Source organism: Sphingobacterium sp. LZ11T8, assembly GCF_024261425.1.
Taxonomy (GTDB): domain Bacteria; phylum Bacteroidota; class Bacteroidia; order Sphingobacteriales; family Sphingobacteriaceae; genus Sphingobacterium.
This window is the reverse complement of record NZ_JANBZY010000011.1, coordinates 57,672-115,342: the sequence shown is the minus strand read 5'-3', so window position 1 is coordinate 115,342 and position 57,671 is coordinate 57,672. Positions and strand designations below refer to the sequence as shown.

General features: G+C 39.9%; 52 protein-coding genes, 1 tRNA gene and 1 pseudogene (2 of these 54 cut by a window edge). 26 read left to right on the top strand and 28 right to left on the bottom strand.

Annotated features, from left to right (window positions below):
- From NLF99_RS19300 to putP, 5 genes are all read left to right on the top strand, one after another.
- Positions 1-878 carry the end of a SusC/RagA family TonB-linked outer membrane protein gene (locus NLF99_RS19300; protein ID WP_254530230.1) on the top strand. 2,350 nt of this gene lie to the left of the window's left edge, so only the last 878 of its 3,228 coding nucleotides appear in the window; its start codon lies off the left edge, out of view; it ends in the stop codon at positions 876-878.
- A gap of 12 nt (positions 879-890) precedes the next feature.
- Positions 891-2,414, top strand: a complete 1,524-nt coding sequence (locus tag NLF99_RS19295; RefSeq protein ID WP_254530229.1) for a SusD/RagB family nutrient-binding outer membrane lipoprotein — start codon at positions 891-893, stop codon at positions 2,412-2,414.
- 44 nt (positions 2,415-2,458) lie between these two features.
- A complete protein-coding gene (locus NLF99_RS19290) occupies positions 2,459-3,931 on the top strand; it encodes a S10 family peptidase (protein ID WP_254530227.1) in 1,473 nt (490 codons plus the stop codon).
- A 63-nt stretch (positions 3,932-3,994) separates the two neighbouring features.
- A complete protein-coding gene (locus tag NLF99_RS19285) occupies positions 3,995-6,868 on the top strand; it encodes a tetratricopeptide repeat protein (protein WP_254530225.1) in 2,874 nt (957 codons plus the stop codon).
- Positions 6,869-6,893: 25 nt separating this feature from the next.
- A complete protein-coding gene (gene putP / locus NLF99_RS19280; RefSeq protein WP_254530223.1) occupies positions 6,894-8,390 on the top strand; it encodes a sodium/proline symporter PutP in 1,497 nt (498 codons plus the stop codon).
- 75 nt (positions 8,391-8,465) lie between these two features.
- Here putP and NLF99_RS19275 read toward each other — a convergent pair whose 3' ends face one another.
- Both NLF99_RS19275 and NLF99_RS19270 read right to left on the bottom strand, forming a co-directional pair.
- Complete coding sequence (locus NLF99_RS19275) at positions 8,466-9,314, bottom strand: TraB/GumN family protein (RefSeq protein WP_185214285.1); 849 nt, start codon at positions 9,312-9,314, stop codon at positions 8,466-8,468.
- Positions 9,315-9,454: 140 nt separating this feature from the next.
- Entirely contained in the window at positions 9,455-11,332 is a 1,878-nt protein-coding gene (locus tag NLF99_RS19270; protein WP_254530221.1) for a CocE/NonD family hydrolase, read from the bottom strand.
- Between the two features lie 84 nt (positions 11,333-11,416).
- Here NLF99_RS19270 and NLF99_RS19265 point away from each other — a divergent pair, with 84 nt between their 5' ends.
- The 5 genes from NLF99_RS19265 to NLF99_RS19245 all read left to right on the top strand — a co-directional run bounded on the left by NLF99_RS19265 (position 11,417) and on the right by NLF99_RS19245 (position 14,268).
- Positions 11,417-11,911 (top strand): DinB family protein, encoded by a 495-nt coding sequence (locus tag NLF99_RS19265; RefSeq protein WP_254530219.1) that lies wholly within the window; start codon positions 11,417-11,419, stop codon positions 11,909-11,911.
- Positions 11,912-12,063: 152 nt separating this feature from the next.
- The gene (locus NLF99_RS19260; protein WP_214649556.1) at positions 12,064-12,570 is read left to right on the top strand and encodes an RNA polymerase sigma factor; all 507 of its coding nucleotides are present in this window, start codon (positions 12,064-12,066) and stop codon (positions 12,568-12,570) included.
- Complete coding sequence (locus tag NLF99_RS19255) at positions 12,548-13,207, top strand: hypothetical protein (protein ID WP_254530217.1); 660 nt, start codon at positions 12,548-12,550, stop codon at positions 13,205-13,207. The genes NLF99_RS19260 and NLF99_RS19255 overlap by 23 nt, the downstream gene beginning before the upstream one ends.
- A 13-nt stretch (positions 13,208-13,220) precedes the next feature.
- Positions 13,221-13,697, top strand: a complete 477-nt coding sequence (locus NLF99_RS19250; RefSeq protein ID WP_185214289.1) for a DUF4252 domain-containing protein — start codon at positions 13,221-13,223, stop codon at positions 13,695-13,697.
- Positions 13,698-13,716: 19 nt separating this feature from the next.
- Positions 13,717-14,268: a DUF4252 domain-containing protein gene (locus NLF99_RS19245; protein ID WP_254530215.1), complete on the top strand. Its 552-nt coding sequence runs from the start codon at positions 13,717-13,719 to the stop codon at positions 14,266-14,268.
- A gap of 73 nt (positions 14,269-14,341) precedes the next feature.
- Here the strand turns inward: NLF99_RS19245 and sucD are convergent, their stop codons facing one another.
- Complete coding sequence (gene sucD, locus NLF99_RS19240) at positions 14,342-15,214, bottom strand: succinate--CoA ligase subunit alpha (protein WP_093098465.1); 873 nt, start codon at positions 15,212-15,214, stop codon at positions 14,342-14,344.
- 73 nt (positions 15,215-15,287) lie between these two features.
- Positions 15,288-15,827, bottom strand: a complete 540-nt coding sequence (locus NLF99_RS19235; RefSeq protein WP_185214291.1) for an RNA methyltransferase — start codon at positions 15,825-15,827, stop codon at positions 15,288-15,290.
- A gap of 118 nt (positions 15,828-15,945) precedes the next feature.
- Between NLF99_RS19235 and rpsT the strand changes: the two genes are divergently transcribed.
- Complete coding sequence (gene rpsT / locus NLF99_RS19230) at positions 15,946-16,200, top strand: 30S ribosomal protein S20 (RefSeq protein ID WP_093098462.1); 255 nt, start codon at positions 15,946-15,948, stop codon at positions 16,198-16,200.
- A gap of 169 nt (positions 16,201-16,369) precedes the next feature.
- Here rpsT and NLF99_RS19225 read toward each other — a convergent pair whose 3' ends face one another.
- The gene (locus NLF99_RS19225) at positions 16,370-17,227 is read right to left on the bottom strand and encodes a DUF1080 domain-containing protein (protein WP_254530213.1); all 858 of its coding nucleotides are present in this window, start codon (positions 17,225-17,227) and stop codon (positions 16,370-16,372) included.
- A 10-nt stretch (positions 17,228-17,237) separates the two neighbouring features.
- Positions 17,238-18,017 (bottom strand): AraC family transcriptional regulator, encoded by a 780-nt coding sequence (locus NLF99_RS19220; protein ID WP_237219568.1) that lies wholly within the window; start codon positions 18,015-18,017, stop codon positions 17,238-17,240.
- 386 nt (positions 18,018-18,403) lie between these two features.
- On the opposite strand from NLF99_RS19220, the gene NLF99_RS19215 reads away from it, so the two are divergent.
- Complete coding sequence (locus NLF99_RS19215; RefSeq protein ID WP_185214293.1) at positions 18,404-19,891, top strand: succinate CoA transferase; 1,488 nt, start codon at positions 18,404-18,406, stop codon at positions 19,889-19,891.
- A 121-nt stretch (positions 19,892-20,012) separates the two neighbouring features.
- Here NLF99_RS19215 and NLF99_RS19210 read toward each other — a convergent pair whose 3' ends face one another.
- The 5 genes from NLF99_RS19210 to NLF99_RS19190 all read right to left on the bottom strand — a co-directional run bounded on the left by NLF99_RS19210 (position 20,013) and on the right by NLF99_RS19190 (position 23,983).
- The gene (locus NLF99_RS19210) at positions 20,013-20,600 is read right to left on the bottom strand and encodes a hypothetical protein (RefSeq protein ID WP_093098522.1); all 588 of its coding nucleotides are present in this window, start codon (positions 20,598-20,600) and stop codon (positions 20,013-20,015) included.
- Positions 20,601-20,759: 159 nt separating this feature from the next.
- Positions 20,760-21,713: a glycerophosphodiester phosphodiesterase family protein gene (locus NLF99_RS19205; protein WP_254530211.1), complete on the bottom strand. Its 954-nt coding sequence runs from the start codon at positions 21,711-21,713 to the stop codon at positions 20,760-20,762.
- Entirely contained in the window at positions 21,703-22,233 is a 531-nt protein-coding gene (locus NLF99_RS19200; RefSeq protein ID WP_254530209.1) for a shikimate kinase, read from the bottom strand. Before NLF99_RS19200 ends, NLF99_RS19205 begins: the two co-directional genes overlap by 11 nt.
- Complete coding sequence (locus NLF99_RS19195) at positions 22,230-23,435, bottom strand: BT_3928 family protein (protein ID WP_254530207.1); 1,206 nt, start codon at positions 23,433-23,435, stop codon at positions 22,230-22,232. The genes NLF99_RS19200 and NLF99_RS19195 overlap by 4 nt, the downstream gene beginning before the upstream one ends.
- Before the next feature lie 8 nt (positions 23,436-23,443).
- The gene (locus NLF99_RS19190) at positions 23,444-23,983 is read right to left on the bottom strand and encodes a DUF1599 domain-containing protein (protein ID WP_185214296.1); all 540 of its coding nucleotides are present in this window, start codon (positions 23,981-23,983) and stop codon (positions 23,444-23,446) included.
- A gap of 127 nt (positions 23,984-24,110) precedes the next feature.
- Here NLF99_RS19190 and NLF99_RS19185 point away from each other — a divergent pair, with 127 nt between their 5' ends.
- Genes NLF99_RS19185 through cysM form a run of 5 tightly spaced genes read left to right on the top strand, consistent with a single transcriptional unit; the run spans position 24,111 to position 27,520 of the window.
- Positions 24,111-24,644, top strand: a complete 534-nt coding sequence (locus NLF99_RS19185) for a DUF4269 domain-containing protein (protein WP_254530205.1) — start codon at positions 24,111-24,113, stop codon at positions 24,642-24,644.
- 3 nt (positions 24,645-24,647) lie between these two features.
- Complete coding sequence (locus NLF99_RS19180; RefSeq protein ID WP_254530235.1) at positions 24,648-25,433, top strand: HipA family kinase; 786 nt, start codon at positions 24,648-24,650, stop codon at positions 25,431-25,433.
- Positions 25,423-25,806, top strand: a complete 384-nt coding sequence (locus tag NLF99_RS19175) for a DUF3037 domain-containing protein (protein ID WP_254530203.1) — start codon at positions 25,423-25,425, stop codon at positions 25,804-25,806. The genes NLF99_RS19180 and NLF99_RS19175 overlap by 11 nt, the downstream gene beginning before the upstream one ends.
- A gap of 26 nt (positions 25,807-25,832) precedes the next feature.
- The gene (locus NLF99_RS19170) at positions 25,833-26,648 is read left to right on the top strand and encodes a serine O-acetyltransferase (protein ID WP_185214299.1); all 816 of its coding nucleotides are present in this window, start codon (positions 25,833-25,835) and stop codon (positions 26,646-26,648) included.
- Positions 26,648-27,520, top strand: coding sequence for a cysteine synthase CysM (cysM, locus tag NLF99_RS19165; protein WP_254530201.1), 873 nt, complete (start codon positions 26,648-26,650; stop codon positions 27,518-27,520). The genes NLF99_RS19170 and cysM overlap by 1 nt, the downstream gene beginning before the upstream one ends.
- A gap of 64 nt (positions 27,521-27,584) precedes the next feature.
- Here cysM and NLF99_RS19160 read toward each other — a convergent pair whose 3' ends face one another.
- Positions 27,585-28,274, bottom strand: coding sequence for a hypothetical protein (locus NLF99_RS19160; protein ID WP_254530199.1), 690 nt, complete (start codon positions 28,272-28,274; stop codon positions 27,585-27,587).
- A gap of 166 nt (positions 28,275-28,440) precedes the next feature.
- Here NLF99_RS19160 and NLF99_RS19155 point away from each other — a divergent pair, with 166 nt between their 5' ends.
- The 3 genes from NLF99_RS19155 (at position 28,441) to NLF99_RS19145 (ending at position 31,376) form a co-directional block, all read left to right on the top strand.
- Entirely contained in the window at positions 28,441-29,910 is a 1,470-nt protein-coding gene (locus NLF99_RS19155) for a DUF3943 domain-containing protein (protein ID WP_254530197.1), read from the top strand.
- 98 nt (positions 29,911-30,008) lie between these two features.
- A complete protein-coding gene (locus NLF99_RS19150; RefSeq protein ID WP_254530195.1) occupies positions 30,009-30,677 on the top strand; it encodes a hypothetical protein in 669 nt (222 codons plus the stop codon).
- A gap of 42 nt (positions 30,678-30,719) precedes the next feature.
- Positions 30,720-31,376, top strand: coding sequence for a hypothetical protein (locus NLF99_RS19145; protein WP_254530193.1), 657 nt, complete (start codon positions 30,720-30,722; stop codon positions 31,374-31,376).
- A 1,058-nt stretch (positions 31,377-32,434) separates the two neighbouring features.
- Here NLF99_RS19145 and NLF99_RS19140 read toward each other — a convergent pair.
- Together NLF99_RS19140 and NLF99_RS19135 are read right to left on the bottom strand one after the other, a co-directional pair.
- The gene (locus tag NLF99_RS19140; RefSeq protein WP_185214305.1) at positions 32,435-33,769 is read right to left on the bottom strand and encodes a trigger factor; all 1,335 of its coding nucleotides are present in this window, start codon (positions 33,767-33,769) and stop codon (positions 32,435-32,437) included.
- A gap of 72 nt (positions 33,770-33,841) precedes the next feature.
- Positions 33,842-33,923, bottom strand: a tRNA-Leu gene (locus NLF99_RS19135).
- 571 nt (positions 33,924-34,494) lie between these two features.
- Between NLF99_RS19135 and NLF99_RS19130 the strand changes: the two genes are divergently transcribed.
- From NLF99_RS19130 to NLF99_RS19110, 5 genes are all read left to right on the top strand, one after another.
- Positions 34,495-35,118 (top strand): hypothetical protein, encoded by a 624-nt coding sequence (locus NLF99_RS19130; RefSeq protein ID WP_185214306.1) that lies wholly within the window; start codon positions 34,495-34,497, stop codon positions 35,116-35,118.
- Positions 35,115-35,417, top strand: a complete 303-nt coding sequence (locus tag NLF99_RS19125; protein WP_254530191.1) for a transcriptional regulator — start codon at positions 35,115-35,117, stop codon at positions 35,415-35,417. Before NLF99_RS19130 ends, NLF99_RS19125 begins: the two co-directional genes overlap by 4 nt.
- A 52-nt stretch (positions 35,418-35,469) precedes the next feature.
- Positions 35,470-35,982 (top strand): Coq4 family protein, encoded by a 513-nt coding sequence (locus NLF99_RS19120; RefSeq protein WP_185218530.1) that lies wholly within the window; start codon positions 35,470-35,472, stop codon positions 35,980-35,982.
- Complete coding sequence (gene creD, locus NLF99_RS19115) at positions 35,972-37,465, top strand: cell envelope integrity protein CreD (protein WP_254530189.1); 1,494 nt, start codon at positions 35,972-35,974, stop codon at positions 37,463-37,465. Before NLF99_RS19120 ends, creD begins: the two co-directional genes overlap by 11 nt.
- Before the next feature lie 138 nt (positions 37,466-37,603).
- On the top strand, positions 37,604-39,712 hold the full coding sequence (locus NLF99_RS19110; RefSeq protein WP_254530187.1) for a S9 family peptidase: 2,109 nt from the start codon (positions 37,604-37,606) through the stop codon (positions 39,710-39,712).
- Positions 39,713-39,824: 112 nt separating this feature from the next.
- Here the strand turns inward: NLF99_RS19110 and NLF99_RS19105 are convergent.
- The 14 genes and pseudogenes from NLF99_RS19105 to NLF99_RS19040 all read right to left on the bottom strand — a co-directional run.
- Positions 39,825-40,907, bottom strand: a pseudogene (locus NLF99_RS19105) (hypothetical protein); the annotation flags it as partial.
- Between the two features lie 15 nt (positions 40,908-40,922).
- Positions 40,923-41,069 carry a hypothetical protein gene (locus tag NLF99_RS19100; protein ID WP_254530182.1) on the bottom strand — a complete coding sequence of 49 codons (147 nt, stop codon included), beginning with the start codon at positions 41,067-41,069 and terminating at the stop codon, positions 40,923-40,925.
- A gap of 3 nt (positions 41,070-41,072) precedes the next feature.
- On the bottom strand, positions 41,073-42,011 hold the full coding sequence (locus NLF99_RS19095; protein WP_254530181.1) for a serine protease: 939 nt from the start codon (positions 42,009-42,011) through the stop codon (positions 41,073-41,075).
- Between the two features lie 2 nt (positions 42,012-42,013).
- Positions 42,014-43,111, bottom strand: coding sequence for a TlpA disulfide reductase family protein (locus NLF99_RS19090; protein ID WP_254530179.1), 1,098 nt, complete (start codon positions 43,109-43,111; stop codon positions 42,014-42,016).
- 31 nt (positions 43,112-43,142) lie between these two features.
- Positions 43,143-43,847: a DUF4369 domain-containing protein gene (locus NLF99_RS19085; RefSeq protein ID WP_185214313.1), complete on the bottom strand. Its 705-nt coding sequence runs from the start codon at positions 43,845-43,847 to the stop codon at positions 43,143-43,145.
- A 57-nt stretch (positions 43,848-43,904) separates the two neighbouring features.
- Entirely contained in the window at positions 43,905-44,984 is a 1,080-nt protein-coding gene (locus tag NLF99_RS19080) for a TlpA disulfide reductase family protein (RefSeq protein WP_254530177.1), read from the bottom strand.
- An 11-nt stretch (positions 44,985-44,995) separates the two neighbouring features.
- Positions 44,996-46,507: a discoidin domain-containing protein gene (locus NLF99_RS19075; protein ID WP_185218536.1), complete on the bottom strand. Its 1,512-nt coding sequence runs from the start codon at positions 46,505-46,507 to the stop codon at positions 44,996-44,998.
- A gap of 38 nt (positions 46,508-46,545) precedes the next feature.
- Positions 46,546-47,919: a RagB/SusD family nutrient uptake outer membrane protein gene (locus NLF99_RS19070; protein ID WP_185218537.1), complete on the bottom strand. Its 1,374-nt coding sequence runs from the start codon at positions 47,917-47,919 to the stop codon at positions 46,546-46,548.
- A gap of 10 nt (positions 47,920-47,929) precedes the next feature.
- Complete coding sequence (locus tag NLF99_RS19065; RefSeq protein WP_254530175.1) at positions 47,930-52,030, bottom strand: SusC/RagA family TonB-linked outer membrane protein; 4,101 nt, start codon at positions 52,028-52,030, stop codon at positions 47,930-47,932.
- A gap of 43 nt (positions 52,031-52,073) precedes the next feature.
- Positions 52,074-53,216, bottom strand: a complete 1,143-nt coding sequence (locus NLF99_RS19060; RefSeq protein WP_254530173.1) for a FecR family protein — start codon at positions 53,214-53,216, stop codon at positions 52,074-52,076.
- A 96-nt stretch (positions 53,217-53,312) separates the two neighbouring features.
- On the bottom strand, positions 53,313-53,879 hold the full coding sequence (locus NLF99_RS19055) for an RNA polymerase sigma-70 factor (RefSeq protein ID WP_254530171.1): 567 nt from the start codon (positions 53,877-53,879) through the stop codon (positions 53,313-53,315).
- A 291-nt stretch (positions 53,880-54,170) separates the two neighbouring features.
- Positions 54,171-55,118: an MlaD family protein gene (locus NLF99_RS19050; protein WP_254530169.1), complete on the bottom strand. Its 948-nt coding sequence runs from the start codon at positions 55,116-55,118 to the stop codon at positions 54,171-54,173.
- Between the two features lie 55 nt (positions 55,119-55,173).
- Positions 55,174-56,022, bottom strand: a complete 849-nt coding sequence (locus tag NLF99_RS19045) for an N-acetylmuramoyl-L-alanine amidase (RefSeq protein WP_254530167.1) — start codon at positions 56,020-56,022, stop codon at positions 55,174-55,176.
- Positions 56,023-56,091: 69 nt separating this feature from the next.
- Positions 56,092-56,985 carry an N-acetylmuramoyl-L-alanine amidase gene (locus NLF99_RS19040; RefSeq protein ID WP_254530165.1) on the bottom strand — a complete coding sequence of 298 codons (894 nt, stop codon included), beginning with the start codon at positions 56,983-56,985 and terminating at the stop codon, positions 56,092-56,094.
- A 207-nt stretch (positions 56,986-57,192) separates the two neighbouring features.
- Here NLF99_RS19040 and NLF99_RS19035 point away from each other — a divergent pair, with 207 nt between their 5' ends.
- Positions 57,193-57,671, top strand: the 5' end (the start) of a protein-coding gene (locus NLF99_RS19035) for a putative LPS assembly protein LptD (protein ID WP_214648520.1). The gene runs 2,134 nt beyond the window's last position; the window shows 479 of its 2,613 coding nt (coding positions 1-479); the start codon lies at positions 57,193-57,195; the stop codon falls past the right edge of the window.

Sequence of the window (57,671 nt, the reverse complement as noted above, 5' to 3'; positions counted from 1 at the left end):
ATACCTCGATGGTAACCAATGCTGGTAGTTTATCGACCAAAGGTGTGGAATTGATGTTGAACTTAGTGCCTGTGCAAAAGGAGAACTTCACTTGGAGATCAGGTCTAAACTTTACAAAATTCAAATCCATTGTTGAGGAATTGGCACCGGGAGTAAGCAATATCTCCATTGGTGGATTTACCTCTCCAAATATTAGATTGGTAGCAGGACAGGAATATGGACAGATCTGGTCGAATGGCTATCAAAGGGATGACCAAGGTAGAATGATCATCAATGCCAATGGATTGCCTAAGCCAACAACCAATGTTCAAAAGGTAGGAAATCCTAACCCTAAATTCAATTTGGGATGGACCAATGACTTTAACTATAAAGACTTGACCTTATCCTTCTTGGTTGATTTCAAATATAAAGGCGATGTGATGTCAAGAACCATTGGAGATTTAAGAATCCAAGGTGTGGCAGAAGAAACAGCGGAATTTGAACGTATTGATGCTTCCGGTAATGTGAATAAGCCATATCTATTCGAAGGTGTTTATGAAGATGGTTCAGCAAATACCACTCACGTTTCGGCTCAACAATACTATAGCTTACAAGGTAAATATGTAGCCTGGGAAGGGTATGTATTGGATGCAACCTTTGTAAAATTAAGAGAGGCTAATCTTTCCTATAAGTTGCCAACAAAATGGTTGGAAGGACAGAACTTTATTAAAGGAGTAAATATTTCGGTTTATGGTCGGAACTTGTTTACCTATGCTCCAAATTTCCCACACCTAGATCCAGAACAAAACTTGTTAGGTATCAGTAATGCGAGGGGATTGGAGTTTGGATTCAGTCCTACACCTAGAACGATTGGTGGAAGTGTAAGGTTTAGCTTGTAAAATTGAAACAACATGAAAAAGATATTTAGTTTATTAACAGTCGCAACATTATTAGGAGTAAGCTCATGTAGTTCATTTTTAGATGTAAATGACGATCCTAATAACGTAACAAAAGTTGGGATTAATCAACTACTGCCTTCAGTTACCGTAAATGTCGGTTTCTTTGGAGCTAGTGATGTAATGCGCGTTGGAAATTTATTTGTTCAACAGTTTAGTGGTCAAGGACCAGTTCAAGGCCACGTGGCCTTTAAGGAGTCAGAAAGATATAATATTAACGATTCAGATATGAATGGAGAATGGGTAACCATTTTCGGAACGACATTAAGTGATATATCTGTTTTGATCAAACAGGCTACCGAAGAGGGAAGTCCACATTATGCGGGCGTAGCCAAACTTTTGAAAGCTTATGTATATCAAGTAACAGTAGATGCCTGGGGAGATGTTCCTTATTTTAATGCTTCAATGTTTGAAGAGAACTTAAAACCAGAGGTAGACGATGATGAATTGATCTATAAAGATTTGATCCGTTTAATCGACGAAGGAATTGCAGATATCAATGCCGGGACATCTGTTCTTTCTCCAAATTCGTTTACTTCCATTTATGCTTCAAACAGCTGGGCAGCATCCAAGGAAAAATGGGAGAAATTTGGAAACACCTTAAAATTGAGAATTTACCTGCATTATTCAGCAAAAGATCCTAACTTCTCCAAAACCAAGATGAATGAGCTGATCAATTCAGGCGCAAAATTCTTTGCTAGCAATGAGGATGGTTTCATTATGAACTTCTTAAATTCTCCCCAACGTCAGAATCCGATTTACAGTATCGAATCGGGTCAGTTCCGGAATCAGTTCTTGCCTAATCGCTATATCGTCGATTTGATGAACAGCAATCAAGATCCGCGTCGCGAGAAGTATTTTACGCCGTTCCCTTATTTTTCGAATCCAAAAACCTATAAAGGTTCCAGTGTAATGGATGCGAATATTTCCAGTGAGTATTCCAGATTACATGAGTATTTATATGGAAATGTAACCTCCTTCAATTCTAGCATGGTAGATTCCAAAGGTGCATTGCAAACAGGAGCTATTGCATATGGTGGTGAAGCCCCAGCTCGATTGTTGACCTTTGCGGAGTATAATTTTATCCGTGCTGAGGCAGCATTGATGAACGGAGCAGCAGCACAGGCGCAAACCTTTTATGCCGCAGGGATCAAAGCTTCATTTGACGACAGTAAATTACCAGCGGCAAGTTTGGCTACCTATATGGCTAGCAAGGGAACTTTGGCAGGAACCAATCAGCAAAAACTGGAGCAGATCATTACCGAAAAGTACATTGCCAATTTTGGAGTAGTAGGTGAGCCATGGGCAGATTATAGAAGAACTGGATACCCTGCATTGACACCTTTGAAAAAACCAACTGCAATTTATGATGAAGTTCCGAGGTCATTATTGTACGCGCAATCTGAAGCAAACAATAACCCAAATATCAAGCAGAAAGCAAGTATGCTGGAAAGAGTATTTTGGGATACAAGACAATAATTTATAAATTTCAATTGTAATCAATTATCAACAATATAAACACAATGAAAAGATACATTTTAATATTATCAGCACTAATTATGGCGATTGCTGTACAGGCTCAACGAATGCCATTAGCAGATAGCACAATTGTTACAAAACACAGTGTTACTGCAAATGGACAGAAATTTGGCTATACAGCAAAGACCGGAACACAACCTGTTTGGGATCAAAAAGGAAATGTTTTAGCGACTGTACACTTCACCTATTACACCCGTGACGATATCAGCAACCGCGCAAAGAGACCATTGGTAATTTCCTTCAACGGTGGTCCTGGTTCAGGTTCAGTTTGGATGCATTTGGCATACACAGGTCCTAGGATTTTAAACATAGATGATGAAGGCTATCCATTACAGCCATATGGTGTTAAGGAAAACCCATATTCAATCTTGGATGTGGCCGACATCGTGTACATTGATCCGATCAATACCGGTTATTCACGTATTTTAGATGAAAAAGCTGATCGTTCTCTTTTCTTTGGTACCAATGCCGATATCAAATATCTTGCGGAATGGATCAATACCTTTGTAACTAGAAATAACCGTTGGGCATCTCCAAAATATTTAATTGGTGAAAGTTATGGTACCACCCGTGTTTCTGGATTAGCTTTGGAATTACAAAATGCACAATGGATGTACCTAAATGGGGTAATTTTGGTATCCCCAACTGAATTAGGTATTAAGAGAGAAGGTGCTGTTGAAAAAGCTAACTTTCTACCTTATTATTCTGCTACAGCTTGGTATCATAAAAAACTAGGTCCTGAGTTGCAAAACAGAGATTTAGAAGAGTTTCTTCCAGAGGTAGAGAAGTTCACTATTGAAAAGCTTTTACCAGCGATAGCAAAAGGATCAAGTATTAGTGCAGCAGAAAAATCCGAAATTATCAAGCAGTATTCCAAATATTCTGGATTGTCTGAAACTGTAATTACACAGAATAATTTGGATATCCCAACCGCATTATACTGGAAAGAGTTATTACGTGATCAAGGAAAAACTGTAGGTCGCTTGGATTCCAGATATATTGGAATTGACTTCCGTGATGGTGGGGAACGCCCAGATTATAATTCGGAAATTACATCATGGTTACATTCATTTACTCCGGCCATTAATTATTATTATACCAATGAACTAAACTATAAAGCAGACGTAAAATATAATATGTTCGGACCTGTTCATCCTTGGGACAGAAGCAATGATAATACAGGTTATAACCTAAGACAAGCGATGGCAGCTAACCCTTACTTGCATTTAATGGTGCAGTCAGGTTACTATGATGCTGCCTGTGATTATTTCAATGCTAAATATAATATGTGGCAAATGGATCCTTCCGGTAAATTAAAATCAAGAATGAACTGGATTGGATACAGAAGTGGTCACATGATGTACTTACGTAAAGAAGATCTAATCAAAGCGAACGAAGATATTCGTCAATTCATTAAAAAATCTTTACCAGCAGCTGATCAACCAGCTAAATACTAGTGTTTTTTTTAAACGGAGCCAGCCTTTCCCTTCGGGCTGGCTTCTATTTATTTCACTCATACTATGCTATTAAAACGGTTAATTCTTATTCTATTTGTCAGTGTAAATTCTGTACATGCCCAAGACTACATCAATGACACGAAAGCGGTCAGGACCTTCCTTGACCAAGAGAAAGCAAGGTACATTAAGGAACTCCATTCAAGTTCTAAAACTAAATATGCTACCTTAAATCAGCTCTTGGATCTCGGAGAATGGAACTTGGTGAATCAAGAATTAATAGTTGGAAAAAATATCAATGCGCAAGAAGCAGCTGTTTTAAAATTTAAATACCATTGGCTTAACAATGATTTCAAGTCTGCAGAAAAGGATCTTTTAAAATTAAGTAAAAAGGATCAGGCGGACCTGAAAGTACAACGTGCCTTTGCCATTCTAAAAATTGAAGCTTGGGAACTGGAAACTGCTGAGCATATGAGTAAAGCGCTATTGCAAAAGCATCCTAATGACATCGAAACAAACCTGGTTTTGGGTAGAGCTTTGATGCTGCAGAAAAAGTACCCTGAAGCTTTAGCGTTAGCCAATAGCCTTATTGAAAAAATGCCTAACCTTGCGGCTGGGTATTTTTTGAAAGCTGATGTTTTCTTCTGGGATCAAAAACCAAAGGATGCGGAAGAGGTTTTGGTAAAAGGCCTCAAGTTAAACCCGCTGAACGCTGATGCCAGATTTTATTATGGATATGCTATTTGGAGGAGAATTGATGCCACTCAATTAGGAGATATGGTTGCCCAATGGGAAATTGCATTAGCGCTCAATCCATTGCATTTTCAGTCGCATTGGCATCTGGGAAATGGTCATACCAATTTGACCTATGCCGATTATGTAGATGAAAATGAAAATACAATCAGACAAGAGCTGGAAACTGCTGATGAATTGTTTACTGCTAATAAAATTGAGGCGGCACTTGAAAAGGTGGATCAAATAGTAAAAGCGCATCCAAATTCTGTATTACCGGAGATGCATAAAGCATCCCTGCTGTATGGTGATTTTGATGCTACTGATCGAGAACAGAGGTTAGCTAAAGCGGAGCAGATTTTCTTAAATATCTTAAAAGAAAAGCATCATTATGGACCGGCGCACAATGGTTTGGCAGCAGTAATCAAATCAAAGAGAATTCCTTACCTAAATACTTATCCAAGTATAAGTGCGGCAATAAAGAATCCTAAGATTAGCAACATGGACGATTTCCTGGAAGTATTTCCTGATCTCGCCTATTACCCTGGTCATGTTGCGAAAGGTATGGCTTGGAATCAATTATATACCTCTACGGTATATTTTCCTTTTCTGGTAAAACAGCATCGTGTATTTGTTGTACCGCCCTTGCACATCGACTTGGCCTTAGCTATGAAAGCCCCTTATTTCAGGTTTAATTCAACCTTTGACAACCGTCAGTGGATGGATATCCGTGGGGTAGGTTCTGGAGCAGCAGCCATTGAATACGTGGAACGTGGTGCCTTTCAGGAAAGAAACGTAATCCTACATGAATATGTACATCTTTTCCATGGACAGGTATTGACAGATAAACAGAACAGAAAGATCCGTGAGCTTTATTATAATGCCATGGAAAATGGCCTTACCCTTGATTATTATTCGCAGAACAATGAATCTGAATATTTAGCTCAGACCTATCCAGCCTATTTTGAAAAGGTTAAAGTTCATCCCTTGGATTTTAAATCGATGAATACCTTGAACGACCTGAAAACCAAGGATCCCAAGATGTATGCTTTTTTGGATGATATGATCAGCAAGGAAAAAGCATATTTGGCAGGTGATAAACAGGCCATGGCATCAAATTGGTCAGAAGTTTATGTGAATCTGGCAAGAAATTCTGCGAAGAATGACTTGAAGGAGGCTTATGCTTACTTGGATACGGCTTTACAATATGATCAGCAATATTTACCCGCTTTTGTTGATTATGCAGATTATTTGTTGTCGGAAGGTAAATATGATGAAGCTTCAAATCGATTGAAAGCGGCAAAGGCGATCGATGCCAATTATGCTCCTATTTATTCGGTAGAGGGAAATATCCTTATGGCCACTCAAACTAATAACTTAGCTGCCCAGGCAGCCTTGCTCAAAAAGGCCTATGATATCGAGGTTGATTATATGGAGAAAGCTAAAAACTCCGGAATCTTGAGGAATTTCTATTTCCAACGCGGAATGTTGAAGCAAGCCATGGATGTAGCGGATGAATATGTGAAAAATGGTTCGGAAATATCCACCTATTTAAGAGATAGAAAAGATGATTCCAAGACTTTCAAAGCCTGGCAGAAATCATTGCTGGGATATGAGGAGGAGATTGCTGTCCTATCACATTTGGCGGCCCAGAAACCACAGAATTATTTGATCCGTACGCAACATATTGAGGCTTTGACTGCGAATGGAAAATATGATGAAGCCTTGAAAAACCTACAACAGATCTATCGTACCTTGCAAGCTTCTCAAGTAAACAGACCAGAGTTTGAATTGCTTTTTGCTGAGGTTTATGCCAAACAGGGAAAAACTAAGGAATTGAATGAGTTCTTGGACAAATTGATGGTCAGAGGTGGTGACCCGATCAGATTGGAGCCTCTATATAACCAAAGGTTAGTCAGGTTATTGGCTGATAACAATAGATTGGAGGACGCTAAGGTATTTCATCAGAAATTAAAAGCGAATACCACTTTGTTTTATAAATCATCCGATTTAGTTAGCCGGGCCTTGATCAATTTAAAAGAAAACAAATCGGACGAAGCATTAAGTCTTCTGGACGAAGCACTTGGAATATATCCTTACGAGGTTGACGGCATCAAATTGTTGAAGGAGTTAGGGAAATCTAATGCTAAAGCGGATAATATTTTAACTAATCGTTTAAAAGGAATGGAAATTCCAGCAATTTTATAGCATCTTTACAAATTAAAATTATTACATGAATACATACGAATTAATTTCCATTGGCCTTTATATGCTATTAATGGTTCTGATAGGGCTTTATTCCTGGAAGAAATCAACGAGTAACTCAGAAGAGTTTTTAATTGGAGGTCGTAAAATGGGCGCTGCAGTAACAGCATTGTCAGCTGGTGCTGCGGATATGAGTGGTTGGTTATTGATGGGATTGCCCGGCGCCATGTATGCCGCTGGATTATCCAGTTCTTGGATAGCCATTGGATTGACAACGGGAGCATTTCTAAATTATGTTTTAGTAGCGCCAAGGTTGAGGGTTTACACGGAGGTTGCCAAGAATTCCATTACCATCCCTGTCTTCTTTGAAAACAGGTTTCATGATAAGACCCAATTGCTAAAAATCGCATCTTCTGTATTTATTCTAGTGTTCTTTACACTTTATACCTCTGCAGGTATGGTTTCAGGAGGACGTTTATTTGAATCGGCCTTTAATATGGATTATTATACTGGTTTGTATGTAACGACCTTTGTCGTGGTTCTATATACCTTCTTGGGCGGTTTCTTAGCTGTGAGCTTAACAGATTTCGTGCAAGGTACCATTATGGTTACGGCTCTTGTGATATTGCCTATCGTGATGGTTACCCAGATCGGTGGATTGGGTGAAACCTTTAATATTATCGATACTAAAAATTCAGATTACCTTGATTTGTTTAAAGGGACAACCGCTATTTCCATAGTTTCCTTACTTGCTTGGGGCTTAGGCTATTTTGGTCAACCGCATATCTTGGTTCGTTTTATGGCTATTGATAACGTTAAGGACATTGCAAAAGCAAGAAATATCGGGATTACCTGGATGATCTTTACCGTGGGAGGAGCTATGTTGGTAGGTCTATTTGGTATTGCTTATTTAGCCAAATTTGATACGGCTACCATGACTAAATTTGATGGTTCAAAAGAGATGGCTGAAACCATCTTTATCTATACCTCCAGGGTGTTGTTCCATCCATTGATCGGTGGATTCTTACTGTCTGCTATCTTGGCTGCAGTTATGAGTACCATTTCTTCTCAATTATTGGTGACTTCAAGTTCCATGACGGAAGATATCTATAGGACCTTCTTCAATAAGCAAGCATCCGCAAAGACCATGTTGCAAGTCAGCAGGCTGTCTGTTTTGATCGTTGCAGTAATTGCTCTTTTATTATCCCTAAATCCGAAAGATAGTATTTTGAATTTGGTTGGAAATGCATGGGCAGGATTCGGAGCAGCTTTTGGACCGATAGTATTATTATCCCTGTTGTGGAAAAGGACCACAGCTATGGCAGGATTGCTTGGAATGTTAGTTGGAGGTGCCGTAGTTTTATTGTGGGTATATGTTCCGCACAACTATAAGGAGGTTTATGAAATGATCCCTGGCTTTATTTTGAGCTTTTTGACCATTGTCATTGTTTCCTTATTATCAAAACCTGTGAGTCAGGAAATTCAGGATGAGTTCGATGAAGTAAAACGCATCGTCAAATCATAGATAAACAACAGATTGATTATTAAGCGCTGATCGAATTCGATCAGCGCTTTGCTTTTTTAGGGTAATCTCGTTGGATTAAAGAACAGGGGTCACTTTATATCCTTTGTCTTTCAATAATTGAATGACACCATTTTTGCCTAATAAATGACCTGCACCAACTGCAAAGAAAGTTGAGTTGTTGTTCATCATTTCAGGCATTTTGTTTATCCATTCTTGGTTTCTTTTGGTCAACATCATTTCCTCTTTTTCAGGGCTCATTGAAGATGTCTTAAATAACAACTCTTCCACTTGCCCAACTTCATTATTGAAGTATTTTGAAACCAATTGTTTTGTTTGTTCCTTCATTTTATCTAAATCCCTCAAATAGGTATAAAGGTCTTCCGCCTTGAAGAATTCGTTCATGAGATTGATCTGAAATTCTGCTGTTTCCAATTCGTCAACTGGTTTGCCAGCAGCTCCTTCCAATTTCAACAATTCCAATTCCATGGATTTTATATCCCTAGGATCTTGACAATCGAACGCCTGCATGGATAAAAGTGAAATAAGGACCGCTGGGCCTACCTGATCCAACATCGCTGGAGATAGGTTCTTGGCGGTTAGTACGCTATCGATCAGTTGTTTCTTTTCTGGAGCCAAGCCGTCAAAGAAACCTGGTACTGGTCCGATATGGGCCTGTAATGATTTTACAGTTTCTGGATTGCTAGCATTTAGTTCTAGGGCAATACGGTCAGTTGTTTTTACGGCTTCTTTTATTTTGTCTTCCATTTTGAAATCAGGACCACATGCCATGTGAATGGTTCCAAGGACATACGAATCCTTTTTTAACCCGTTTCCGGAAATTTTCCAAAGGAATGTCTCTTTGTTCTGGGCAAATAAGGCAATAGTCATCATAAATGCCATTGCAGTAAGAATGAGTTTTTTCATATTGTTTTAGTGTAAATTCAAATAGTAAGTATATGACCAAGATTATTCGTTACAATAAATGTGCAAATAATTGTGAATGGTATTTCAAAGACATAAAAAAAGGGACGAATTTAAATCGTCCCTTTCTATTGTTTTCCAGTTTACAACTTGAAATCTCCAAGAGTTTCAAATTTGATTTTACTTGGATGGTTTTTGTCAAAGTATAACTTATGGGTGTTCTTGATATAATCTTCAGCCTTAGCCTTGTAGATATCCATAAATTGGTTGGGATTTCTGTCCGCTAATGGGAACCAGGTATGTTGGATCTGCACCATGATTTTGTGGCCCGGTTTGAAAGTGTGGGCTACATCTGGAAGCACAACACGCACAGGCGTGATTTCATTAGGTTTGAATGCCTCTGGATTACTGAAGCTATTACGGAACTTGCCGCGTAAAATTTCTCCTCTTACCAACATTTGGTAATTAGGCATTACGACCTTTTCGTTCACTGCAGATGTTGCAGTAGTAGTGTCTGGATATACATCGATGATCTTAACGATAAAGTCTGCATCGGTACCCGTCATGGATACATTGAGGTCTGCAACAACCGGACCTGCCATGGTGATAGCTGATGTTAATGTTTCAGTCTCAAATACAATTACATCTGGGCGATTTGCCACGAAACGTTGATCTGCGATCATATATTCCCTGGTTCTGTTTTCAATCAGACCTTCTTGAAAAGGAACAGGTTTGTTTGGATCACTCACATATTCCACGAAGGATTCAGCTTGATCGTCTGCTGCCTTTGAAATCTTTCCGTTTGCATTCAGGAAAAGTTCACTTGTATGAGCATCCTTTGGTGGCCATTGGTCAAAATTTTTCCATTCATTGGCTCCTGTGAAAAAGATATTGGCTTCAGCAGGATTGAAGGAACCTTCACCTTTTAGATAGTATTCGAAGAAAGGTGCTTCAAATTTCTTTTGGTAGTCCAAGCTTGTTTTTTGTCCAAAGCGGATGTCACCAAAATGATCACCTTCTCCACGAACCCATCCGCCATGGAACCAAGGTCCCATGACCAAAATGGAATTGTTCTTTTTGTTGCGTTTTTCGATTTGCTTATAGGTTTCAAAGGCGCCATAGGTATCCTCTGCATCGTAAAGCCCGCCAACCACCATTACAGCAGGTTTAACGTCGTTTAGGTGATTGGTGATAGTTCTTGCTACCCAGAATGTGTCTAGGGTGCTGTGCTTAGCCAAATTGTCCCAGAACTTAACGGTATGGCTTAAATATTCATTCTTTAATCCAGATAGGGTTGGGTTGTCCAAGAAGAATTTGTAAAGGTCCTTTGATGGTAATTGGAATCCTTTTGGTCCATTTTCATTGGTAATAGGTTTTGGTCTTGGGGCATCAAAGGAATACATGAATCGGAATGCATCAGCCAAGAACAGGGCTCCTCCATGATGAAAATCGTCGCCGATGAACCAGTCTGTAACTGGAGCTTGTGGAGAAACCGCCTTTAAGGCAGGGTGACTGCCGACCAAACTAACCGTAGAATAAAAGCCAGGGTAGGAGATACCATATATCCCAACTTTACCATTGTTGCCTTTTAAATTCTTGACCAACCAATCTATGGTGTCATAAGTATCCGTACTTTCATCAATTGTATGTTTGTTTTCTTTGGTTTTAGTTGGGCGAATGTCTTCAAAAGTACCTTCACTCATCCATTTACCACGTACATCTTGATAGACGAAGATATAGCCATTCTTCATCATCTCTGGAAAATTCCCTAAACTGGCCTTGAATTTCCCTTCGCCATAGGGGGCAACGGTATAAGGAGTTCGGTTCAGCATGATAGGGTATTTCTTCGACTTGTCTTTAGGGCTGTAGATTGAGGTGAACAGCCGTGTACCATCTCTCATGGTGATGTACTGTTCGGTTTTGTCATAATGCGTTTTTACATAATCGGCATTGGCATCCTGACCTTTGCTTTGTATACCCAATAGGAGGAAAAGGATACAAAGAATTAATAATTTCTTCATTTGGATAGGTTTTTTAATTTAGTTTAATAAGGTTAAAGTTATACTTTTTTTGATAACTTAGGTTAACATTAATACATTATTTATATGAGCATTAAAGAAGGATTTTTGGTAGAATTGGAGCGCGAAACCAATAACACAAGAAGGATCTTAGATCGATTGAAAGATGAGGACTTGTCTTTTAAACCTCATGAAAAATCCATGTCATTAGGCAATTTAGCAGGGCATATTGTTGAGCTCCATAACTGGGTTTCTGATGCTTTGACGAAGAACGATTTTAACCTAGCAACAGACTATAAACCATTCCACCCGAGCAGTGTGGAGGAACTTAAAAAATCATTGGATGAAGGCTATAAAAGGAATGAAAAAACTTTAGATGAATTTCCTGAGGAGGATTGGTTCAGCAAATGGACGATGAGGGTGGATACCTATGTGGTAGGCGAAATGCCAAAACTAGGCGCTCTTCGCTTTGTCATCAATAATCATTTGATCCATCATAGAGGTCAGTTAAGTGTTTACCTAAGGTTGTTAGATATTCCTGTACCAGGTTTGTATGGACCTTCGGCAGATGAAAAGAAATAGGTAGATTTCAAAAGAATTAAATGCCAGGAGAATTTCTTCTGGCATTTTTTGTTGCTGAAAATAAGTGATTTATGGTTATTTTTCAGTTTTTTTATTTTTTGATGTAATAGAAGGGCAGCGTAGTCTTTCTTGTTAATAAATAAGCAATAATAATGATGAACCAAGAGACCTTTAAAAATACGGTATTTGTCCTGAAGGATAAGCTTTACCGGTTTGCAAATAGGTTTCTGGAACATCAGGAAGACGCTTATGATCTGGTACAAGAGGTGATGCTGAAACTGTGGGAGCAGAGGGGTCAATTGACACAGTTGAAAAGTATTGAAGCTTTTGCCATGCAAATGGTCAGGAATATGGCTTACAACAAAATTGATAAACTGGGAAGGCATGCGAAATATCTAAATCAATTGCCCGCAGATGTTCAAAAAGAAAAGTATCCAGCGATGACCAAAGAGCTAATCTTGAAAATGATCGATGAATTGCCGGAAAAGCAAAGATTGGTGATGTACTTAAGGGATATTGAAGAGTATGAAATCGTAGACATCGCCGAGATGGCAGGACTTGAAGAAAATGCAGTCAGGGTGAATTTATCAAGAGCTAGAAACAGCATAAGAATAAACTTAACTAAGGTTTTTGAATATGAAAAGAGAAGAATTGGATAAGCTGAGAGCTAAATACTGGGAAGGAAAATCTTCCCTGGAGGAAGAACGTAGGCTGAAAGAGTTGGAAGATGAAGAATTCTTTTCCATGCTCAGAAAACCCGAGGAAAAGATGGACTGGGATTTTGAGAGCTTTATGGATCTGGCCGAAAAAGAAATGCCAGCTGAGAAGAAAATTATTCCATTGTCTCGAAAGATCATCATGCTGACTAGCATCGCGGCTTCATTGCTGTTGGGTTTTTTCTTGATCCGTCAATTCAATGATCAAAAGGATAATCAGGCAATCAATAAAGTTGCTGAATCACATGAAAGTCCTAAGGCTCTGGACGTGGAGTCGCCAAAGAGCACTCCTGCAGAGCTAGTTGAGTTGAAGGGTCCGAGTGTCCAGGTTGAAAGAAAGGAGCCTGTAAAAAGCGTGCAATTGGCCTCTACAAGGAAGTCAAAAGAGAGGGTGCCAGAAACTATGCAAACAAACCCCGGTCCGGATGAGGATTTGTATGTGGAGGTCAATGGTGTCAGGATCTATGACGAAGAGAGAGCCCTTGAAGTAACTGAGACAGCTCTACATTTCGCGGCATCGAATCTGAAAAAAGGGATGGAGGGTGTTGAAAACATTAAGTATCTAAAAATTGAAATCTAAAAAAATGAAAACTATGAAAACGTTCATGTTAATAATCAGCCTATTTGTGGCAAGCATGGCACAGGCTCAGATCTCTAAGCTAGATCAAATTTTTGAGCAATATAAGGAACAAAAAGGGGTTACTTCGATCAAGATTGGAAAACCTATGTTCAAGATGTTGAACAAAATGAAAATCAATGATGCCGATGTGGAAACCATCAAACCCTTATTGAGCAAGATCAATTCCATCAAGATGTTGGTTTTTGAAAACGCAGGTTCTGCCATCCAAAAGGAAGTTAGTTCTGCCATTGGAAACCTTAAATATGAAGAATTATTGGTGATCAATTCTGATGGAGACAAAATCCGGTTCTTGGCTGAAAATGTTGAAGGTGATTTCCTGAACAACCTTTTGCTAAGTATCAACTCCGACGAAGAAACAGTTTTTATGATCCTTGACGGTTCCTTAAAATACGATGATATCAATGCCCTTGTAAACAATAACGATAACTAACCTTAATAACACTAACATTATGAAACGCTACATTGGAATTATTTGTGCCGCTATTATTTTCTTCAGCATGCAGAGCTGCATGATCAAAAGGGGTGCTAACATGGATTTCGCAAAAGGTACTAAACTCTCAGCTGATGCTGAAATTGTATCAATCAATGTTCCAGGGATCCTGATGAAAACATTTATCCGTGGAAAGATCAGGGAATTGCGTGAAGATGATCCTGCACTAGCCCTGGCATTGAAAAAGATCAAGAAAATTAAATTGATGGCAGTTTCAGGCGGTGGAAGGAATTCCAACCTTTACGATAAATTCAACAGTTATCTGGTGAAAAATGATTTCGAGGAGCTGATGAGTATCTATAGTGACGGCTCAAAAATCTCCATCAACACAAAAACAAAAGGGGATAGGATAAAAAGTGTAATGCTTGGCATCACTGACGATGAGGATCAAGTGTTTGTAGATCTGAAGTCTGATATCGATCTCAATGAACTCAATCAATTGATTGAGCATTATGAAAGTACACAGCAAGATAAAAAGGAAAAGGAAGAAGATCCTTCAGAACAATCTTGAGTTTCGTTGTTTAGTTAATAAAAAAGCCTGGCTCATTTGAGTCAGGCTTTCTTTATGATTTTCGCTGTTAGAATTATTTAGCTAATTCTTCAGCAATTGCTTTTCCAATTTCAGCAGGTGATTCAACCACACGGATACCGCACTCTTCCATGATTTTCATCTTAGCAGCAGCAGTATCATCTGCACCACCAACGATAGCACCAGCGTGACCCATACGGCGTCCTGGAGGCGCTGTTTGTCCAGCGATGAAACCAACAACAGGTTTAGTTCCGTTTTCCTTGATCCAACGAGCAGCTTCAGCTTCCATACCACCACCGATCTCACCGATCATGATGATACCTTTAGTTTCAGGGTCGTTCATCAACAATTCAACAGCTTCTTTGGTAGTAGTTCCAATGATAGGGTCACCACCGATACCGATTGCTGTAGTGATACCTAATCCTGCTTTCACAGTTTGGTCTACTGCTTCGTAAGTTAAAGTACCTGATTTAGATACAACACCTACAGAACCTTTTTTGAAGATGAAACCTGGCATGATACCGATCTTAGCTTCTTCAGCAGTGATGATACCAGGACAGTTAGGACCGATTAAACGTGAGTTTTTGTCGCTCAAGTAAGATTTTACTTGAATCATGTCTTTTGTTGGAATACCTTCGGTAATACAAACAATTAAAGCAATACCAGCAGCTGCAGCTTCCATGATAGCGTCAGCAGCAAATGCAGGTGGAACAAAAATAATAGAAACATTTGCACCTGTAGCATCAACAGCATCTTGAACTGTGTTGAATACTGGGCGGTCTAAGTGTGTTTGGCCACCTTTACCAGGAGTAACACCACCTACTACGTTTGTACCGTACTCAATCATTTGAGACGCATGATAAGTACCTTCGTTTCCGGTAAAACCTTGAACGATTACTTTGGAATCTTTATTTACTAATACACTCATTTTGTCTTATTTTTTGCAACGCAAATCTACTATTTTGATATGACTTCTAAAAATCAGATAGGTAGGTATTTTGTTATTTTTTAATAAACTTGGTTTTATTGATTAAATCCCACAGTACTATACCTATGGTAACAGAAACATTGAAGGAATGTTTTGTTCCAAATTGAGGAATTTCTAAGGTGCCATTGGCTAATGAAATGATATCCTCTTCCACGCCATGCACCTCATTGCCAAATACTACCGCATACTTCTTGCTTGTTACAGGCTCAAAGGTCTCTAAAGAGACACTATTGTTGGTTTGTTCGATCGCATAAACTTCAAAACCTTCTGCTTTTAGTTTTTTGATGGCTTCAACACTATCCTTTTCGTACTCCCAAGTAACGGACTGGGTTGCTCCCAAGGCTGTTTTCTCAATTTCACGATGCGGTGGAGTAGCAGTAATACCACATAAAACGATCTTATCGATAGCAAAGGCATCTGCAGTACGAAAGGCCGAGCCAACATTGTGCATGCTCCTCACATTGTCCAAAACAATGACCAAGGGAGTTTTCTCTTGAGATTTAAAGGTTTCAACATCAACTCGATTGAGCTGATCCATGGATAATTTTTGCATCTTGCAAAGATAATGATTTCGAAAAATTAAAAATGATTTTGAATATTAGATTTTCTGTGCTATTTTTGCAGTCCGAAATAAAGTATAAAAGATTTAAAATATTATATAGCTAAGAGAAATGGCAAATCATAAATCGTCGATCAAAAGAATTAGAGCTAACGCTGCGAAGCGTTTAAGAAACCGTTACCAAGCGAAAACTACTCGTAACGCAATCAAGAAATTACGTAACACTACTTCAGCAGAAGAAGCTAAAGAATTATTGCCACGCGTGGTATCTATGCTTGATCGTCTTGCAAAGAAGAATGTTATCCACAAGAAAAAAGCTTCTAACAACAAGTCTAAGTTGACTAAATTCGTTAACAAATTAGCGTAATCTAAGCTTTTTTTATAAAATATTTTAGGGGTGTTTTAAAACATCCCTTTTCTTGTTTGTATACTTTTCTGATTCTGTGTTCCGAATTCCTAGGTGGAATATCATGAGCACCATAAAAAAAGCTGCGCTGACCAAAAGGTCAGCGCAGCTTTTTTTATGGGCATATTTCTTATTTGCTCAGGATTGATTTTACAACCTGATCTAATTTCTGTTTGTCACCCTTATAGGAGTCTAGGTCATAAAGTTCAACTTTACGGAAATCAATGGGATGGCTTTCACTTTGTAAATAGATATAGCCTTTGTCCAATAATTTACCATCTTGTTTCACCTTAGGATCCACTGGTGATGCACTTCCACCTCCAATTTGCGGTTTGTTGTATTCCAAAACTACCTGTCCATCCAGAACGTGCTGGATCAATGAATCTCCAAGTACGACAAACTCAGCGGTTACCCATTGGTCACCATGGTAAGTTTTCGATTTGGAGCTCAAACAATGTGGGGTGAATAACTTATCGTCAATTACGACATTGGTTCCGGGGGTACATAGGTTGGAAGTTGTGCGTTCGTCCTTACCATTTCCGCCCAAGAGCTGTCCTTCGATAGAGATCGGGAAATCTTGGTCTTTCAACATGGTTTTAGGATCTTGTCCATGCAACATGGCACCGCTATTGGCCCATGCCCAGCCTTCACCACCTTTGGTCTGTTCGCCTACAAACCTGTATTCTAGCCTTAGCACATAATAACCATATGGTTTATTGAAGGCTAAGTGTCCATACTGTTGGTTAAAATCATCATATCCATCATAACGGACTTTCAAAAGCCCATCTTCAACTCGGAAGGTATTCGCATAGTTGTCGCCTACTTCATGCAATCTAATCTTAGGAGTCCAATCTTTGATATCCTTGCCATTAAATAACTGAATAGGTTTAGGGGTTTTTACGGTTGTTTTTTGGTTGACTTGTGAGGTTGCTGAGCAAGAAAACATAGTTCCCAGCAGCAAACCGGCGATAATGTCCTTGAAATTCATTTATTAAGGATTATAAAAGTAAATTACGGTTTTTTACATATTCACTAGGACGCACGCCAATAACCTTGTTAAAGGTATTGCTAAAGGTAGGCAGGCTATTGTATCCTACTCGCAATGCCACTTCATTCACGCTAAGTTTGTCGTCCAGTAGGAGCTTCAAGGAGGTCAGCATCCTTAAGATCGTGAAGTATTGAATATACGACATGGCCAGTTCTTTCTGGAACAATCTTGCCAATGTCCTCTCGGAGATATCAAAATGCTCTGCCAGGCTCTTAAAACTGATGTTCTCGGCAATATTCTGTTCCAGATAATTAATGATCTGCTTTAGCTTGTCATTTTTAGGATAGGGAAGGGCCAAAGGCAACTCCGTTTGGGAAAGCTCAGGCAGGATAAGCTTGAAGGCTTTCGCAATAGAATAGCGAGGTTCTTCCTCAGGAAAGATGTTTCCGTTCCAGCGATTGGTAAACATGATCAATTCGATCAATAGATCGTTGACCGGATAGATATTGACCTTATCGAAAAATTCTGTGTCGGTCTCGTACTTAGGAAAGTACAGGTTTCTCATCACCACCTCGGAGCTACTCGGGTGAATGCTATGTTTTACATGTGGGGGAATCCAGATATAGTGGCGCGCAGGGAGAAAGTAAGATTTCTCTGCCGTCTTCAAAAAGACAACCCCACCTTCCGTATAAAGGAATTGACCTTTTTTGTGTGAGTGCTCAGTAACCGAGTCACCCATTACTGCATGATGACAATAGATACTGTTGTCATAAGTATCTACTTCTGTCATATAATATTTATCAATATATTCCTTTTGCATCCAGATGAGGCGTTAATGTGGCATAAATTTCCTGTTTTTATTTGAGAAAAGCAAAACAAGGGCGTTTTGAGGACCACAAGCCACAAGTGTTTGCCTTACATTTTTGAAATAATTTAAAAAAAAGATATCCACATCTTTTGAATATTATCGCATTTGCTCTAAATTAACAGCATCTAACATCAATCTATGGCGATTTCTTATCCTATCCACAAGGAATCTATAGTAAATGTGTCTAGTAAGTAATCAGTTACTTTTTATTTGTACAAAAAAAGTAACTGGCTATTATGAATAATTTAATAAATAAAATATTGACTAATATTGCCTCACTCTTTTAGAGGGAACACAAATGTATTGATATGTTGGACAGAATACGTCTTGAAAGACTTAAAGAAAAAGTTACTACTGCCGAAGAAGCTGTCAAATTAATCGAAGACGGTATGGTTGTAGGCTCCAGTGGATTCACCAAGGCTGGAGACAGTAAGGTCATCTTACCCGCATTAGCTGAACGCGCCAAAAAAGAAAATATTAAGATCACTTTAATGACAGGAGCATCCCTAGGTCATGGTACCGACGGGAAACTTGCTGAAGCTGGTGCCTTGAAAAAGCGTATGCCCTTTCAGGTAGACCCTGTCCTGAGAAGCAAAATCAATAATGGTGAAGTGCTTTTCATCGATCAACACTTGAGCGAAAGCGCCGAACTCTTACATAATAAAAACCTTCCAGATGTAGATATCGCCGTTTTGGAAGTAGCCTATATCGACAGAGATGGAAGCGTAGTTCCAACGACTTCCGTAGGAAATTCCGTTACATTCGCTGCCTTGGCCAAGAAAGTAATCCTGGAAATCAATACCTCGGTCCACGAGAATGTTTATGGAATCCACGATATCTACCAAGCGGAAGATTACCCACATAGAAATGTAATCCCGATTGTCGCGCCATGGAATAAGATCGGAAGGAAAACTATTCCCTTAAATCCGGATAAAGTAGCGGCCATTGTCTTTACCAGTCAACATGATAGCCCTGCAGATATCGCTCCACCTGATGAGAAAACCACCAAGATCGCTGAGCATATCCTGGAGTTTTTCGAAGAGGAGGTAAACCTAGGACATTTATCAGATCGTTTGCTTCCAATCCAGGCAGGAATCGGAAAAGTAGCCAATGCCGTTTTGACCGGTTTCTTACATAGTAATTTCTATGATCTGACCATGTTCTCTGAAGTATTGCAGGATTCCGCATTTGACTTAATGGATGCTGGAAAATTGAGCTTTGCTTCGGCATCATCGGTTACCGTTTCCAAAGAATGCTATGACAGGGTATTTGATAACCTTCAGAAATACCGCGACAAGTTTGTGCTTCGTCCACAGAACATTTCCAATACGCCAGGTTTGATCCGTCGTTTGGGAATCATAGCCATCAATACCGCTATTGAATTTGATATTTATGGAAATGTGAACTCTACCCATATCGGTGGGACCAAGATCATGAATGGAATCGGAGGTTCGGGAGATTTCGCGAGAAATGCCTATCTAAGTATTTTCGTGACCCAAGCCGCTTCCAAGGACAACAAGATTTCGCATATCTTGCCAATGGTGTCCCATACGGACCATACAGAGCACGATGTTGACATCTTGGTAACAGATATCGGTTTGGCAGATTTACGCGGTCTCGCGCCAAGGGAGAGGGCGCAGAAGATCATTGACAACTGTGTACATCCAGACTATAGAGAAGAATTACAATCTTACTTCGACCGTGCTTGTCAGCGCGGTGGACATACTCCACATCTATTGGAAGAAGCCTTCAGTTGGCACATTCGCTTCAACGAAACAGGAAGTATGAAAAAATAATAATAGACTATTGTTTTATTTATTGCAAAAAAAAGCTTAGCGAAATTTCGCTAAGCTTTTTTTTGGAATTTAATTTTTGATTGAAATCTTATCTGGTCAACCAGAAAAGGTATTAATTCTACTATCTGTTTCTTCCTGGCAAATAAATCTGGAAACCAACTGATAAGCCAAGGCCATTCTGAGTTCCAGAAGCATTAATATTGGCTTTTGAATAATTGTAACCAGCCATAACTTCCAATGCCACAGTTTGTGTTATGAAATGGGCATAACCTACATTTGCTCCCAGGTTAAGCGATACATCATCACCTGCAGAGCTTCCGCCGATTCCGACATCACCCTGTCCAAAGAAACGACCTGTTGCGCTAGCACCTCCAGGGAAGTAATAACGGACAAATGGTGAAATACCATATCCCCAATTATTAGGGTTGTCATCTTTTCCCGAAGTAAAACCCAGATTTGCCTGTGCACCTATTGCAATACCATCTGAAATAAAGTATCCAGCACGTGGATTCAACTGGATATTGAAGGATTCTCCTTCAAAGCTATATCCTAAACTTCCTACAGATCCACCAATCATCCAATTTCCTTGTCTGATCGGAGCCATACCAACATCCGCTGAAGATTGAGGTACGGTTTTTACTTCTACCTGTGCTGTGCTATAGGATAAGCAGCCTACTGATAAGGCTAATGTTAGTAGTAAATTTTTCATAATAATCTTGTTTTCTTATTAACTAATCAACAAGATGCAATTAATAATGTTTTCGTATTGATAAAATTTTATCTTTTGTAGGATATGGGTTACAACATATAAAAAGCCTTGTTAATCCACATTAACAAGGCTTACGCTATATTTTCTCTGAAAAATAGATTAATTAATGAAAGGTGATTCTAAGTTTCTTTTTTTGATATAGAAATCCAATGCTTTCCACGCTTCAAAGGGTCTGTCAGTCGATAGCACATCTGCTCCTCTAACGATAAAATCAGCATATAGCTGGTATCCCGCTTTTTCAGCCGATCGGTCTAAGTTGCCGATTGTCCCTAAAATGGATTTAATCCCATGCTGTCTCAACATCGTATATAGAGCAGTATCTGGCTCGCGAGTGCCCACAAAAGCGATTAATCGGGTATCTGGAATACTCAGTTCACTTAGGCGGTTCAGATCATCCCTGTTTTTGATCGTAGCCGAGATCATGAGATCTGGAGCCAACCTATTCACAACCTCGGCTTGGTTAGCCGAGTAGGTGATGATAATGCTGTTCGCTTCTGCTTTTGTCTTTCGGATCAATTCAATAACCTTCTCATAAGGAACCGATCTCTTGACATCCAATGAATAGATAACCCTTCCGATACCCCATTGCAAGGCATCTTCTAAGGTAGGGATCCTGTAGTTTGTCAGCTCGCCATTGTTATCCCTTAGCTTGAGGTCTTTCAGTTGCTCATATGTTTTATTGGAAACCCGTCCTTTTCCAGTTGTGGTACGGTCTAAAGTTTCATCGTGCATCAGGACCAGAACAGAATCCTTGGTCATGGCAATGTCGCATTCAATGATGGCTGGCATCTTGCTGGCCACCTCTGCAAATGTCGGAATTGCATTCTCAGGAAAACCATCACTTGGACCACCACGATGGGCACTGACCAAAGGGTAGGAGTTCTCATTGTAAGTCAGGAAATGGTAAAGGTCATCTACTGTCTTCAGGTTGAAAACCTGATCCACCTGTGGCATATTGCTTATACTGCTCGAGCTATTGGTCCTAAAACAAGATGAGGACAGCAACGCAAGCATTCCAGCGATAAAAATAGATGAGTAGAATCTATTGCTCATGTAATTCAATGTTTGCTTTTACCAAGGAGACTAGGTCCTCCAAAGGTGTATTGATTTGATCGACCAAGATATGTGCGCGATCATAGAATGGGTTTCTTTCTTCCAGTTTGCTCTCTATAAAGTTCAAGAGTTCATCCCCAGTAAAGCCTTTCAAGGCCGGTCTCTTTTTGACATCAGATTGGCTTAACCTGCTCCATAAGGATTTTGGGCTGTGCTTCAGATAGAGGACGGTTCCATTTTCCAATAACCAATCCATATTGTCGAAGTAACATGGCGTACCACCGCCCGTAGAAATAATGCCAGATTTGTCCTTTTGGGCATGCAATATTTCTCTTTCGATTTCCCTGAACTTATTTTCGCCATGTAAAGCAAAATATTCAGGGATGCTCATGCCGATATGCTCAACAATTTCATGGTCCAGGTCCACGAAAGGAGCCTCTAGGGCATTTGCCAATTTCTTTCCCCAGGTGGTCTTCCCACTTCCCATAAAGCCAATCAGGAAAACTGGTCGCTGAATCATTCTACTTTGTCTAGATATTTAGTTATTAACTCATGTTTGCTAGGAAAATTGTACTGCGACCATTTTTTTACAACGGTACCATTCAGCATCAGCATAACCCCAGGGTTTGCGCGGACCATACTTTTCAATGGAACGGCATCCACATAGAATGTCTCCAGCACAAGGTCCATTTGGTCATTCAGGTAGTTTACTTCATCAGAAGATGAAGCAGTCGCCAGAACGGCCCTGATATTATAGTCTTCAGAAAGGTCCCTGATCGTCGTGTTGATGCGGTCCAATGCCGCTAAATCAAAAGGAGACATCTTCTTAAGGTCTGTACTTACCACAATAAAATTGTAATATGGGTTTTGGATCACTTCCTCTGTGCGATCTGTACCGTCCATATCCGTAATAATCAAATCAGGTATTTTTACTTCATATCCTTTTTTGATCAACCTAGTCTGTGGATCACCCACAACTTCCCAGTTTTCATCCTCCCACAGCTTCTGACCCATGTATTCTTTGTCAGTTACCTTTTTTGTCTCATTCGTGGTTTTATTCTTCAACTCGTAGATATGTTCAAATACATCAGGCTCAGCACCTTCCGGTACCTTCATCAATTCAGGTACATTGTTTCCTTCTTTATAAGGAAGGAAGTCTATAAATGGAAGGAAATAATAGGTATATATCCCAATACCAAATGAACCCAATATGATGAGTGCAGTCAACAGATTTCTGGTAAATAGACTTCTAATGAAAGGTTTGATCTGATCTCTTTTAATAAAGATAAAAACGATCAGGATCAATAAAATGAGGTCCTTAAAGAAAGATTGCCAAGGGGTCAATGGAATGGCATCGCCAAAACAGCCGCAAGATTTGACTACCTCAAAAAATGCAGAGTAAAAGGTCAAAAAGGTAAAAAATATGATCAAGAGCAATAAGCCCCACGCGACCTTCTTGCCAGCTACACCCAGGATCAACAGACCACCGAGGATGATCTCGACAGCACAAAGGAAAATAGCGATCCAAGTGGCATAATCACTTAGGAATCCAAGGTTGAGGACATGGAAGTATTCTTGCAGCTTATAGCCAAATCCCATCGGATCATTGGCCTTTATCAATCCGGAGAAGATAAATAATAATCCAACCAGAATTCTAGCAATCCATAATAAAACATTAGGTTTGGGTTGTTTTGTTTGGGAATAGCTCTGTGTATAAGTCATGTTGTTCGTTATTTTGCCAAACCTAATTTGATCAGTGCAAAGACTGCATAGTTCAGCATATCTTGATAGTTTGCTTGTAATCCTTCCGATACCAAAGTTTGGCCATCATTGTCCTCAATCTGTTTTACACGATGCAATTTCATCAAGATCAGATCGGTCATCGATGAAACACGCATGTCCCGCCAAGCCTCGCCATAATCATGGTTTTTGGCAAACATCAGGTCGCGGGTCTCATTCACCTTTTCGGTATATTTCTCCGCTACGATTTTGGGGTCCAAGTTCTCGTTTTCCGTATTGCCAATTTCCAGTTGAATCAAAGCAATCACACAATAATTGATGATTCCAATGAATTCATCGACTACTCCTTCGCCAACTTTCGATTCCTTTTTTTCTTCCAATGAACGGATACGGGCGGCCTTGATATAAATCTGATCAGTCAAAGAACTTAATCGTAAAATTCGCCAAGCTGTACCATAGTCTTTGGTCTTTTTAATAAATAGCTCTTGGCATATGTTGATAATACGATTGTATTCTGTATTTGTATCCATAAATTGATTTTGCATTATAGTATGAGTCTCACAAATATAGCTAGAATATCCTTAACCTTTAAGTCACTTTACAGTACAATTTCCTCGATTTTCAATATTTATGAGCACTTTAGATTAACTTTGAAGGATGGAATCTGCTAGGTTTTATGATCTTTCCTATCTCAAAATGGGCACTGCACTGCAAAGGAAATCTTATGATTTGATCCGGAATCATAGGATAATGGAAGTTTTGCAGGATTTCAAACCCGTCCTTATTGGAACCATTCCCATTTACATTGCCGTGTGGAACAGCGATTTGGATATCGCCTGTGAGGTCTATCACCTCGACATATTTGAAAGAAAATGTCATGAAAATTTCGAAAAACACAATGGATACAGCTTTAAAGTTGAAACTGTGCGTGGAATAGAAGTTGGAATTGCTAACTTTAAAATTGATGATATGTTGCTGGAAGTCTATGGAGAAGGTAGACCGGTGGCTGAACAGTATGGTTTTCGACATCTGTTGATCGAAGCCAAACTTTTGGAGACCTTCGGCGAGGAATTTAAACAACAGATCATCAAGCTGAAGTCGCAAGGAATAAAGACTGAACCGGCTTTTGCCAAATTATTGAAAATCCAAGGAGATCCTTATGAGGGTCTCCTAAACTATAACATAGAATAGATGCTGGAAATAAAGAGTCCTGAAATTAGAGAGGTGAATATCATCCGATATGTCCAACCTTTTCGCGAAGGTGGTTCGCTGCCCGGATTGGTTGATGCGGATGATGGATTTAGCTATGTGATCAAGTTCCGAGGAGCTGGACAGGGGAAAAAAGCCTTGGTCGCTGAATTTATCGGTGGAGAACTGGCTAGGTTCTTAGGACTTCGGGTTCCTGAAATGGTGTATGCCGATCTGGATGTAGGCTTCGGTAGGACCGAACCGGATGAAGAGATCCAAGACCTGCTCAAGTTTTCAGTAGGCAAGAACCTCGGTGTAAGTTATCTGAATGGAGCTATCACCTTTGATGCCAATGTCGATGAAATTTCCTCCGAGGAAGCTTCCAAGATCGTTTGGCTGGATGCCCTTTTGATGAATGTAGATCGTACCGTGAAAAATACCAATATGCTGATCTGGCATAAGGAATTATGGCTTATAGACCATGGGGCAGCACTGTATTTCCACCATAACTGGGACAATTGGGAAGAAACCGTTGATAAACCTTTCGTTCAGATCAAGGACCATGTCCTCTTATCCAAGGCCAAAGATGTTCCCCTTATCGATGCAACCTATAAAGAGCTGTTCAACAAAGAAAATATCAGGAAAATCCTTGATGTAATACCCGATGAATGGTTAATTGATGAGGTTCGCGATCTTAGTGCTGATGAAGTGCGTGAAGTGTATGTGGAGTTTATTACCAGAAGAGCGAGCCATTCTGAAGTTTTTGTAAATCAAATTCAACATGCAGGATAGGACTTTATACGAATATGCTGTGGTAAGACTGGTTCCGCGTGTTGAAAGAGAGGAATTTGTCAATGTAGGCGTGCTGTTATATTGCAGGAAGCAACGATATGCCAATATCCTGTACTATGTGGATGAAGGCCGTTGCGAATTGTTATGTAAGGATATCGACTTTGACCAGATCCGGGCTCATTTGGAATCCATGAAGCAAGTCTGTTTAGGGAGCAAAGAGGGTGGGGCCCTTGCCCAATTGGATCAAACCGAACGTTTTCGTTGGCTAACCGCTAAACGGAGCACCTTGATCCAATGCTCTGCCGTACATCCAGGCTTATGCTTAGATGCAGAAAAAACACATCAAGAACTCTTTGAAAAACTAGTGCTTTAAAATTTTTAAAATAATTCAACCTACCCATGATAATGGAGGATTTCTATCAACATATATACGAAAAACAACAGGCTGTCCAAGATATGCCCAGCAATAAAGCCATTGCTCATTGGGCAGTTGAATTGCTGCATCTGTTGTTCCCTGAACGGAATTCAAGAACCTTCAATACGGTTCAGGAAATTGAAGCTGCATTCAAGCAGGCTGAGGCAGATCTCTATCTTTTGCTTTTCAAAACAAAAGCATGCTCCAGCTGCAATATCAAGAAAGTATCCGAAAAGTTCTTTGCTAACCTGCCTTCCATCTATCAGCGCATGCTGACTGATGCAGAAGCCATCATGGAAGGCGATCCGGCAGCACAGAGTCTGAATGAAGTGATACGGACCTATCCCGGTTTTTTGGCTATCAGTATCTATCGATTGGCCAATGAACTGTGGATCCAAGGAATCCCTTTGATTCCACGGATACTGACGGAACATGCACATTCAAAAACAGGCATTGACATCCATCCAGGAGCTTTCATCGATGAGTACCTACATATTGACCATGGTACCGGTATCGTGATTGGAGAAACCTGTAGGATCGGCAAGCATGTCAAGCTGTACCAAGGGGTAACCTTGGGTGCCTTGAGCGTGGAAAAGAACATGGCCAATACCCAGCGGCATCCCATTATCGAAGACCATGTCATTATCTATGCTGGAGCGACCATCTTGGGAGGTGAAACCGTAGTGGGCCATCATTCTGTGATAGGAGGAAATGTGTGGTTGACCAGCAGCGTTGACCCTTATACGACCGTATATCATCAACCCAATTCAAAATTTATTGACTCTAAACCTTTAGCATAATGGCGAATATCATAGACTTAATTGGAAATACACCGATGGTGGAAATCAAAGGATTTCATCACAACCCTAAGGTTAAAATATATGCAAAACTTGAAGGGAATAATCCCGGAGGTTCGGTAAAGGACCGTGCCGCTTTAAATATGATCCGCTCTGCCATGGAACGTGGCGAGATCAATAAGGATAGCAAGTTGATTGAAGCCACAAGTGGCAATACCGGTATTGCCTTGGCCATGATCGCAAGTATGTATGGCTTAGAGATTGAACTGGTGATGCCATCTACTTCAACAAGGGAGAGGACCTTGACCATGGAAGCTTTCGGGGGTAAGGTGACGTTGTTGGACAATATGGAGGTGAGCCGGGACTATGCCGAAGAAAAAGCCGCAAGCGGTGAATACTTTATTCTCAATCAATTCTCCAATCCTGATAATTACGAAGCCCATGTAAAAACTACGGGGCCCGAGATCTGGCGTGATACCGATGGAAAGATTACCCACTTTGTCAGTGCAATGGGAACTACAGGAACCATTATGGGCTGTTCAATCTATTTGAAAGGCCAGAATCCAGAGGTACAGATCGTAGGTTGTCAACCTACTGAAGATTCCTCTATTCCCGGCATCAGAAGATGGCCAGAGGAATACCTTCCAAAGATTTTTGATCCAAGTAGAGTGGATAGAGTTATAGACATCGACCAAAAAGATGCAACCCAGAGAGCTAGGGAATTAGCCAGAAAAGAAGGGGTATTTGCAGGGATGAGCTCTGGTGGAGCTTTTCAAGCAGCCTTGACCGTGGCTAATGAAATCGAAGAGGGCGTTATTGTATTTATCGTTTGTGATAGAGGCGATCGATACCTCAGTTCAGACCTCTTTGGTTAAGAGATTATCATAAAAAGAATCGGGGCATTCATTTGAATGCCCCGATTCTTTTTATGATAAATTTCTATTTATTGTCCCTAGACCAGATCTCAAAGATAGGGTCACCTTTTGAGCTCAAGCCACTGTGGTTCCAAGCGCCATCTTTGATTTCGCCATCAAAGGACAAGGAAGCACCGACACGGCTATTGTCTCTGGAGAAGAATAAGATGTTTTCGGTATATTTCTTATCCTTAAAACTGTATTTTCCTCCACCGGTACCATAAAAGCCCTTTTCAGCAGGATTTATGGCAATCCATTGGAAATAGCCGTCAACCAATATTTTGATAGTCTTTCTGTCGCCACGTGGTATGTTGGACATTTTATCTTTTTCTTTTCTGCCGGTTATCCGCCACAGACCATCCAAATCCTGTTTATTGGCAGTTTGTTTCGCGAAGTTCAGGTTTCCCATTTTGATGCCTTTACCATCCAATTGGGCGTTTGTGGCCTTTTCAGTGCCTATTTCAGCTGGATTGGCATCATTATATTCCACGTTTACCTGTATATCATTGTTTGATGTGGTAAATGGACCTCCCCAGGTAGAAATATACTTGTTGTCTTCATATTGGATATATGAACTGTAGCCATCTACAAATAGCCATAGGTGATTGACATTTCCATCTTTTGCGAGGTAAGCTCCATGTAGGGGCTGCTTGGATTGAGCAATGACTGCAAAGCCCATCAGCAGAATGGCCAAACTTAAAAATAGTCTTTTCATGTTGTGATTCTGTTGGTTATCCCTTAAATATAATTAAAACCATTTAAAGCGCAAACTGTTTTGAACCTGACAAAAACGCTTTGTCACGAATGGGTAGGAATCGAAATTTGAGTTTTCGCTTTCAGGCTAATACATTAATTTTACGCCAAATTTAACTTCTATAGCATTGCAACTAAATCACAGGACACTATTTCTTCTCACGTGGGTCTTAATTTTATCCACTTTAAAGTCACTAGGTCAGATAGAGACCAAATCTGTTACTGACACGATAATATTTAGAAAAGACAGCTTAGCTGTCCTTCCCGATGAACCTGCGTTTATCAAGGATACCTTAGAATGGGACCTGAATCCCAAGAGGGAAAAGAAGTTTTGGCGTGCAGGAGCTCAATGGTTTTTGGCTCAAGCTTTACCGGCTTCCTTCAATCGCTTTATTACGAAAGATCCTTATTCATATATCAGTTTCCAGAACTTTTTGGACCATCAGCGATTTAGTGCCTGGGATTGGGATGACAACCAATTTACCACCAATCAGATTGACCATCCTTTCCATGGACAGATTTATTTCAATGCCTTTCGTAGTAATGGTTACAATTTTTACCAATCCTCCCTGGCCACGGTAGCCGGAAGTTATATATGGGAGACAGCTGGCGAAACACAGCACCCTTCCATCAACGATTTAGTCAATACCACCTTTGGAGGGATATTGATGGGGGAGATGATGCATCGGGTTTCCCGCAACATCCTTGCGAGAAACCGTACGGACCATAATAGGATCGGAAACGAGATCGTAGCGACTTTGGTGAATCCTATCAACGGATTGAATCGCTTTTTAGATGGTAAATGGGGTAAACCGATCGATGATTATTATGGAGCCGACTCTTCTGTCATCAAGGCGGAACTGGATTTAGGAGTGCGACGCTTTGATGCCAAGGAAGGTGATTTCCTGAATGAAGGAAAGAATGCTTTTTACGGTCGATTGCGATTTATCTATAGCAATGGTGACCATAACTATAAAAGACCTTTTGATCAGTTCTCTGTAAACCTAGAATTGGGAAATGGGGACAGTTCATTTATTAATGGGGTCAATGTACATGCCCTACTTTATGGTGCAAAATTCTTTAAGTCTAAAAAGGGGAATCATTATGGTACCCTGAATGCCCATTATGACTTCTATAACAACGATGCCTTTTTTTACGGAGGACAAAGTTTGAACTATAATTGGCTTTCTGAATTCAGATATAAAAAAGGCAATCGCTTGAACCTGTCTGTGGGAGCGGGAGCGGTGATATTGGCCGCAGTTCCTGATCCATATTTGTTATATGGAGCCAGTAGAAACTACAATTATGGGCCAGGTGCATCATATAGGTTCCGTGGAGATTTGATGCTCTTAGATCGCTTTATTTTAAGTGCTGACTATAATGGTGGGGTGTTTTTTACCATTTCGGGTACGGATTCATACTATGTCCTCCACGGACTGAACGTCGAAGCCAGCCTGAGATTATATAAACGTTGGTCCATCAACTTGAGTTCTGGTTATTTCAATCTCCAAGGTCATTTCTATGATCAGCAATATCCAGACTTTAATCGTGAATATCCTTATGGTAGGTTGTCCGTAGGGTATAATATATTCTTTTAGAAGTTAACACAAAAGACATTTATTTTTAATAAAGTATAATTTTGTTCTATATTTTTAATTTTGTTGCCCTTATTTTTGCTGCAAATTAAAAATAGACAATGACTAAATCTTTACTAAGCAGCTGGAATAGGGGAATTCTTCTTTTATTTATCTTAACAGTATTTTCTTCTTCATCTTATTCCCAAGAACAGGACTCTAACAAACATAAAACAGTTGATCCTGTCGATTTTGTAAAACCAACCTCTAGTATTCGAGTTTCCTTAATTGCTCCAACCTTAACTTTTCAATACGAAAAACCAATAGGTCCAAAAACTGTATTTGATGTCAATGCAGGGCTTCTAGTTAGCTTTGGGGTAAGTAAACTTTCGGTTGATATAGATCAATATAGAGATTTGGAGGTTAATGCTAGGTGTTTTGCTTTAATGCCACTAATGTCTGTTGGGGTAAAACATTTTTATAATATTGAAAATAGGCTCCGAAAAAATAAAAGCATTGAGAATAATAGTTCAAATTATTTTGGAGGAAGGTTGCACGGTCCTATAATTGGATGGATTAGGGATACTAAAAATATTAATGCAGAAAAGTCCAAAAGAATACAGTTCAGCAGCCGGACTGCAGTAGGATTGGTAGCCTTGTGGGGGATGAATAGAGACCTCGGTAATAATTTCAATTTCAATCTGGAGGTGGGACCAAGTTTAGTCTATAATTTGGATTCTAAAATAGTGCCTTCTTTCTGGCTTCATGTTGGTTTTTCAAAGACCTTTTAAATAATTGGTTTATTATTTAATCCTAAGAATTTTTTTTAAACCATGAGATCTGTTTTAAAATTTATTCTGCTATTCCTGTTTATTTTACCATTTACCCATGCTCAAGAAATCAATGCACTTGATCATGATTCAATCCGCTCATATGTTGTAGAGAATCATAGTATCCATGCGAATATCGTAAAACCCATGTTAGCATATCAGTTTGAAAAGCCAGTTTTTCAAGATGCTGTCCTCGAGATGCATGCAGGTCTTACATTAGGAGGTTTAACACGCTTTCATGCTTTACCAATAGGAGATAAGGAGCGTTGGAATCATTATAATAGAACAATTGTGTTGATGCCGACCTGGTCCTTATCGGTCAAGAAATATTATGGTTTTTCAAATCGATTACAAAATGGCAAATCCATTAAAAATAATTCATCAAATTTCCTCGCTCTTCGTTATTTAGGCCTAATGGCAGGCTGGACATTTGATACAACGGTGGGAGAGAAAGAAGCTAAAGAAAAACCTAGTTTTGATAAAGGTGTAGCCTCAGGTTTCGCTGCAACTTGGGGAATCAATAGAGATATTGGCAAAGACTTTAGTTTCAATTATGAAATGGGACCTATTTGTATGAAAGCCCCCCAAGGAATCTGGGGTTTAGGACTATACCTGAAAGTAGGCTTTCAGTGGAATATATTGTTATCTGCTAAACATTGATATTAATAAATTTTTAGGTAAAATATATTTGTTCTTCGTTTTTAATTTCATAGATTTTTCGTTTAATGCGGTAGTTTACAATTCTTTAACCGAAGACGCGGGCGTACGGGGGACTTTCCTGGGACAAATTGATCCAAATCTTGGCCCATCCTCCCATCCTCGTTGGGAGATCGAGGCAAATCCCGATCCTGGTTCAACATAGAGAACAGTTTCTTAACTTTCGGTTACCCACCATGCTGTCGTCCTGACGAAGGAAGGATCTCGCAGCAATGCGAACCTTGCTTGTATTGGCGTACAGTTCCTTTACCTTCGGTAAAGGATGACAGGACTTGGGAAAGGAGAAGCGTACAGATTCTTCACTAATCGTTCAGAATAGCACATGGGCAATGTTCTTTTTTTACTGTCAACCTGAGAATAAAAAATTTGGACTAAATTTATCGGAAGGTGATGACAGCTTTTTGGCAACGAAAATAAATTAGCTCTTTTATTTTTTTAATATAGAACCCCTTTGGGGTTCCATTATTTTAGCTGGCATGGCACGTTAGCCTGTAAGTAGCAAAAACTGATGTTCGATTAATCGAACATCAGTTTTTGCTACTCCTGTTTTGTTCAATACCATTGCTAAAATAATTCATCCCCGCTGGGGATGTATGGCGGATAAAAGGTTTCCCGTTCCGGTGTCAACCTGAGGTACGAAGGTTCTCGGAGGTATGCAAATATTGATTGTATAGGTGTACAATTCCTGCACCGAAGGTTAAGGAAGACAGGGGCATAGGGGGCGGGCGTATGTAATTCAGCCCTACCGTATGTTGGACTTTCCAGCGAATTGTTGATCATCATCATGGTCTATCCTCGAATCTGTTAAATCCTGGTTCAAATCCAAATCATGGTCTATCCTCCCATCCCGCTAATCCGGGTTCAAAATACCCTACAGTCCCATTCCCTTCGCTTAAAGGCACCCCCGAGTCTAATTACTTACTACTAAATACTCCATAAAAAAAGGTTAACGAAATTGCTCCGTTAACCTTTTTTTATTTTATAACTAATTCTTGTAATGCTTATTTGTCAAGCTTTTCGAATTTGTCGAAATCGATCTTTTTAGATTTGATTTTCACTGTATCTTTCAATTGATCGAACACTTTTAAAGCTTTTACTTCTTCGAACAAACGGTTAGCTTGTTCTCTGTCGCCTAATAATTGCATTGCGAATTGTTGCAATTGCTCATCTGTTGGCTCTTCGTTGATGTTGTACATTTTGATTTGCGCGTAGATACGTTCTTTAGCCAAATCAACCACCTCATCATATTTAACTTCTAAGTTGTTTGCTGTAACGATGCGGTTTTCGATGATCGTCCATTTCAAGTTGTTCAAGAAATCTTCGAAACCTTCTTCGATTTCAGTAGCATCCAAGTTAGGGTTAGTTGCTTTTAACCATTTTTTCAAGAAATCCTCAGGGAATTTAGCGTCAACTTTATCCATACCGAAAGTATACATATCGTTGCGTAATTTTTGAGCTGAGTTTTGTTTGAATAGGTTTTCAACTTCTTCTTTTACTTTTTCGTTGAATTGCTCTTCGGTAGTTACTTCACCAGCAGGGAACAATTTGTCGAAGAACTCTTGGTTCAAGTCAGACTCTTCTAATCTATTGATGTTTTTAACCGTCAATTCGAATTTAGTAACGTCTAGGTTTTCAGCCTCATCTTCAGTGATACCTAAGATACGAGCAAGGTCAGCAACTTTGAATGCTTTCTTTACGTCAAGCTTTGCAGTATCATCTTTTTTCAAGCCAACCAATGATTTTTTGATTTTGGCATCTTCAATGATGTCCGTACGGATTGAAGTTGTTTTTTCGATACCGTCTTCTTTATCTTGTTTCAATTCAGCGTAAAGAACGTCACCTTCCTCAGAAACTTCAGGGTTGGTCATTTTACCATAGCTACGACGTAAGTTTTTGATACGCTCAGTAAGCGTTGCTTCATCAGCTTTAATGTCGTATTCAGTGAATTCCGTCTCTGCTGAGAAAGGAATGTCAAACTGAGGAGCTAAACCGATCTCGTAATCGAATTTAAAAGTATCTTTGAAATCCCAGTTGTATTGACCATCAGTATCTTCTTCTTTAGGAAGAGGTTGGCCTAATACTTCCAGTTTTTGCTCACCGATGTATTCAGCAATTTTATCATTGATAATTTTATTGATCTCATCAAATAAGATCGCTTTACCGTACATACGTTTGATATGTCCAGTAGGAACCATTCCTGGGCGGAATCCTGGTAATTTAGCTTGTTTTGCTTGGTCTTTAATTGCTTTATCAACCTGTGGGTTATAGTCCTCAGGCGCTATTTCCACTTGGATACTAGCGTTGATGTCATCAATGTTCTGGTGTGAAATATTCATACTCTTGTTTTAGCTTTTCGCAATTAATAAAAAAAAGTCCTCCTGATATTTTGTTTTCAGGAGGACATCAAGTGCGGAAGAAGGGACTCGAACCCCCACGCCTCGCGGCGCCAGATCCTAAGTCTGGTGCGGCTACCAATTACGCCACTTCCGCAGTTAGGATTTTATTGAGCCACAAAGATAGAAACCAAACCTATATATGTCAAGCTTTTTCTTCTCTTTTTTCTATGTTTTTTTGTAACTCTTTGTTTCTTAAAGCCTAATTTTTTAAAAAATATTGAAAATAGCCTGGGCTAAGCTCAAAATACGGGAAGATCATGCTGTTTTTGGAGCGGATTCGATAGGTAAACATCCTCTTTTGGTCTTTATAATTATGGAAAACTAAAAGGACATCCTCCAAAAAAACTCGAAGGTGGGGAGGCTCATGTTCCTTTTATATAATAAATCAATAAACACTATTCAATAGAAATAAGGATTCCTTCAAGAATCCTGACCAGGATAATGGAGCATAATTTGACCTCATTCGAGACACATTCCGAATTTTCCGAAAATGTCTCGAACAAGGGTAAAGTGATGGTCGAAGGCCTAAGATCAATAATTGGATAAAAAAACGACTTTCCAGAACTTGGTTTTATTGATGGAATGGGGGAGGCTTTATAAAAAAATTGAAAAAATATTTGCGCAAGTACTTTTTTCTCCTTTACTTTGAAACACAAAGTACTTTTATGGACCAGAAAGATATCTTAAAAGAAATAGGCCAGATCCGCTCCATGATGGAGAAATCATCGAAATTTATGTCCATCAGTGGGCTTTCGGGCGTATTGATCGGTTGTTTAGCTTTATTGGGGTCAGCAGCTGCATATTTTGTGGTTTATGGAACCAAGAGTGTATTTGGTTACCGTGACTATTATGTGCTGGATGAACAGGTGCTATATAAATTGATCATCATTGCCATTTTGGTCTTGGTTATTTCCGTAACGGTAGGGGTGATCATGGCAAGGGCAAAAGCCAAGAAAGCGGGACAGAGCATCTGGAACCCGACCAGTAAAGCGTTATTGAAAGCGATGGCTATCCCATTGGTGACTGGCGGTCTGTTTTCGATCATCCTGATCAGTAAGGGTGTGGTCGGTTTGGTAGCTTCCACCTTGCTGATTTTTTATGGACTGTCACTTGCGGCAGCTAGTGTATTCACTTTTCGGGAAGTCAGGGTACTTGGAATTTTGGAAATTGTATTAGGCTTGTTAGCTTTGGCCTTCCCTGGATATGGCGTCGTGTTTTGGGCCTTAGGATTTGGTGTTCTACATATCGTTTACGGGTTAATTGTCCATAAAAAGTACGAAAGAAAGTGAGCTTGGATTTAACATTATATGACAAGGTTTTTGAAAATAGGGTCAGGTTGCAAATCATGAGTATCCTGATGGCCAATGATTCCTATGATTTCAATTCGTTAAAGGAATTGTTGGAGGTAACCGATGGTAACCTGGCATCAAACCTGAAGAACCTTGAAAAAGAAGGCTATATTTTGGTGACTAAAACATTCATCGATCGTAAGCCGAATACAAGTTATAGTAAGACGGATCAAGGCGCTAAAGCATTTGAAAATCATATCATTGCCTTGGAGAGCCTCATCAAACAGCAGTACAAATAGAATTTTTTTTGTTCATCTACTTTGAAAGACAAAGTACTTTATAGATAAAAATATGAGAGGATTAAGATTGAAATTTATGCTATTCCTGTACAATTGGTCATCCAAATTGTATGCAGAGCTGTTTAAGGGATATAAGGCAGCTTGGGGAATCAGGAAAGAAGAGTTTTTGGAATATCAAGAGGGGAGTTTAGGCTATGCCTTAGGGATGTTCTACAAAGAAAAAGGTTTTGACGTCATGCCGAAATTGGAGAATCACGATGTCTTTCACCTGATCACAGAAACTGGAACAGAGATTAACGATGAAATTGCCATGCAATATCTGCTATTCGGAAATGGCAAGCTGAGTTTGTACCTGCTGGCCATGATCTTTATCGGGACCTTTATATTTCCGGAGCATAGCGCACATTATTGGTCAGCTTACAGAAAAGGGAAGGCCATGCATAAATTTCATCATATAGAATTTAAGGGCTTCCTCACAGAATCACTGAGCACATTACAACAATCACTAGATAAAAAACAATTAAAACTACAACTACAAGTAAATCCTATTCAACATGGAAAATAATTCAACTAACGAGGGATTGGAGAACAGTTCTCAGAAATCCCTGATCGAAAAAATCACCTCTTCATTGATCGTTAAGATCTTTGTCATTTTCTTCCTGATGTTAATCTTGCTCATTCCATTGGGCTTGATCGGAGACCTGATTTCAGAGCGCAACAATAGGGAGACGAATGTATCTACGGAGATCGCTCGGAAATGGGGGATGGACCAAGTGATCACAAGCCCTATCTTAGCTGTTCCTTACGAGGTGGTCAGAGAAAGGATGAAAAGTGATGGGGAAGGTACGGGAACCAGTACGTTGGTGACAACGGTAGTGACAGAATATGCCTTTATGATGGCAGATCAGATCCAGATTACAGCTACCGTAGAACCTGAACCTTTAAAGCGTGGCATCTATCAAGCCATCGTCTATACCTCAAAGATCAATATTAAGGGGAATTTCGAAGCCTTTGATTTCAGTAAATTAAAGGTACTGCCTGCTGATCTGAAATGGCAGGACGCCAAACTGGTTTTCGGTATACAGGATGTGAAAGGACTATCAGAAAATCCAACGTTTAAATGGGATGGTAAAGCCATGGATATGGGGAAATATGATCTGGATATCGATCTGTTCAAGCAGAATTTAACGGTTGACCTTCCATTAGAAAACAATGAGTCCTTGAACAAACCTTTCGAGATCAATTTTGACCTGAAAGGATCCAAGTCCTTGAATTTCTTGCCGCTGGCAAAAAACACGAAGATCAATGTAAATGGTAATTGGGCAAATCCTAGTTTCAATGGTAACTTTTTACCGGATGACCGTGAAGTTGGAGAAAGCTTTAAAGCTAACTGGACCATTCCGGATTTCAGCAGAAAACAGGCCCAACAATGGACCGGAGAGCCTTATAAGGTCTATAACTTCCAAGGTATCGATCTTTCTGACGAAGACGCACATCCCAATGAATATGCTGCACGCACCTTTCCAGAACCACAGAGCGCTAGCACAGACAATCAGTTGACTGCAAATGATTATGACATGGTTCAGGTCAACTTCTTGCCACAGGTCGATAACTATCAAAAAGCAACCCGCGTAACCAAGTATGGTGCTTTGGTGATCGCATTGACTTTTGTTTCCTTGGTCTTCATGGAAATCATCAAGAAACAGCGCGTGCATATCATTCAGTATGTATTGATTGGTTTTGCCATGGTGTTGTTCTATGCTTTATTACTTGCGATTTCGGAACATATTGGATTTAATTTCGCATATTTAATTGCAGCAATTGCAACAATTATCCTGATTTCATCGTTTATCAAAGCAATAACCAAGGACATGAAATCGGCCATGAATTTCGCCGCCATATTAGCTCTATTCTATAGTTTTATCTTCGTACTTCTTCAATTACGTGACTACTCATTAATCGTTGGAACCATTGGACTATTCATCATCTTGGCGGTATTAATGCGTATTTCAACAAAAATTAACTGGTATCAATTTGAAAAGCAATGATAAGGTTAAGTAGAACATCCATACGAATGTACCTCACGAGCATTTGGCTCTTATTTTGGAAAGCCAGTCGTGTAAATTAGGTAATGATTTCGGTTTGCCTGTCAACTTTAGTAAATTGGCAGGCAAATCGTTTTTTATATGCATAAGATATCATGGATTGGAGCACTCTTATTGATCAATAATATGGTTATTGCACAAGAAGGAAAAGAAGTTCCCCAAAAGGTGGAGCGACCAAAAGTAGAAGATCGCGTCAGACGTTCAGGCAATGTGGAACCCCTTAGTCCCCAGAAGCTATGGGAATTGGGCCGGGTTTCCGGAGAAGGACTTTCAGCAGATGGCACCCAATTGATTTACGGTGTATCGAATTATCAGTTTGATGAAAACAAATCCGAGAAGGATCTTTTTGTTATTCCGGTAAAAGGAGGGGTTGCCAAGCAATTCACCTCCGAGGCAGGTGGAGAGTCTGTACTCAAAGTGGAAGGTGACGATGTCCTTTATATGTTCAAAGGACAGATCTGGAAAAAAAGCCTGAAAGACGGAAATGCCGTTCAAGTGACCAATCATGAAGGTGGATTGGAAAATGTGAAGATTTCACCTGATGGGAAGCATATCTTGTTCAGCAAACAGGTTCTCTTAAAAGATTACCATAGCACCGATAAATATAAGGACCTACCAAAATCCAATGTGTATATCTATGATAATCTAGATTACAGACACTGGGATACTTGGAACGATGGGAAATTCAACCATCCATTTATCGCTAGTTATGATAACGGAAAAATTGGGGAGGCTAAGGATATCTTAGCTGATGAGCCTTTCTATTCGCCAACCATGCCATTTGGAGGTGCAGAGGATTTTGCTTGGACTCCAGATAGTAAATCCGTACTCTATGTATGTAAGAAAAAATTTGGAACGGAATACGCACAGAGTACCAATACAGATATCTACAAATATGACCTGGCTTCAGGACAGACCAGTAATCTGACCGAGGGAATGAATGGGTATGACAATACGCCAAACTTCAGCCCTGATGGAAAATTGATGAGCTGGATGAGCATGAAAACCGATGGCTATGAATCGGATAAAAATGATATCTACATTAGCGAGCCTGCCAGCGGAATCAAACTGAACATGACGGCTCATTGGGATGGAACAATCAATTCCTATACTTGGAGCAAGGACAATAAAAAAATCTATTTCTTGGCACCAACCGAAGGTACAGTTCAGATCTTTGAACTATTGATCCCAACCAACCTGAAGAATAGGGCATTGCCAATTATCAATAAGATTTCAGATGGAGAATTTGACATCAACGGTATCGTGGGAGAAACCAAGGAGGGTCTGGTAGTTTCCCTGTCAAAAATGACACGGGCCAATGAAGTATACCATTATGCTTTCAAATCCAAAAAATTAACCCCAATAACGACTGTCAATGATCAATTGTATAGTAAGGTTGCGGATACAAAGGTGGAAGCAAGGGTTACTAAAGCATCGGATGGTTTAGACCTATTTTCATGGGTGATCTACCCGCCGAACTTTGACCCTAGCAAAAAATACCCAACCCTATTATTCTGTCAGGGAGGTCCACAAGGAGCGGTTACCCAATCGTATTCCTTCCGTTGGAACTTCCAGTTATTGGCCAGTCAGGGATATATTGTCATTGCGCCTAACCGTCGTGGAATGCCAGGATGGGGGGTGAAATGGAATGAGCAGATTTCAAAGGATTGGGGTGGTCAGGCGATAGCCGATTACCTATCCGCAATCGATGACCTGTCCAAGGAATCATACGTGGATAAAGATAGGATTGGAGCTGTAGGTGCTAGTTATGGCGGTTATTCCGTATTTCAATTGGCAGGTGTGCATGAAGGTCGATTCAAATCCTTTATTTCACATTGTGGATTGTTTGATATGAAGTCATGGTATGGTACAACAGAGGAATTATTTTTTGCTAACTATGAATTAGGTGGACCTTATTGGGAACAGGGTAATGCGAAAACCTATACCGAATTCAACCCAAGCACACTGGTATCGAAATGGAATACGCCGATCTTGATTTTCCAAGGCGGTAAAGATTACAGGGTTCCAATCGGACAAGGGTTGGAAGCTTTCCAAGCAGCTCAACTTAGGGGGGTGAAAAGTAGATTGGTCTATTTACCAGATGAAAACCATTGGGTGCTTTCAGGTCATAACGCACAGGTATGGCAAAGGGAGTTTTTCGGATGGTTGGATGAAACCTTGAAAAAATAATAAATAAATAAAGAAGCCGATTCAAATTGAATCGGCTTTTTGAATGCACAGAAACAAGAGACATTATAGGATCTATAACTTGCTTTTTCATTCATTACTTAATAAACAACATTTAAAGAATATTTTCACCTTTCTTCATTAGGTCTAAATTTTCATTCAAATCATAGAGCTGGTTTTCTTCCGCCTTTGTGATTGCCTTTTCCATCAAAGAGATTCCTTTTTCTTTTTCTCCCACTTTATAGTTCAACAAAGCGTAGTTGGAAAGATTTTCGACATCTTCAGACTTTTCAAAGGCATCTCTCGACCAGGTCAACAGTTCTTTGATGAGTTCAGTCTCCTTGGATTTTTTTGCAAAAACACCCACATATTCCATTTTCATTCTATCACTGATGCTATGGTCATATTTTTGGATATAGGCTTTCAGGGCAGGGACATAATCATGCATCAGAAGGCCATTTTTATAGAAGTTTAATTTTATAAAATCCAATAGTTCCGTGCTATGATTTGGGTATTTTGCAACTAAGGTATCTTGGAAAATAGACCAATCCGGATTGCTGGTCAAGATATAATAGCCCATAGGAGATTTACGGCCGAGCTTGTTGGCGGCATCTTCAAAATTTATTATTCCTCGGTATAGATCCTCGGCCGCTGTTTCTCCTAACAAAGAGTCAATTTTTTTAGCTTGATTCAAAAGTAATGGGAAGCCAATGTCTTGGGAAGAACGGGTTACATCCATGATGACCTGTGCTTCGGCTTTCGTTTCAATAGCTGGTTTCTGGGAAAGATAAGCCTTGATCAGATCTTGTTTGTCCTCGGGCTCAGCTTCCATAGAAGCATTTAAAAGTTTTTTTAATATGGTTTTGTCCTGCTTATTTTCCTCATACTTCTTTCTTAAGGTGTAATATTGGAAATCTGGATTCGGGACCTTTTGCAATAGGTTTAGGAAATTGCTGATCTCTCTCTTGCCATAGGCTTTATGTACTATTTCGCCAATGGGATTAAAGAAGAGATAGCAAGGGTAGCCATCCACCTGATAATTCTTGTCAAATTCCTTGCTTAATTTCATCCATTCTTTTTTGACTTCATTCGCCTCAGGGTCATCATCAAATTGCACTTGGACAGACACATAGTTTTGGTTGCTGAACTCGCCAATTTTACTGTCTGTGAAAACCTGTTGTTCCATGATTTTACAAGGTACACACCAGGAGGTTTAGCAATCCATCATGATGTATTTGTTCTCCGCTTTGGCTTTTTCTTTGACCTCTGCCCAATTCAAGTTATTGCTGAATTTTATTCCTTTTTCCTGAGCAAAGAGAACGGTTGGTAGCAAGAATAATATAAGGATGAATCTTTTCATGATTTATTGGATTAATAGCTTTAGAGCACGTACGGAAATAGCGTTTTTCATGACCATCTGTTGTTTGTTGCCTTCAGGCGTAGCTGAAGGAATGGTCTGAGTAGAAGAAACTACACCAGCCAGATTGCCAGCTTCCGATAGGATAGGAGCACCGCTTGATCCGACCGCATAGTCTGCACTGATGGTCATCCTATATTGTCGGATTACCGGTGTCCTCGGGTTCAACATCAAACTGTTTTTGTTGACGATGCCTTCACTCAGATAATAATAGATATGGTCTGGATGGGAGATAATATATACGGGTTCGCCGGGTAATAATACTGGACCTAATGGAATAAAAGGCAATTTCTTTCCATTCGTTTTAACCTTGAAAACGGCTAGATCATTGCTGGAAGAAAAGGCCAGTAACTCATCCATCACATATACCTCACCATCTATGCCTTCAATAAAATAAGTGCTTAGGTCTTTGCTTTGTTGCAAAGTATCTGTTGGCTTATCCGTATGGATCAATTCAGCGAGCACATGGTAATTCGTGACGCAGATGCCATCAGAACTGATAGCAAAAGCGGAGGCATATAGATCGGCATAGGGATAATCATTTTTATCTTTTTGGTTCATTCGGCCCATCAAAAAGACAGCTGTTTTTTTTGCCTGAAAAAGGTCCCTAGGCTTCAATGCCTCTGTGGATGGATTACCCACTAATTTCCATGAAAATGATTGTTCATTTTTTAATGCCTTGGCTTCGATTTGAAGTTGAGGTACTGTTTTTCCTTGCTGTGATTTAAATGCAGCCTGTACCTTTTCCTCCAAGCCTTTGTGGAATAAGGCATCGTTCATGAAAATGCTGTCTGTTTGGTCCTGTGCTTTGGCCTCCTGCTGTAGACAGGATAAAGCCAGAGCCAAGGTAAATACCCAAAAAGGATGTGTTTGAAACAATTTCATGGTTAAAACAGTTCTTCGAGTTTTTTGATTAATTCTTCACCTCTTAAGTTTTTGGCTATGATCTGTCCATTTGCATCAACTAAGAAGTTGGTTGGAATCTGTACGACATGGTACATTTTAGCCACATCACTATCCACCCCTGTAAGGTCGGAAGTTTGTTTCCAGGTCAGTTTATCCGCAACGATTGCTTGTCGCCACATTTTTTCCGCTTCTTTTTTGTCTAGGGAAATACCTAAGATTTCGAAACCCTTTTTGTTGAACTGATTATAGGCAGCAACTAAATTCGGGTTCTCGGCGCGGCATGGTGCACACCAACTTGCCCAGAAATCGATCAGTACATATTTGCCTTTGTAATCTGAAAGGTTGACCGTTTTACCTTCTGTATCTGGAATGGAGAAATCGGGTGCCGGCATGCCAATATCAACGATAGCAGATTGCATGATCAGTGAATTGATCATTTCACCACCTGGAGATTGCTTTAGCTCGTCGGACAGTCCTTGGAAAAGCTCTTTCATTTGACTGTTTTCCAAGCTTCCCACAAGATTGTATAATTCGGTTATCGAAACGGCACTGCTGCCATGGTTTTTGATAAAGGAAACTGCAAATTCATTACGGCTGACATATAATTCGTCCATCAGCTTGTCATACTCCTCTTGCGAAATCTTAGGCTGCGGATTATTAAATTGATCATCCAATTCCTTGATCCTTGCAGCTAATTTAGTTTCAAAGTCTTTGATTTCTAGGTAATCAGAATAGGTCTTAGAACCTGTAATTTGTACTTCATTAATCTTGTTGAAGTCTCCATTGACTTGAATATTGCCGGGTTCCACGAATAAAAAGAAAGCGGTGCTTTTATCATTGGACTTATTGACCAAGAATGAATTGGTTGGTCCTGGAATGGTTCCTTTAAATTCAAACTTTCCGTCGACCACCTCTGCGGAATCTTGGCCAGGATAGTCGCCGCGCTGTTCAAGGTGGATATATTTGCTAGGCCAATTCTTGATCTCGCCCTTGATGCTAAAGGGCTCTTGCGCAAAAAGAGGAGAGCTGACTGCTGCAGTTAAAAATAAACCTGTTATCGTCTGGATGTATATTTTCATGATTGTGTTGTTCTAATTTTATCTATAAAGATCATTGACCTTCAATTTCTTCTTCTTGTTTATCCTTGCCCATCAATGGAAGGTTTTCGGATAGTAAAACGCCCTCTGGACTTTCCTTGATATAAAGGCTTAGGGAATTGAATAGAGCAACCAATTCGCTGTTCAGCAGGCTGTTGTTTAGGGTCTGGATTTCCGATAAGCTAACGATGCTGTTCGGGTGTTTTTTAATAAACTCCTTGGAATATTCAATATCCAGAAGACTTAGGCTATCGAGGCTTTTATAATATTGCTTCAGTACGGTACTGTCTTCTGTTGTGAATTGAAGTTGTACATATTTGCTCATTTCCTGGTCGTATTTTTCATGACCTTCCCTGAGTTCAATAAAGTCATTGTAGGTAGTTGATCCTTTGACTTCCACATTTTTAAAATCTTCGAAATTGCCATTAACGGTGATATTGCCTGGTTCCACGTACAATAATTTTGCAACTCCGCTCTTTTTCTGGGTAATCAGGTATGCTGCGGTTGCACCTGGGATACTACCACTGAATTGGAAGCTGCCGTCTGTGGTGCTAACTGAGTCCACTCCAGGATAATTTCCTTGACGGACCAAATAGACCGTTTCTGTTGGCCATCCTTCAATTTTACCTTTTACGGTAAAGTTATCTTGGGAAAAACCGAGTTGCGTGAGTATAAATAATTGAATGAATAGCGCAGATAGAATTGTTTGAATTTTCATGTAATTAAGCTTAAAGTGTATGGTTATTTAAATATTTCTTTCAGTTTTTCCTGCAGTTTATCGCCAACAAGGTTCTTGGCAATGATCTTTCCGTCGGGGGCCAATCAGAAAGTTGGATGGGATAACCTGAACTGCATAGGTTACTGCGGCTTCGTTCTTATTGCCTTGCAGATCAGAGACCTGTGGCCAGATGACACCATCGTTTTGGATTGCCCTTTTCCAGCGCCATTCCTCAGCTTTGGAGTCAATGGATACCCCTAGGATTTCGAATCCTTTATCTTTATAGGATTTATAGGCTGCCAGGAGATTGGGATTTTCTCTGCGACAAGGAATGCACCAGCTTGCCCAAAAGTCAATAAGAACATACTTGCCACGGAAATCCTGCAGTTTGATCGTATTTCCGGCAGTATCTTTTTGTGCAATATCAGGGGCTATTTTCCCTATTTCGATGTTGGATAAATTTTTCATGTAGGCGTTGATGTCTTCTGCCTGCACAGTTGCAATTAATTTAGGGTCCAATACATCGTATAGCTTCTTGAGCTCTGTGTAGTCCAGTTCCTGGCTTAAGCCTGCCAATTCGTAAACTGTGGCTGGACTAGCTGGGTGTTCTTTGATAAATGTTTTTGAAATCTCGATGTTTTTTTCAGTCAGGTTTTTGATTTCATTACTGATTCCTTTCTGTTTACTTTCATCATTTTCCCCGTTTAAGACTTGGTATAAGCTGTCGATCTGCTCTCCCAATACCTTGTGGACTTTCTTGATTTCATAATATTCGTTAGTGGATTTTGAACCGGTCACTTTGGCCTCTTCCAGATTGGCATATTGGCCATGGATTTCAATGTTTCCGGGTTCTAAAAAGAGGAATTTATACTTAGGTTCCTCTCCATCTAAGGAAACCAAGAAAGCATTGGTTGGACCTTCGATCTTGCCACGGAATTCGAAAGAGCCATCCTTATTTTCTACGGAGTCCTTACCCGGGAAATTGCCCTTCCGCTCAAAGCGGATATACTTGGAAGGCCAACCTTCAATTTTTCCTTTGACTACATACTCACTTTGGCTAAACGCTTCTTGGCTAAACAATGAACCAACTAATAGAAGCAAGGGGGTGATTTTTCTAATATTTAATAAAACTGTCATATACGTAATTTTTAATTTATACCTTCTATTTCTGAAATATATGGGAGCCCAAATGAGCTTTCAATAATGTTGAACTTGAAGAATTTTGCTGTTACGGGATTAATGAATTTTAGGTTCTTCCTATCGGGTCTATCTGCTGAACTTCGGTTGTCAATATCGCCTGCTATAAAGATTCCTTCTTTTTTCCAGGTCTTGCCATCATTGCTGGAATAGGCTTCCACTTTGGAGAAGTTGTAATAGATATCATAAGAACCTTGGTAAGAAGGGGTGAAGATGAAGCCTTTGAGGGTTTCGGTTTTTCCCATATCGATAGTGATATCCTTAGGTGTGCTACCTGCAGCTTTCCAAATTGTAGCTATTTTACCGTCAAAAAGATTGGTAACCGGGAAATCTTTATTGTTGTCATTTACTTCGGCCGTTGCCTTCCATAAACTACGGTCCATTTTATTGCCTTGCAAAGCTGGCAATGGGTAAGCGATATTTTCTGTGTTGTACTCTTGGATATTGATTTCTATCAAGGCATAATTTGCGCCAAGTTCTGTCATTGGTTCCACGAAATTATTATTGCTTGTATTTTCCAATTCAAGTATTCCGATATAATTTTTATCGTTTTGTTTGAGTTGCTGGTAGTCGATTGAGAAAGCAAAGCTATCTACGGATACAGAATCGCCCTTAGGGAAATTGACGGTTGATTTTATGATCTTGATTGCGCTTTCAGGTATTCTATTGTACGTGTTCTTTTTAATCCCTTCCACCCAAGTTTTTACACTGTCTGTATTGTTTAACCTGATACCTCCTTGAACGGCGATGTCCAATGGATGGTTTATCCGGGCGGAGAATTTGAATACCTTGATTCCATTCTCTTGGTTATTGATTTTAGTTACGGAATGGTATCCATTGATCACATAGTAACCACGTATAAAATTGGTGTTTAATCCACTTTCTGGTTTATACACATCCATTTGAATCAAGGAAGGCGTGATGGATACCTTCATCTTGACAAACATGTACTTACTCTTCAACTGTGCTTGTCCAGAAACGATTTTAAGTTTGATAGGGACAAGGTAAATGGTATTATGCTCTAAGAGACTGGCGTCTTTTAAGTGCAGTTTTAGGGAGTCTGTTGAGGTTGATAATCCGGGTTGAATATGAATGACACCTTTATTGCTCAATTCAAAAGCACCTTCTTTAAATTCAGGAGATTTGGTATGGTTGAGGCTATCATATACTGCAATCAGGGCAGGGTCTATTGTTCCTTGGACCACTACTTCCTGAGCGGCTTTGCCTTGCAATAGCACTGGTAAACCCGGTGCGGAAAGGGTCCTGTTGTTTACGGCAGAATCACCAAGCTTCATGGCTGTGCCCGTTCCGATCGTAGTGCTCAGGTAGTTGCTGAATTCATTGGCTACCTCTTGATATAAGTCTAGCTTGTCCTTCTTGCATCCATGAAAGCTGCTGAATACGATAAGTACGAGCAGTGCTGAGAGGCCATGTCGAAAAAGTATATTTATTAATCTATTCATGATATTAATGCGTTGTATTCCTTGACCTAAATCACTCATTATCTAGGATTTGGTTTGATATCTGGATTGTTGTTGGTAATCAGCGGAGCAATCTCCATTAAATAGCGCGGTGAATTGGGCTTGATAATGGCGACTGTGGTATCTTGATAGTTATAATTGTCATAAAAGCTTCGAATGATATTTTTACTGAACCTTTCTTCACGGTTCAGTCTTTTTAAATCGAACAATCTCAAGCCACCATGGCAGAACAGCTCTCTTCTTCTTTCCTCCAAAACTGTCTTTAAGATTTCACCATCCGCTATTACTAAATCAGTTGAATTTTCAATGCGGTTTTTTCTCAGCAGATTTAGGATCGGCAATGCCTCTTTAGGTTTGCCTGTCCTAGCTAGGCATTCGGCTTTGATGAGCATAACTTCCGGTACAGCAATGCTATAATTGAAATTGTATTTTCCATCTTGATTGGCAAAAACATCATAGTAGTCGAAGTTGATTCTTCTTCGAAAATCAGAGGATGTTAATAGAGAGTCTAAGCTTTTGCTGATCTGTATCCTAAAAGAGTAAGTCAGGTTTAGATCATGGTCTACACCTGTTTTTCCTAATAAAACTTCTGGATTTCGACTTTGGTCTATAAGGTTTAATGGAGCTGCAGTAAGGGTCTGGTAATTCAATAAAGAAGATTTCAGGGCTAGGCATTCGTCCGCTGATTTCAAAGCTTCGGCATAATTTCCCATCAGTAAATGGGTTCTGCTCAATAGGGCCAAGGCCGATGCTTTGCCCGGGTGGATGATCGTATTGCCCATAACAGGGAAGTCCTCGGTAGCGATGGCTTCAGTTAACTCTTTAATGATTAAAGTATATACCTCTTGGACTGTTCCTCTTTTTGGTTTAACACTGGCATCTGGGATCAGTGAAATTGGAATTGCCAATTCTGTTGCAGCTTTCCCATTGGTATAGTCTTGGCCATATATATTTGCCAACTGTAAAAAATACCAAGCACGGTTCACCTTTGCTTGTGCGATTGCAATAGCAAGGCCTTTTTTCTCATCTTCATTTTTCGGTTTTACTTCAGCGGCCTTGAGGATCAGGATATTCATTTGCAGGATTCGCTCATAGGCGCTTTTGTACATGAAGTCCATCTCGCCTGGACCCCAAATATGTTGGGCATACATATAAGCATTGCCGTAATATTCATTTCGGGCGAGGGCGGGAAAGCTGAGGTCATCGGCCATGAGGTCTGCAAGAATAAAATTGCAACGTGCAATGGAGTCGCTATTCAGCATTTCCTGAAAGTCCTTAAGGGTAGAGGGGTTTACATTTCCGGTGCTTGGCATAATATCCAAGAATTTCTGACAAGAGGATATTGTATATATAATCACAAGACTCAGAACGAAAAAATAATGTTTTGTCTTCATGGTGTTACGATTAGAAAATTACGTTTAGTGTAGCCCCATATTGAATAGGAGTAGGTAAACCAAGTCTACCACCTGTATCCACATTATTAGGGTCATATTTATATCTGTTTTTCGCCCAAACGGCTACATTTTGCATGTGAGCAGAGATGCGCAGGCTTTTTACATATTTTTCGTTAAGAAAGCTCTTTGGGATCTCCCATCCGACCATCACTTCTTGGAGTCGGATAAAATTGGCTGACATAAAGCTATTGCTGGAGTTCTGAGCTAAGAAACTACGGATGGATAAACCTGTATCATTAGTCAGCGCAGGGACATCGGTGAACGCTTCGTCGCCAGGTTTTTTCCAACGCTGGCTGATCAAATTAGAATTTTCGTATTGAGCCCCCGAATTGGCAGGGATGAACCGGCGCATAATACCACCGAAACTACCCATAAAGGATACACGGGCGAAGAATTTGCCGTAGGTAATATCATGCATGAAACCACCTGTCCATGGTGCCCTTGTTGCTCCCATGTAGATGATATCATTCGCCAAAACGGAAGAGTCTGGGTTGGCTGTGATGTTGCCCTTTGCATCATAGATTTGGGGGGCACCTTCTGCATTTAGGCCTGCCCAACGATATCCCCAAACATTGGTCGTGCTATAACCTTCGCGGAAAGCCGTTAAAAATTGTCTGCTGGCGGAATATGGCGTTTTTGGAATCTTCTTGGCCATATTTAAATTATAGGCTCCATTGATGGCGAAACTATAACTGAATTTCGGCTTCCTGACGATGTCAGATTTATAGAAGAATTCGACACCTTTATTCACAATGTTACTGAAGGTAATCTGATTGTCCAGTCCTGTTGAAGGGTCGGTAGGAATAGGGATGTTATTGGTGATTCCTTGGTCTGACCGGTTATAGTACCTTAGATCAATTCGATGGCGGTCATTGTTCAGACCAAATTGAAAATATATTTCAATGTTTTTGTTTCTTGGTGGCAAAACGGAAAAGGTACTATTGGTCGCCAATCCAAAACCTCCGCCCGCACTGCTGTTGGTTCCCATCATCAATCCCAAACCCTGGATGGAAGATAGGTCTTGATAAGTTGCACCAATCATTAAGGTACTGATCCCCTCAGAAGTGAAAAAGGATTCCTTCTTGATATCATAGGAAATATTACCATTGAATTGCTTTTGGCCTTCTGGGGAGCGATCAAAGGTTCCGTTGAACATCAATGTTCCGTCCCTTAATGACCCTTCCAATCCCGCACTGAAATACCTGAGGGTCCGACGCTGGTTAAATGAAGCGGAGTCAGTCAGGCTTCCGCTAGGGGATATACCACTCAATTTCATGGTATTGTAACGACCATACACGGATAGGTCTCCACCAAATAGGTTCAATCTTAATTCTTCAAAAATATTGAATGAGGATTGGCCAGCCTGGGGTACGGGAATAAAATTATTGACCCAGATGGCGTAGTTGTTCCATTCTGCCTGTCTGTATCGGTTACTTCCAATTGTAGTAGGCAGGTCAGGCATTTTATTTCCCATCAGACCAGCAGAAACCATAACACCTGATAGCCAATCGGGCAGGTTTTTATGTTTGAATTGGTAACCAACGATGGAATTAAATGTCCTAGTTGTAGCAAATTTCTCCTTTCCATAGTTAGGACTGAAAGCCTCGCTATAGTTAGCATTGAAATTTATGGTCTTCTCTTTATAATCGTAATTGATTCCTGCATTCCAGTTTAAGTTCCTAAAGATCGAAGTGTCACCTGATGAAGGAGTCAATAGAGCAAATGGATAGATCAAGGCTGCAGTACTACTGTATAGTCTTCTGAAGTTTTCAACACCTTGATTTTTATCTCCTGCAGGTAGAAAGATTGCCGAACCTTTTCCAGTATTTTTATTGTATCCATAACGGGTTACATTTCCTGGTCTTTCCCTGGTTTCGTTGGCCCCACCAGCACCAATATTGGCTGTAACGGTATGTTCATCGATCTTTAAGGAGTAACTAAGACCGGAACGGATATTCCATTGTAAATACTTATCCTGGCTATTGTTTAAGATGTCTCCCGGTGGTACATAAAAGTCTACCGAACCAAAGTTTGGTGACCCATAATTATTAAAGAGTTGTCTTCCTTCACTGCTTTGTCGGTCTGTAATTCGGTCATTGTTGTTGCGTGTCATGCGATAGAATACGGAGTTGTCCCAACGTAAGCCTTTGAACAGATCCCATTTCATTTCCAGACGACTTTGTACCAAGGTGTTTTTGGATAGGCTGTTCATCAAGCGACTGTCTTCCAACATATTGATACCATGGTTGAAATAGCCGTTTTTCATGATAAGGTTATTGTAGACTTCACCAAGTACCTTTTGATCATAGATATAGTTTCCTTGTCGATCCAGGAACATCTGATAGGCAGGGGGAAGGTTATAGATAGACAGTTCATTTGCACCACCTTGCGCATTGGTCCTGTTGGCATTGATCTGCCAGTTTGCTATTAACTTGCCTTTTAACAGGTTGAAGTTATTTTTCAAGTCAACCCCATAGGTGTTGGAATTATTGTTGAGTCCATGGGATTTGAAATTGTTATAGGTCCCGGTCAGGGTAAACATATATTGAGGAGTACCTCCAGAAAATGACAATAAATGGTTTTGGGACATCACGTTCTGTTGGAGATGAGCCACCTGCGCTTCATTGGATAGGATCGAAAGCGAGTCAATCCTCCGATTGAACTCTGCTTCGGTGATTTTGTTGTCCCTGCGCCAAGCGAAAAGTCTTTCGGCTAAATTTAGGTTTTCAAAATCGCCATCTCCCGGGACAAGATCCATTGTTGCAGCACTTTTCAGATAGTCTATAATATCTGAAGAGCTAGCTAATCCTAATTTGGCCATATCGTATTTAGGAGCAGGTTTAAAGTACATATTGGCGTTATATGTAATGTTGACCTGGTTCTTTCTTCCGGTCTTGGTCTTGATCAGGATAATACCTGCTGTAGCTCGAGGTCCCCATTTGATCAGTTCTTTAGGGTCTTTGATAACTTCTACCGATTCCACATTTGCCATTGGATAGTCCGCTGGGAATTCCTCAACGGGGAAGCCATCGATAATGACCATCATCCCTTCTGTATTACCAAAACTGGCAGAACCTCTGAGTTCCGGAACTAGGGTAACACTGGCTTGATTGGAATACTCGATAAAAAATCTACCTGCATCTCCACCACCCGGAAGGCTGGTTTTATTTTCAATGGCATCGATCATCCTTTGCCCGTTTGGATAGAATTTCTGAAGGAATTGATCCAATGTATAATAGGTTTTTCTAAGTCCGCCGCCTTGACCAGATTGGATAGTTCCAATTTCGGTGATGCCGACAATCTTTCTTTTGTTAGAAGGAAGGACCTGTAAGGTCAATCCCGGAACAGTTCCCTGCAGTAACTGACCAAGGTTCATATATGACCTGTTGGTCATATCGATCTGGGTATTCAGGTTCAGGTTTTTCTTTACGCGCGCCTCTACCGTTACTTCGTTTACCGCTAATACTTGGTTGTACAGCGTCACGAGCATGTTTCTTTCCCCCCGAAATAAAATCGTACTCTCTTTGTAGCCTTGGCAGGAAAAAGTAACCAAGTCGCCCCTGGAGGTTTCTATATTAAATCGCCCATTGATGTCGGAAATGGTCCTGGAGTTTTTTGGGTCTTTGTTGTTCACGATGGTCACTCCTCGAATGGGTTTTCCGGCTTGATCTCGAATCTCTCCCTCGACCATTCGGGGCAAGTTAGGTCTTGTCAGTTGATCGATGTTGACCTCAATGACCGTTTCCACGATCCTAGGTCTCTTAGGGACCAAGACAATGGTATTGTTCGCAATGGAATAAGATATGGTCTGGTGATGGAAGATCTCATCCAATACGGTTCTAAGATCTTGGTCCGTAACTTTTATCCGTACTCTTTTTGATTTCTTGAGTATTTCAGTGGAATAAAAGAGATCATAATTCGTCTGTTCGACAATCTTTTCCAGTACGTCCTTTAATCTGCTGTTTTTTTCATTCAGGGTGACCTTTTGAGCAAACAAGGGTAAGGAAAGCATCATCAAACAAGTGATAATAGCTAATTTGATTCTATTCATTTTAAGGTTATGGTAATTAGGGTTATTGGTACTTTTCTTTAGATCATGGGATTACGGTAAGTTTGTTGTTCTGGAGCTGTGTTTTGATTCCACTTAATTCTAAAACTTTCAGCACTTCAGAGAGATTTTGGTTCATGCTCGTGCGGCCGGAGAAGGTTTGATTTTGATCTACCCCTGCTTGGAATTCGACTTCAATGTTGTACCAGCGTTCAATTTGTTTCATAATTCCTGCTAAGTCTGAATCTTGAAAGTTGAAATATCCTTGGACCCAGCTAATGGATTGTTTGGCATTCACCTCCGATTTGGCAAGTTTTTCCTTGCGACGGTCATAAGTAATTTGTTCGTTAGGTGTTAAGAAATGCTCTTCACCTTGACAGGAGATCTTTACCTTTCCTTCCAAGAGGGTCGTTCTGCTAGCGTTTTCGTTTGAATAACTATTTATGTTGAATTGAGTTCCCAAAACCTGAATGGTCTGGTCTTCGGTTTCAACTATGAATGGTGAATTTTCATTTTTAGCAACCTCAAAATACGCTTCGCCAGTCACCTGGACTTTGCGTTGGTTTTCTGCAAATTCGATTGGGTATTTAATGGTAGATTCGGCATTTAACCAGACATTGGAACCGTCTGGCAGTTGGATCTCGAACTTCCTTCCTTTGGGCGTGTGGGCGGTGTTGAAAGAGGTCTTTCCGGCCTCGCCTTTATAATAAATGGCCCCATCTTTTTTATAGATCTCAACGCCATCCTGACTCGCTATGAGTCCGTCTGCTAATGAGTCGATTTCAACGGTTTCACCATTTTCTAGAGAAAGGACCAATCCTTCTGTACCGGCTTTTTTATCTTGAGATGTTATTGTGTTTTCTGGGGTTTTATTATCTGTAACAAACCAATAAGACGCGATGCCTAGGATCATCAGAAGGCTTGCTGCAATACCTAGGTAGGTTTTATTTCTGTACCACATTGGTTTCGGCTCTAGAATTTTGCCATTAGAAACCTCAAGTTTTGCCAATAGACCTTCTAGGATTCTGGTTTTATGTTCTTCTTTGCTACTCGCAATATGTTCAGGGATATTAATAGGGTCGTTCTGGGCACTATTGTACCAAGCTGCATATTCCTTTGCCTCATCGTCAGAAATCGAACCATTGAGCCATTTCTGCTCCAGTTCGGCTAAGCGATTTTGTTCCGTCATCGTAATTTAATTATAGGTCTATATAACTATAATCAAGGTGAGGGCCCTTATCCCTATATAGGAAATGAAAAAAAGTATTTTTTTTTTAATGATGTCTTAATAAAACAAGCAGATGATATAATTGAGGCCTGATTTTATTTTCTTGAGTGCCCGGGTTAAATGGGCTTCCACGGTCTTTTCTGCAATTAATAGCCGCTTTGCAATTTCTTTTTGGGATAGTCCTTCTTCACGGCTCAACTTGTAGACCAGTTGGCATTTTTCGGGAAGCTGGGTAACCAATTTTTCCAATTTGGTCTTGAGTTCTTCAAATTGGAGGTAGTTTTCCATAGAATAGAACTTCTCGTCCTCCGATCTTTTACTGTAGTCAACAAACTTTTGTTCTACTGCCAGTCTATGTCTATAATTAATGACCTTATATTTTAGGGCTGCTGCAAGGTATCTTTCTATTTGGTCACTGAGTTTGAGGCTCTGCCTCCGTTTCCAGATATCCAAGAATATATCCTGGACTATTTCTTCAGCTACCAGGATGTCGGAAAGTTTATTGCTGGCTATAACCAAAAGTTTGTCCCAATACCTTTTATAAATTTCTGTAAATGCTTTAGGGTCGCTGTCTTTCAATAGGACCAATAACTTTTCATCGGAATATTTATCAAAATGGGACATTTTAGTGCTTAAATATCAATCCTCAGTGTTAAAATAACTTCAATATGATTTAAACGGATAGTAATATTTATCGCTACATCAAATAGAATTAATTAAACTTTGATTATTTTAAGTATAAAATTATTAAAATAATATTTTATTGTTTTAATGTAATATTGGTTATAATTAGTAGTCAATTAGGTAAGTTATTAGTTGATAGTTGTTTAAGCAATTTAAGCGGTTTGAAATAATTCAATAAAAAAGCTCTAATCGATTAAAATTAGAGCTCTTTGTAAAATTGATTCGTTGAATCTATTTTGTGTCTTTCTTTCCGAAGATTGAAATCTTCAGGTATTTACCTGGATTTTCTTTCAGGTCTTTCACCAATTGGTCCAGATTTTCGGAAGCATTTGTTAGGTTATTGTATAGCTTTTCATCATGGATCAATTGACTTAGTGATCCATCTCCAGTATTGATCTTATTGGTTATTTCCATTACATCCTTCATGGTTTGGTTGGCATTGTCAACGGTCGCCTTGATTTCGGTTTTTGAAAGGTCATCTGAAAGGTTATCCAGATTCGCTAAAATGGAATTGATCTTTTCGTTGTTGTTTTTGAAGTTCATGGTAATGGACTCCATATTGGCAAGGATCTTACTCAAGCGGTTTTTCTCTGCACCCATCAATCCATCTACATCACCGGTAATCTTTTCAAGGTTCTTCAAGGAAACAGAGATACTATGTACACTGCTCTTGAAATCTCTTTGGAAGTTTTCATCCAATACCGAGTTTACACCCGATAATACGGAATCCAGTTTTACGACCAAGTTTTCGATTTTCTTTTGCAAGGGTTCAACTTTTTCCATCAGGTTAGCCTGTACATCCGATAGCAATGGATCTCCATTTCTGGCCATGGTGGTGCTGTTCCCTAATTCAAAGACGATGGCCTTACTACCCAATAGGTCGGCACTTACAATTCTTGCCACTGTATTGGATGGGATATCATAGTCATTGTTGATCTTGAATTCAGTCCTGATTTTTCCGTTCGGTTGAAGGGTAAGTTTAGAAACGCGGCCAATTTGGAAACCACTGACCAATACAGGTTTAGAAACCGCTAGGCCGTCCACGTTGTCATATTCTGTATAAAAAGTATTTTCGCTGCTAAAAACATTGTTCCCTTTGAGGAAACTGTAACCGATAAATAAGATTGCAATAGCAATACTAGTTAATGCCCCGACTTTAGTTTCGTTAGATATTTTCAAAATTACCCTATTTAAGTACTACCACTCTGTTCTAACCGCCAATTTAAGAAAAAGTTTATTTTTCTATGCTTTTTCTGTAGGTATTTATGGCATTGAACAAATCGGTGACAATTGATTCTTGTCCAGCGGATGACATCATGAAGCGTTCCTCATCTGGATTGGAAATAAATCCGATTTCGGTCAATACTGCCGGCATACCTGCTGTTGCCAAAACCGCTAAAGATTGTTCCTTTACACCTCTGTCCGTACGGCTAGATCCCGCAAATTGATCTTGCATATAGGATGCAAGACGGATACTTTGCTCTCTAAATTTTCTTTTCATCAATGAAAATACGATGTAGGTAGAGGGGTCTTTAGGGTCAAAACCACCATAGTTTTCTTTGTAGTTTTCTTCCATTAGGATGGATGCGTTCTCACGGATCGCTACATCTTGGTCACCGGTACGGCTAAAACCTAGAACCAATGTTTCGGTTCCTTTCGCGGAGGTGTTCAGAACACGTTGCGTGACATATCGACCGCGGCTGTTTTTTACCCTACGGCTACTGGCACCACCTGAGTTACAGTGTATGGAAATAAAAAGGTCCGCATGATGCTTATTTGCCAATGCAGGACGTTCATAAAGTTTAGGATATACATCCGTGGTACGTGTATAGATCACTTTGATGCCTGGGAATTCCTTCTGGATCTTCTTTCCCAGTTTCAAGGCCACCTGTAGGGCAATGTCTTTTTCCTTAGATTGCCTACCTACTGCCCCAGAATCATGTCCACCATGCCCAGGATCTAATACTATTGTTTTAATTTTTCTAGGACTTCCACTTTGGTCGCTTTGTAAATCTTTTGGTTTAAAACTCGCTAATACAACCACTGAGATACAAGTCAACAATAACCCAATTTTCCGAATCACGTTTGTCTTTTTTGTTGTCAATTTCTCCAATTTCTCTTAATCGTTTCTGTTTCCTATCAAATTCTATTCCTACTGTGCAATTGAATTTGATTTATATTGCTTGATGGCGTCCACTAAATTACCTACGATTTCATTCTGTCCAGCTTCAGAAGCCATGAACTGTTCTTCATCTGGGTTAGAAATAAAGCCGATTTCCGTCAGTACAGCTGGCATAGCTGCCGAAGCTAAAACTGCCAGGGATAATTCTTGTACCCCGCGGTTTGGACGGCCTTTTTTAACATATTCATTTTGGATATGAGTTGCAAACCGAATACTCTTATCGCGATATGTCCTCTTCATTAAAGAGAAGATAATATAGGTAGAAGGGTCATTTGGGTCAAATCCGCCATAGTTCTCCTGATAGTTCTCTTCAAAAAGAATATCGGCATTCTCCCTAACGGCTACTTCCGATTCTCCTCGCTGCAACCTGTTAAAACCACAAACAAAAGTTTCGGTACCACTTACTCCAGGGTTCCTGATGGTCCTGGTGGTATAGCGCCCGTTCTTACCTTTCACTCGGCGGTCGACATCGGCCGAGTTGCAGTGGATAGAGATAAAAAGGTCAGCATGGTTTTTATTTGCCAAGGCTGTCCTTTCGTGAAATGGAACATCCACATCAGTTTCACGGGTCAACATAGCCTTTACGCCAGGCATTTCTTTTTCAATCGCTTCTTTCAATCGTTTTCCCACTTGCAGCGTAATATCCTTTTCCACGGTGGTCCTTCCTCGAGCACCGGGTAGATTACCACCATGACCTGGGTCAATAACGACCAATTTGAATGTTTTATTGGATTGCGAAGTTTGAGGAGGATTATTCTCAGGATTTTTCTTTTCAGTGGAATGAACAATACCGCTCAAGAAAATCAAGGGAAGAAGTACTGCTGCAAACGTAATCGATATTTTTGTTGATTTATTGAAATTCATAGTTAACGTTATTATTTTAGTCCTATCAATAACATTGCAAATGTAAACTGTTAAATATGATTAACTTTTGAAAAACCTAATCGTTGTTATTGATTTTTGACTATTTTTGCCAACAAGAGTTTAAAATTAGCACAAAAATAACATTCATATTTCATTTTGAAGGCCTTAAGTTGTTTTTTCCTTTCCATTCTGTTTTTTTTTATTGGGATGTCTGTGCTACAGGCTCAGGTGGAGACCAATTCTCGCACTCAAAATGTTACAATAGACACCCTTCAAAGAGATACAATTCCGACCGATACCAGCAGAAATAACTTCAAGGAAGTAAATGGTCAGGATACAGTCCACATGAAAGATCAAGGTGGTTTGGAAACCGTTGTGACCATTTCCGCAAATGATTCCTCATGGAACCAGGTCAGTAAAAACGTCCTTCACTTATACAAAGGCGCCAAAGTTAAATACCAAGGGTTTGAATTGGCAGCGGATTATATCCGTTTGGATAGAAATACCAATGTCCTGTTTGCCTCCGGGGTAATGGACCATAACGGCAAATATGTAGGTCGTCCGGTCGTGATCATGCCCGGTGAATCGCCCATTGCGGTCGACTCCCTTCTCTACAACTATAAGACTCAAGTGCCCAAAACCTTCGGTGTAATGACCGAGGTTGACGGGGGATACATTCAGGCCAG

What these genes read in the sequence shown, in the direction of transcription:
- sucD (WP_093098465.1), bottom strand. Translation starts at nt 15,214, where the DNA reads ATGAGTGTATTAGTAAATAAAGATTCCAAAGTAATCGTTCAAGGTTTT.
- NLF99_RS19270 (WP_254530221.1), bottom strand. Translation starts at nt 11,332, where the DNA reads ATGAAGAAATTATTAATTCTTTGTATCCTTTTCCTCCTATTGGGTATA.
- NLF99_RS19060 (WP_254530173.1), bottom strand. Translation starts at nt 53,216, where the DNA reads ATGACGGAACAAAATCGCTTAGCCGAACTGGAGCAGAAATGGCTCAAT.
- NLF99_RS19275 (WP_185214285.1), bottom strand. Translation starts at nt 9,314, where the DNA reads ATGAAAAAACTCATTCTTACTGCAATGGCATTTATGATGACTATTGCC.
- NLF99_RS19040 (WP_254530165.1), bottom strand. Translation starts at nt 56,985, where the DNA reads ATGAATTTCAATAAATCAACAAAAATATCGATTACGTTTGCAGCAGTA.
- NLF99_RS19130 (WP_185214306.1), top strand. Translation starts at nt 34,495, where the DNA reads ATGGACCAGAAAGATATCTTAAAAGAAATAGGCCAGATCCGCTCCATG.
- NLF99_RS19255 (WP_254530217.1), top strand. Translation starts at nt 12,548, where the DNA reads ATGAAAAGAGAAGAATTGGATAAGCTGAGAGCTAAATACTGGGAAGGA.
- NLF99_RS19195 (WP_254530207.1), bottom strand. Translation starts at nt 23,435, where the DNA reads ATGACTTATACACAGAGCTATTCCCAAACAAAACAACCCAAACCTAAT.
- NLF99_RS19185 (WP_254530205.1), top strand. Translation starts at nt 24,111, where the DNA reads ATGGAATCTGCTAGGTTTTATGATCTTTCCTATCTCAAAATGGGCACT.
- NLF99_RS19065 (WP_254530175.1), bottom strand. Translation starts at nt 52,030, where the DNA reads ATGAATAGAATCAAATTAGCTATTATCACTTGTTTGATGATGCTTTCC.
- NLF99_RS19160 (WP_254530199.1), bottom strand. Translation starts at nt 28,274, where the DNA reads ATGAAAAGACTATTTTTAAGTTTGGCCATTCTGCTGATGGGCTTTGCA.
- NLF99_RS19070 (WP_185218537.1), bottom strand. Translation starts at nt 47,919, where the DNA reads ATGAAGACAAAACATTATTTTTTCGTTCTGAGTCTTGTGATTATATAT.
- NLF99_RS19100 (WP_254530182.1), bottom strand. Translation starts at nt 41,069, where the DNA reads ATGAAAAGATTCATCCTTATATTATTCTTGCTACCAACCGTTCTCTTT.
- NLF99_RS19175 (WP_254530203.1), top strand. Translation starts at nt 25,423, where the DNA reads ATGCAGGATAGGACTTTATACGAATATGCTGTGGTAAGACTGGTTCCG.
- NLF99_RS19245 (WP_254530215.1), top strand. Translation starts at nt 13,717, where the DNA reads ATGAAACGCTACATTGGAATTATTTGTGCCGCTATTATTTTCTTCAGC.
- NLF99_RS19265 (WP_254530219.1), top strand. Translation starts at nt 11,417, where the DNA reads ATGAGCATTAAAGAAGGATTTTTGGTAGAATTGGAGCGCGAAACCAAT.
- putP (WP_254530223.1), top strand. Translation starts at nt 6,894, where the DNA reads ATGAATACATACGAATTAATTTCCATTGGCCTTTATATGCTATTAATG.
- creD (WP_254530189.1), top strand. Translation starts at nt 35,972, where the DNA reads ATGGAAAATAATTCAACTAACGAGGGATTGGAGAACAGTTCTCAGAAA.
- NLF99_RS19225 (WP_254530213.1), bottom strand. Translation starts at nt 17,227, where the DNA reads ATGAATTTCAAGGACATTATCGCCGGTTTGCTGCTGGGAACTATGTTT.
- NLF99_RS19295 (WP_254530229.1), top strand. Translation starts at nt 891, where the DNA reads ATGAAAAAGATATTTAGTTTATTAACAGTCGCAACATTATTAGGAGTA.
- NLF99_RS19075 (WP_185218536.1), bottom strand. Translation starts at nt 46,507, where the DNA reads ATGAATAGATTAATAAATATACTTTTTCGACATGGCCTCTCAGCACTG.
- NLF99_RS19095 (WP_254530181.1), bottom strand. Translation starts at nt 42,011, where the DNA reads ATGAAATTGTTTCAAACACATCCTTTTTGGGTATTTACCTTGGCTCTG.
- NLF99_RS19120 (WP_185218530.1), top strand. Translation starts at nt 35,470, where the DNA reads ATGAGAGGATTAAGATTGAAATTTATGCTATTCCTGTACAATTGGTCA.
- NLF99_RS19085 (WP_185214313.1), bottom strand. Translation starts at nt 43,847, where the DNA reads ATGAAAATTCAAACAATTCTATCTGCGCTATTCATTCAATTATTTATA.
- NLF99_RS19170 (WP_185214299.1), top strand. Translation starts at nt 25,833, where the DNA reads ATGATAATGGAGGATTTCTATCAACATATATACGAAAAACAACAGGCT.
- NLF99_RS19145 (WP_254530193.1), top strand. Translation starts at nt 30,720, where the DNA reads ATGAGATCTGTTTTAAAATTTATTCTGCTATTCCTGTTTATTTTACCA.
- NLF99_RS19080 (WP_254530177.1), bottom strand. Translation starts at nt 44,984, where the DNA reads ATGACAGTTTTATTAAATATTAGAAAAATCACCCCCTTGCTTCTATTA.
- NLF99_RS19200 (WP_254530209.1), bottom strand. Translation starts at nt 22,233, where the DNA reads ATGATTCAGCGACCAGTTTTCCTGATTGGCTTTATGGGAAGTGGGAAG.
- NLF99_RS19215 (WP_185214293.1), top strand. Translation starts at nt 18,404, where the DNA reads ATGTTGGACAGAATACGTCTTGAAAGACTTAAAGAAAAAGTTACTACT.
- NLF99_RS19235 (WP_185214291.1), bottom strand. Translation starts at nt 15,827, where the DNA reads ATGCAAAAATTATCCATGGATCAGCTCAATCGAGTTGATGTTGAAACC.
- NLF99_RS19260 (WP_214649556.1), top strand. Translation starts at nt 12,064, where the DNA reads ATGATGAACCAAGAGACCTTTAAAAATACGGTATTTGTCCTGAAGGAT.
- NLF99_RS19290 (WP_254530227.1), top strand. Translation starts at nt 2,459, where the DNA reads ATGAAAAGATACATTTTAATATTATCAGCACTAATTATGGCGATTGCT.
- cysM (WP_254530201.1), top strand. Translation starts at nt 26,648, where the DNA reads ATGGCGAATATCATAGACTTAATTGGAAATACACCGATGGTGGAAATC.
- NLF99_RS19055 (WP_254530171.1), bottom strand. Translation starts at nt 53,879, where the DNA reads ATGTCCCATTTTGATAAATATTCCGATGAAAAGTTATTGGTCCTATTG.
- NLF99_RS19150 (WP_254530195.1), top strand. Translation starts at nt 30,009, where the DNA reads ATGACTAAATCTTTACTAAGCAGCTGGAATAGGGGAATTCTTCTTTTA.
- NLF99_RS19190 (WP_185214296.1), bottom strand. Translation starts at nt 23,983, where the DNA reads ATGGATACAAATACAGAATACAATCGTATTATCAACATATGCCAAGAG.
- NLF99_RS19285 (WP_254530225.1), top strand. Translation starts at nt 3,995, where the DNA reads ATGCTATTAAAACGGTTAATTCTTATTCTATTTGTCAGTGTAAATTCT.
- NLF99_RS19090 (WP_254530179.1), bottom strand. Translation starts at nt 43,111, where the DNA reads ATGAAAATATACATCCAGACGATAACAGGTTTATTTTTAACTGCAGCA.
- NLF99_RS19140 (WP_185214305.1), bottom strand. Translation starts at nt 33,769, where the DNA reads ATGAATATTTCACACCAGAACATTGATGACATCAACGCTAGTATCCAA.
- NLF99_RS19220 (WP_237219568.1), bottom strand. Translation starts at nt 18,017, where the DNA reads ATGACAGAAGTAGATACTTATGACAACAGTATCTATTGTCATCATGCA.
- rpsT (WP_093098462.1), top strand. Translation starts at nt 15,946, where the DNA reads ATGGCAAATCATAAATCGTCGATCAAAAGAATTAGAGCTAACGCTGCG.
- NLF99_RS19205 (WP_254530211.1), bottom strand. Translation starts at nt 21,713, where the DNA reads ATGAGCAATAGATTCTACTCATCTATTTTTATCGCTGGAATGCTTGCG.
- NLF99_RS19250 (WP_185214289.1), top strand. Translation starts at nt 13,221, where the DNA reads ATGAAAACGTTCATGTTAATAATCAGCCTATTTGTGGCAAGCATGGCA.
- NLF99_RS19110 (WP_254530187.1), top strand. Translation starts at nt 37,604, where the DNA reads ATGCATAAGATATCATGGATTGGAGCACTCTTATTGATCAATAATATG.
- NLF99_RS19210 (WP_093098522.1), bottom strand. Translation starts at nt 20,600, where the DNA reads ATGAAAAATTTACTACTAACATTAGCCTTATCAGTAGGCTGCTTATCC.